The following is a 56,591-nucleotide window of genomic DNA, read 5'->3' on the forward strand; positions in this document are numbered from 1 at the left end:
TGGCGCCAGGCGGGCAGGGCGACACGCGCGCGCCGGCCGGACAGCTGCTGCAGTTCGTCGAGGAAGCTGACCTTCAGCGCGGCTTCGCCGCTATCGGCAGGCGGCAGCAGTGCGCGCAGCAGCCAGGGCAGCGGTAGCAGCAGGAAGACCCAGGGCCAGGCCAGTTCAAACATGCTTGCGGATCCAGATGTCGACGGCCTGTTCGAGCCCGTCGATTGCCTTGTCGTCGAGGCGGCACTCGGCCCGGTAGGCACCTTCGACAAGAATCATCCAGCGGGTCAGCCCGGCGGCCGGGCAGCGGTTGTCGAGAAAGGCCAGCCACGCGCGCCCACTGAGCGTGTGCGGGTGGTCGTTGGGGTAACGAATGCGACAGAGCCGCTTGAGCAGCCCATTGAGTTGTTGCAGCCACTGGCTGGCCGGTTGCCCTCCGTAGGGTTTGCTCAAGCGCGAAAGCTCGATGAGCGCTTCCTGGCGCTGCGGTTCCAGCGGTGGCTCCGGCTGCACATGGGGCTTGCGCCTGAGCAGCCGGTGACGAAGTCGCCAGAGCAAGCCAAGCGCCATCAGCAGCACCAGGCCGAGCAGCCACCAGCCCGGCGCTGGAGGCCACCAGCTGATCGGGTCGGGGCTGATCAGCGGAGCGAGTTGATCGAGCGGATTCATTGCCGTGCGCTCGGATGGCGGACGCTCAGGTGCTCGCGCAGCTGCTCGACCAGATCGTGCTGGGTATCCAGCGGCATCAGCGGCACCCGCAGGCGATCGGCCAGACGCTGCCAGCGGGCGCTGCGCGCCTCGCCCTGCTCGCGGTAGCGCTGACGCAGATCCGCATCCTGGGTATCCAGTTCAAGCCGCGCATTGCCTTCGCTGAAGCGCAGCAGGCCGGCCGCGGGCAGGGCGTGATCCAGTGGATCGAACAGCGGCAGCAACAGCAGGTCGACATGGCGCGCGAGCAGGCTGAGCTGCTGCTCGGCGGCATCGGTGAGGGTGCGCTCGTCGCAGAGAATCACCGACAGACTGCCCGGACGCAGCACTTCCCGTGCCCGGCGCAGGGCCATGCTGAAAGCGTCGGGGTCGATCGGGTTGTCTGGCTGCAGGCGATTGTTGGCGCGGGTGACGCGATCCAGCAGCTGCAGCAGGCTCTGCTTGCTGCGCCGTGGCTTGATTTCCTGACGCTCATCGCCGAACACCAGCCCGCCGACGCGATCATTGTGGCTGAGCGCCGCCCAGCCGATCAGGCTCGCCGCCTGCGCCGCCAGCACCGACTTGAACAGCCGGCCGCTGCCGAAGAACAATCGCGGGCTCTGCTCGATGACGATATAGATCGGCCGCTCGCGTTCTTCATGGAACAGCTTGGTGTGCGGCTCCTGGGTGCGTGCGGTGACGCGCCAGTCGATGGTGCGCACGTCGTCACCGGGCTGATAGATACGAACCTGGTCGAAATCCACGCCGCGCCCGCGCAGCTTGGAATGGTGCAGACCTACCAGCGGGCTGCGGCGATGCGGTGTGGAAAACAGCGGCACTTCACGGACGCGATGACGCATATCGATGAGTTCGGCCAGGCTCACGCGGATACCGGAGCCCTGCTCGGTTGGCTGCCCGGCGGCGGAAGCCTGCGGTTGCATCAGGCCACCGCTACCACGTCGAGAATGCGCTGGATGACCCGATCCTGATCGATGCCGGCGGCTTCTGCCTCGAAGGAGAGAATCAGGCGGTGACGCAGTACATCGAAAAGCATCGCCTGTATGTCCTCGGGGCTGACGAAATCGCGTCCGGCCAGCCAGGCATGGGCGCGGGCGCAGCGGTCCAGCGAGATCGAGCCCCGCGGACTCGCGCCATAGGCGATCCATTCAGCCAGTTCGGCATCGAACTTGGCCGGCGTGCGCGTGGCCATGACCAGTTGCACCAGGTATTCCTCCACCGCATCGGCCATGTACAGGCCGAGGATATCCTTGCGCGCGGCGAAGATCGCCTGCTGGCTGACCCGATGTTCCGGCGCCGCCTCGCCATTGATTGCCTCGCCACGGGCCTGCTGCAGGATGCGTCGTTCCACCGAGGCGTCGGGGAAGCCGATCTTCACGTGCAGCAGGAAGCGGTCGAGCTGTGCTTCGGGCAAGGGGTAGGTGCCTTCCTGCTCGATCGGGTTCTGTGTCGCCATCACCAGGAACAGCGGCGGCAGATCGTAAGTGCTGCGGCCGACGCTGACCTGGCGCTCGGCCATGGCTTCGAGCAGCGCCGATTGCACCTTGGCCGGCGCGCGATTGATTTCGTCCGCGAGCACGAGATTGTGGAAGATCGGCCCCTGCTGGAAGACGAAGCTGCCGGTCTCCGGGCGATAGATTTCGGTACCGGTGATGTCGGCGGGCAGCAGGTCGGGGGTGAACTGGATTCGATGGAACTCCGCTTCCAGGCCTTCGGCGAGTTCCTTGATGGCCCGGGTCTTGGCCAGGCCCGGCGCCCCTTCGACGAGCATGTGGCCGTCGGCGAGCAAGGCGATCAGCAGGCGTTCGATCAGCCGTTCCTGCCCCAGGATCTGGGTGGACAGGAACTGTCGCAGCGCGATTATCGATTCACGGTGATCCATCTTTTCGAGTCTTCCAGGTGGGCGGCAAATCGGCTGGCGCGGCGGGCAGAGACGCCGGCTGCTATTGGCTGCTACAGACAGTCGCAGGCGACTGCAGGAGAAGCGCCACTTTACTGCATTAACCCTCGACTAGACTAACCTTGAACCTTCGTCCTGTTCCGTCAGTCACTACCGACGTCTCTTTCCCCAGCAAGCCAAGCGGAGCCATACATGGCGTTCTTTTCAGCGGCCAGCAAGGCCGACTTTCAGCAGCAATTGCAGACAGCGTTAGCGCAACACGTAGACCCGAAAATCCTGCCGCAACTGAGCCTGTTCGCCGAACAGTTCTTCGGCATCGTCGCGCTGCCCGAACTCACCGAACGGCGCATGAGCGATCTGGTCGGCTCGACACTGGCCAGCTGGCGCCTGCTGGAGCGCTTCGATCCCGCCAAACCCGAGGTGCAGGTATTCAACCCCGACTTCGAGAAGCATGGCTGGCAATCGACCCACAGCGTGGTCGAGGTGCTGCATCCGGACATGCCGTTTCTGGTCGATTCGGTGCGCATGGAGCTGACGCGCCGCGGCTACAGCATCCATACCCTGCAAACCAGCGTGCTGCAGGTGCGTCGCGGGGCCGATGGCAGCTTGTTGGAGCTGCTGCCCAAGGATGAGCGCGCCGCTGACAGCCATGCCGAATCGTTGATCTTCGTGGAGATTGATCGCTGCGCCAGCCCGACGGCCCTGCGCGAGCTCGAGCAGTCACTGCTGGGTGTGCTGGCTGATGTGCGTCAGGTGGTGAGTGACTTTGCGGCGATGAAGGGCAAGGCGGTCGAGCTGCAAGGGCGTCTGGAGCAGGTCAACCTGAGCATCGACGGTGATGAGCTGGAAGAGATCCGCGACTTCATGCGGTGGCTGGCGGACGACCATTTCACCTTCCTCGGCTACGAAGAGTTCTCCGTGCAGGAACAGGCCGACGGCGGGCGCATCGTCTATGACGAAAGCTCGCTGCTGGGTCTGTCGCGCAGCATGCGCACCGGGCTTTCCGAGGAGGAGCAGTCGCTCACCGGTCAGTCGGTCAGCTACCTGCGTGAGCCACTGCTGCTGTCGTTCGCCAAGGCGGCCATGCCCAGCCGCGTGCACCGCCCGGCTTACCCTGATTTTGTTTCGGTGCGCGAGTTCGATGACGAAGGGCGGGTGGTTCGCGAATGCCGCTTCCTCGGCCTGTTTACCTCGTCGGTCTACACCCAGAGCGTGCGACGCATCCCGTTCATCCGCAGCAAGGTCGAGACGGTCGTGCAGCGCGCCAATTTCGGTAGCTCCGCGCATCTGGCCAAGGAGCTGGTGCAGGTTCTCGAGGTGCTGCCGCGTGACGAGCTGTTCCAGGCGCCGATCGACGAGCTGTTCGAAAACGCCATCGCCATCGTGCAGATCCAGGAACGCAATCGGCTACGGCTGTTCCTGCGTTTCGATCCCTATCGGCGTTTCTGCTACTGCCTGGTGTACGTGCCGCGTGACAGTTACTCCACCGAGACACGGCTAAAAATCCAGCAGGTGCTGCAGGAGCGGCTCGAAGCCAGCGACTGCGAGTTCTCCACCTATTTCTCCGAATCGGTGCTGACGCGCGTGCAGTTCATTCTGCGTCTGGACCCCAGCCGCGCGCTGCAGGTCGATCCGGCGCGTCTCGAGCAGGAAGTGCTGCAGGCCTGCCGCACCTGGCAGGACGACTACCAGAGCCTGGTGGTCGAGCGCTTCGGCGAAGCCAAGGGCACCCATCTGCTCAACGAGTTTCCGAAAGGCTTCCCAGCGGGCTACCGTGAGCGCTTCTCGCCGCAATCGGCCACCGTCGACATGCAGCATGTGCTCGACCTCAGCGAGGAGCGTCCGCTGGTGATGAGTTTCTATCAGCCGATCACGGCTGAAGAGAACCGTCTGCACTGCAAGTTGTATCACCTGAATACACCGCTGCCGCTGTCGGACATCCTGCCGATCATGGAGAACCTGGGGCTGCGGGTGCTCGGCGAGTTTCCGTTCCGGTTGCGCGACCGCAGCGGCCGCGAGTACTGGATACACGACTTCGCCTTTACCTATGCCGAAGGTCTGGAAATCGACCTGCTGGAAATCAACGAGGCGCTGCAGGATGCGTTCATCCATATCTACGGCGGCTTTGCCGAGAACGATGGATTCAACCGTCTGGTGCTGACCGCCGGGTTGGCCTGGCGGGAAGTGGCGCTGCTGCGCGCCTATGCGCGCTATCTCAAGCAGATTCGCATGGGCTTCGACCTTGGCTATATCGCCAGCGCGCTGCTCAATCACACGGATATCGCCCGCGAGCTGGTGCGGCTGTTCAAGATGCGCTTCTACCTGGCGCGCAAGCTCGGTGACGAGGATCTGGCAGACAAGCAGCAACGGCTGGAACAGGCGATTCTCACAGCGCTTGATGAGGTGGCGGTACTCAACGAGGACCGGATTCTGCGGCGCTATCTGGCGCTGATTCAGGCCACCCTGCGAACCAACTTCTATCAGCCGGATGCCAACGGCAAACCCAAGTCGTATTTCAGCTTCAAGCTCGATCCGCGCTCGATCCCGGAGATGCCGCGCCCGGCACCGATGTACGAGATCTTCGTCTATTCGCCACGGGTCGAGGGCGTGCACCTGCGCGGCGGCAAGGTGGCGCGTGGAGGGTTGCGCTGGTCCGACCGTGAAGAGGACTACCGCACCGAAGTGCTCGGCCTGGTCAAGGCGCAGCAGGTGAAGAATGCGGTGATCGTTCCCGGCGGCGCGAAAGGCGGTTTCGTGCCGCGTCGTCTGCCTACCAGTGGCACGCGGGATGATATTCAGGCCGAAGCGATCGCCTGCTATCGCATTTTCATCAGTGGCCTGCTCGACATCACCGATAACCTGCATGAAGGCCAGGTCGTTCCGCCCGCCAATGTACTGCGCTATGACGGTGACGATCCCTATCTGGTGGTCGCTGCGGACAAGGGCACAGCGAGCTTTTCGGACATCGCCAACGGCATCGCCGCCGAATACGACTTCTGGCTCGGCGACGCCTTTGCCTCGGGCGGCTCGGCAGGCTACGACCACAAGAAGATGGGCATCACCGCGCGCGGCGCCTGGGTTTCGGTGCAGCGGCACTTCCGTGAGCGCGGCATCAACGTGCAGACCGACGTGATCAGCGTCATCGGTATCGGCGACATGGCTGGCGATGTGTTCGGCAACGGTCTGCTGATGTCCGAAACCCTGCAGCTGGTGGCCGCGTTCAACCATCTGCATATTTTCATCGACCCCAATCCCGATCCTGCGCGCAGTTTCATCGAGCGCAAGCGCCTGTTCGACCTGCCGCGCTCGTCATGGACCGATTACGACGTGTCGCTGATTTCGGAAGGCGGTGGCATCTTCCCGCGTTCGGCCAAGCGAGTCGCGATCACGTCACAGATGAAAGAGCGCTTCGCCATCGAGGCGGATCAGCTGACCCCAGCCGAGCTGATCCACGCGCTGCTCAAGGCACCGGTGGACCTGCTATGGAATGGCGGTATCGGTACCTATGTGAAGAGCGGAGGCGAAAGCCACGCCGAAGTCGGCGACAAGGCCAACGATGCGGTGCGGGTCAATGGTGCCGATCTGCGCGCCAAGGTGGTGGGCGAGGGCGGCAACCTCGGCATGACCCAGCTGGGGCGCGTCGAGTACGCGCTGCATGGCGGATCGAGCAATACCGACTTCATCGACAATGCCGGCGGCGTCGATTGCTCGGATCATGAAGTGAACATCAAGATCCTGCTCAATGAGGTGGTCAGCGCTGGCGACATGACCGCCAAGCAGCGCGATCAACTGCTGTTCGAAATGACCGACGCGGTGGCCGAGCTGGTGCTGCAGAACAACTACAAGCAGACCCAGGCGCTGTCCCAGGCGCAGCATCGCTCGCGGGAGCGGGCCGCCGAGTATGTTCGGTTGATCAATGCGTTGGAGGCGGCGGGGCAGCTCGACCGCGCGCTCGAGTTCCTTCCCAGCGATGACGCCCTGACCGAGCGCGCCAGCATCGGCAAGGGGCTGACCCGGCCGGAGCTGTCGGTTCTGATTTCCTACAGCAAGATCGAACTGAAGAAAGCGCTGCTGGATTCGCGCGTGCCGGACGACGACTACCTCGCCCGCGAAATGGAAAGTGCCTTCCCGCAGCAACTGAGCGAGCGTTTCCACGATGCCATGCTGCAACATCGCCTCAAGCGCGAAATCGTTGCTACCCAGATTGCCAACGATCTGGTCAACAACATGGGCATCACTTTCGTTCAGCGCCTGAACGAGGCGACGGGCATGAGTGCGGCGAATGTCGCCGGAGCCTACGTGATCGTGCGCGACATCTTCCATCTGCCTCACTGGTTCCGGCAGATCGAGGCGCTGGATCACAAGGTACCGGCGGAGCTGCAGTTGGCCTTGATGGATGAGCTGATGCGCCTGGGCCGCCGCGCGACGCGCTGGTTCCTGCGCAATCGTCGTAGCGAGCTGGATGCCGCACGCGACGTCGCGCACTTTGGCCCGCGGGTCGCTGCCCTTGGTCTGAAACTCGATGAACTGCTGCAAGGCTCGACGCGTGACCGCTGGCAGGAGCGCTATAAGCGTTACACCGAAGCCGGGGTGCCGGAGCTGCTGGCGCGCATGGTGGCCGGTACCAGCCATCTGTACACGCTGTTGCCGATTCTGGAGGCCGCTGACGAAACTGGCCAGGTGCCTGCGCAGGTGGCGGCAACCTACTTCGCCGTCGGTGGTGCGCTGGAGCTTCCCTGGTATCTGCATCTGCTCACCAACCTGCCGGTTGCCAACAACTGGCAGGCCCTGGCGCGTGAAAGCTTCCGCGACGACCTCGACTCACAGCAGCGCAGCATCACGGTTTCGGTGCTGCAGATGGAGAACGGTCCGGAGGCGATCAGCGAGCGGGTCGACGCCTGGTTGTCTCAACGACCAGTTTTAATGGAGCGCTGGCGCTCGATGCTGGCCGAGCTGCGCGGCGCCAGCGGCACCGACTACGCCATCTATGCAGTCGCCAGCCGCGAGCTGCAGGGGCTGGCGCAGTCGGTAGGGCATGGGTGACGAGGTTGCGGCTTCCTCCGTGGACGATCCGTCCGCGGCAAAGGCCGCGCCATTAATGCGGCGCAACTGAAAAACGCACTGCCCTCGGGCGGTGCGTTTTTTTTGCGGATGGGTGTTTGCTGCGCAGGGAGTCCGTGGCGGTAACTGCTCAGTCCTGCGCAGGCAGTCCGACCTTGAAGCGAGTGATCTGCGGCAGATCGCGCAGGTAGCGGATCAGGTCAGGTGCGCCTGCCAGCTTCAGCCCCTCGCCAATGGCATTCGCTGTGGGGTCACGCTTCTCCAGCAACAGCAACTCGGAATTGCTGGCATCGCGCAGTAGTGTCAAGCGGGCATAGGGAACCTGGCTGTCGAGCAGCATGGCCATGAATTCACGGTCGCTCCAGGCCTGAGCAGGCATCGTCACGGCGTGGTAGTCAGCGTCCAGCGCGTGAACACCGGAGCGGTCGAGGCGGTAATCGGTGACCTCCGCCGGCAGCATGACTTCCAGGCCGCGCAAGCGCGCGTAGGCCACGGCGCAGGCAAAGGCTTCCAGATGGTGTTCGCCGGCCCAATAAAGCCGCTCCCCGAGCCAGCTGGCCTGGCGAACATCGATCGCTGCCCCCTTGTCGAAGCCGGGCAAGGCGGTACCGAGCGCTCTAAGAAAATCCTTGTAGCTGATGATTCGTACCTGTCGACAACCCGCCGTGCTGGAAAAGGCTTCGAAGGTCGGGTAACTCGGTTCATTTTTGCGCTGCCCGCCGAAGCCGTCGATCTGCCGCAGGTCGAGCCGTGACCGGGTGCAATCCTTGCTGATCAAGCGGGTCAGCGCAGCATGGGCACGGGCCTTGTCTTCCTGCACCGGACCGGAGAGCGCACCACGTGGCAGCTCCAGCAAGCGTTGCAGGCAGGGGCCATCGTTCCAGAAAATGCTGGGCTCAGGCTCGGGTAGGCGGGAAAAGGGCAGCTGCAGGCTGCTGGCGCGATCCTGAATGGGAAGCGAAGCCTTGGAGCGCAGCCCGAGGCGTCGCGCAAGTCGTGCGATTTGAGAAGTCAGTGAAGGCATTGGCTCGGGCAGGCTCATCATGATGCTTGAGCTCTCAGGGCTACGGCCGAAGTGTGGCAGACCTGTGTCATTTGCGCACGGGCTTTGCGCCACCCGTAGCGCTGGCCTGCGTCACAGCCTTGGGCAAAGATCGCGTCTCGATGTGGCAATATCGCTGAATAGATCACTGAGGAGCCTCCATGCCAAATCTGGTACTGGATATCGCGCTGTCCGCCGAACGAATGAAGGCGGTCTACCAGGGCCATGCGAATCGAGTCCTGATTCGAAGTCGCGACGGCACGCGAGTCAGCCTGCCGGCGCATCATCTGCGCCCGTTTCTGACCCACGAAGGGGTATATGGTTCCTTCGAGCTCGAATTTGCCGAGCAGGGGCAGCTGCTGCGTTTGCGCCGTCTGCAGTGAACCTGTCGGCCGGTGCGCTCGACCTCTGTATTTCCTCACTGGCGGCAGCGGCTGAAGCCCTCTCGGGCTGCTATACTCCGCGTCCACATTTACCGAGACCTTAGGCTGCGTATGTATAACCTGGCCCGCCAGCTATTGTTCAAGTTATCTCCGGAAACTTCCCATGAACTTTCCCTCGAGCTGATTGGCGCCGGTGGCCGTCTCGGGCTCAATGCAATGCTCGGCAAAGCGCCAGCAAGTCTTCCTGTTCAGGTGATGGGGCTCGATTTCCCCAATCCGGTCGGCCTGGCAGCAGGGTTGGACAAGAACGGCGAAGCCATTCGCGGAATGTCGCAGCTGGGCTTCGGTTTCATCGAAGTGGGAACCGTGACGCCGCGCCCGCAGCCAGGCAACCCCAAGCCACGGATATTCCGCCTGCCCGAGGCCGAGGCGATCATCAATCGCATGGGTTTCAATAACCATGGTGTAGATGCGCTGCTGGCTCGGGTAGAGGCCGCCAGGTTCAAGGGCGTCCTCGGTATCAACATCGGCAAGAATTTCGATACGCCTGTCGAGCGCGCCGAGGAGGACTACCTGCTCTGCCTGGACAAGGTCTATCACCACGCAAGCTACGTCACCGTCAACGTCAGTTCGCCGAACACGCCTGGCTTGCGCAGCCTGCAGTTCGGCGACTCGCTCAAGCATTTGCTCGATGCGTTGCGACTGCGCCGTGAGGATCTGGAGATCATGCATGGCAAGCGCGTGCCGCTTGCGATCAAGATCGCTCCGGACATGACCGACGAAGAAACCGCTCTGGTGGGCGAGGCGGTATTCCAGGCCGGGATGGACGCGATCATCGCCACCAACACTACCCTTGGCCGAGAAGGCGTTGCCGGCTTGGCTCATGCTGACGAAGCTGGTGGCCTGTCTGGTGCGCCCGTTCGGGAGAAGAGCACGCACACGGTCAGGGTGCTGGCACAGACGTTAGGCGGACGGCTGCCGATCATTGCTGTGGGCGGCATCACCGAGGGCAGGCACGCGGCAGAGAAGATCGAGGCGGGTGCCAGCCTGGTTCAGTTGTATTCAGGTTTCATCTACAAGGGACCGGCATTGATCCGCGAGGCGGTGGATGCCATCGCGGCGCTGCGTTCAAAAGCGCATTGATGATTGCCCGGAAGGGGCTCCTGTTGGGAGCCCCTGGGCTTCTCGCCCGCCGCCCGGGTGGGGCGCGCTATCAAGTCGGGTGGATCGGTGAATTAGCCGACCGCGTGAAGTTCGTTGAGTCTATGCAGACCGGCCGTGCCGGTCAGACCATCCCAGTTGTCGCCGCGACCCTCCCGCCAGCCGTTAATCCAGGCTTGGCGAACATTGGGATGGGAAAAAGGACAGAGATCGCGAGATTTGCCATGTATGCCGTGCTGATAACCGCGTAGAAATGCTCGTTCCATCGGATCACGCTTGAGTCTTCTCATTGGGTATTGCCCTCAGTGGTTGACTGGTGTTCCTGTGGCCTCATGGCGAGACCGGGCAGATAGACTGCCAATGAAGCGCGCTGCCGGCGTGGCACGCTTCGCCGGCACCATTGCGATGTCGGCCTGAGGTGAGTTCTAACGCAATGCTGAAGACGCTGGAATGATCGTTTTGTCATAAGTAGGTAACGAATCTATGGTTCTACCCATAAGCCTGAAAGGGCAAGGGATGCGAAGTGCACTGCTTGGCCGCTTCTGCATGATTGCAACCATGATGTTTGTAACTTCTTTCTAATTTTCTTTGCTGGGCCTGTTCCGACGAAAGGGTCGCGACGGTCCGAAGCACCTTTTGTGGAAACTCCATGACCGACCGCCATGAACTGATCCTGACCTGTCCCAAGGGACTCGAAGGCCTGCTGCTCGAGGAAGCCACCGCGCTTGGACTGGAGGAGAGTCGCGAGCAGACATCCGCGATTCGCGGCTTCGGTACGCTGGAGGTGGCCTACCGGCTCTGCCTATGGTCGCGCCTGGCCAATCGCGTGCTGCTGGTGATCAGCCGTTTTCCCACTGTAGACGCCGAGACGCTTTACCAAGGGGTTCACGCCGTCGACTGGGCTGACCATCTGCAGCCTGCCGGCAGCCTGGCAGTGGAGTTCAGTGGTCGTGGCTCGGGCATCGATAACACCCATTTCGGTGCGCTCAAGGTCAAGGACGCCATCGTGGATCGGCTGCGAACCGCATCTGGCGAGAGACCCAGCATCGACAAGTTCGATCCTGATCTGCGCGTGCATCTGCGCCTCGACAAGGGGCAAGCGGTGCTTTCGCTCGACCTCTCCGGGCACAGCCTGCACCAGCGTGGCTATCGACTGCAGCAGGGTGCAGCGCCGCTCAAGGAAAACCTTGCTGCCGCGATCCTGATGCGTGCCGGCTGGCCACGAATTGCCGCTGCTGGTGGCGCGTTGACAGATCCCATGTGCGGCGTCGGCACCTTTCTTGTCGAAGGGGCGATGATGGCGGCGGACATCGCGCCGAATCTCAAGCGCGAGCGTTGGGGTTTCAGTGCCTGGCTGGGGCACGTACCCGCGCTGTGGTCGCGACTGCACGCCGAAGCTCAGGCACGGGCAGAGGTTGGCTTGGCCAAGCCGCCCTTATGGATTCGCGGCTATGAAGCCGATCCTCGGCTGATCCAGCCGGGACGCAACAACATCGAACGCGCTGGGCTGGCCGGCTGGATCAAGGTCTACCAGGGTGATGTCGGCGACTTCGAGCCGCGCCCGGACCAGAATCAGAAGGGCTTGGTGATCTGCAATCCGCCCTATGGCGAGCGCCTCGGCGACGAGGCGAGTCTTCTCTATCTCTACCAGAACCTCGGCGAACGCCTGCGCCAGGCCTGCCTGGGCTGGGAAGCCGCGATATTCACCGCCGCGCCGGATCTCGGCAAGCGCATGGGCATCCGCAGTCACAAGCAGTACGCGTTCTGGAACGGTGCGCTGCCGTGCAAGCTGCTGCTGATCAAGGTCGAGCTGGATCAGTTCGTGACCGGTCAGCGCGCCACCCCTCATGAGGAACACTCACAGCAGCAGGCGCCAGTCGAGCAGGCACGTCTCAGCGAAGGCGGGCAGATGTTCGCCAATCGCCTGCAGAAGAATCTGCGTCAGCTCGGCAAGTGGGCGCGTCGCGAGGGCATCGAATGCTACCGGCTCTATGACGCGGACATGCCTGAGTACGCCTTGGCGATCGATCTGTACGGTGACTGGGTGCACGTGCAGGAGTATGCGCCGCCGCGCTCCATCGATCCGGAGAAGGCGCAGGTGCGCCTGCTCGATGCATTGGCTGCCATACCGCAAGCACTGGGCATTCCGCGCGAGAAGGTGGTGGTAAAGCGCCGCGAGCGCCAGACGGGCTCGCGCCAGTACGAGCGTCAGGCCAGTCAGGGCGAGTTTCTCGAAGTGACCGAGGGCGGCGTCAAGCTGCTGGTGAATCTCACCGATTATCTGGATACCGGCCTGTTCCTCGATCATCGCCCTCTGCGCCTGCGTATTCAGCGTGAAGCGGCCGGCAAGCGTTTTCTCAACCTGTTCTGCTATACCGCAACCGCCACGGTTCACGCGGCCAAGGGCGGTGCGCGCAGCACCACCAGCGTCGACCTGTCGAAAACCTATCTCGACTGGGCACGCCGCAATCTCTCGCTGAATGGTCTTTCGGATCGCCAGCGCTTGGAACAGGGCGATGTGATGGCCTGGCTGGAAGAAGACCGTGGTGAGTACGACCTGATCTTCATCGACCCGCCGACGTTCTCCAACTCCAAGCGCATGGAAGGCGTGTTCGACGTGCAGCGGGACCATCAGGTGCTGCTTGATCTGGCGATGGCCCGGTTGGCGGCGGGCGGGACGCTGTATTTCTCCAACAACTTCCGCAAGTTCGTGCTGGATGCCAGCCTGAGCGAGCGCTATGCGGTAGAGGAAATCAGCAGCGAAACGCTGGACGAGGACTTCCGTCGTAACCCCCATATTCATCGCGCCTGGAAACTCCAGGCGCGATGATCATCCGGTGTAGGCAGGCCCTCGGCCTGCCGGAGTCAGCGTTGTGCGGTGTTCTGGTTGCGCTGACCGTAGAGGCTGACCAGCACCTGATCGAGAATCGAGGCTGCGCCCCAGGGGCGGGGGTGGTTCAGGATCGCCACGACCGCCCAGACATTGCCGTCGCCGTCGCGGCTGTAGCCGGCGATGGCGCGTACGGTGTTCAGGGTTCCCGTCTTGAGGTGCGCCTTGCCGGCGACAGGGGTATTGCGTAGGCGCTTGCGCATGGTGCCGTCCACGGCGGCCAACGGCATCGATGAAATGAATTCGGCCGAGTAAGGGCTGCGCCAGGCGGCCTGCAGCAAGCTCCCCAGTTCGCGTGCGCTGACGCGTTCGGCGCGTGAAAGCCCGGAGCCGTTCTCGATCACCAGATGCGGCGAGATAAGTCCCTTCTTGGCCAGCCATTGGCGGATGACCCGCTGCGCCGCTTTGGCGTCATCGGCATCCGCTTCGTTACGGAACTCCGCGCCCAGGCTCAGAAACAGCTGCTTGGCCATGGTGTTGTTACTGTACTTGTTGATGTCCCGAATGATCTCGGTGAGGTCCGGCGAGTACGCCCTCGCCAGCAGTCGTGCTTTGCCCGGTACCTGGGCCACACGGTCGGCGCCGAGGATGCTGCCGCCGAGCTCGGCCCAGATTGCGCGTACAGCGCCTGCGGCATAGCGCTCGTGATCGAGCAGTGAAAGGTAGGTCTGCGCGCTGCAGCCGTCGGCGAGCTTGCCGGTGACCACGACGGTGACGCCATCGCCATCCGCCACTGGGTTGTAGAGCACGTCCGGCCAGCCTGGGCATTTGCCCGCGGGCAGCGTTTTGACCCGGTTGTCGATACGAACGCTGGCGATCGGCGGCTCGACTGCGATGTTCACCTTGCCGCCATCGTTGCGGACGATGAAACGCAGCGCCTTGAGGTTGACCAGTAGTGAGTCGGGACCAACTAGAAAGGGTTTGTTCTTGTCATTGCCGTCGTCATCGAAGACGGGCAGGTCGGGCTGGACGAAATGGCTGCGATCGAGCACCAGGTCGCCAGTGACCTTGGTAACTCCGTTGGCACGCAAATCTCGCAGCAGCAGCCAGAGCTTCTCCATGTTCAGTTTCGGGTCGCCGCCGCCCTTGAGGTAGAGATTGCCGTTGAGGGTGCCGTCCACCAGCGGGCCGTCGGCATAGAACTCGGTCTTCCACTGGTGGTTGGGGCCGAGCAGTTCGAGGGCGGCGTAGGTGGTAACCAGCTTCATGGTCGAGGCGGGGTTGACCGATACGTCGGCGTTGACGAACGTCGGCGCGGCGTCACCGGTCAGTGGCAGCATGACTACGGACAGTGCGTCGCTGCTGATCTTGTTGGCTTTCAGTGCCTGTTCGACGCGCGGTGGCAGTGTCTGGTTCACCCCGGCGGCCTGGGCTGGCAGAGTCAAGGGCAGGGCGAAGATGGCTAAGGTGATGCCGCGGAGGATGGAGCTCATCGTACGAGCGCCTCTGGGCAAACACAGGGGGCTGCTGGCGGTTTGATTTGACATGTGTTTCCCACTGCTCTTAGGGAACGAATGCGGGCCATTATGCCCGTGCTGTAGAGGCGTCGTGCCTCTATCCGATAAGCGTAGCTGCGGTACACAGGTTACTGCAAAGACAGATGCGCACCAGGCTGCGATGAGCTCAACCGCTGCTGTCGGTCATCGCCTTGGCGCGGGGTTGCTGTTAGAGTGCGCGCCGTCATCAAGTAGAAAAAGGATCGCCCCCAAATGGCTACCAATCGTTCGCGTCGCCTGCGTAAGAAACTCTGTGTCGATGAGTTCCAGGAGCTCGGCTTCGAGGTCAATCTCACCTACCGCGAAGGTATCGAAAGCAAGGCTGTGGACGACTTCCTCGAAGCTTTTATCAGCGAAGCGATGGAAGCCAATGAACTCGGCTATATCGGTGGTGAAGACTACGGTTTTGTCTGCCTTGGCCGCCGTGGCTCGGTCAGCGAAGAGCAGCGTGCAAAGGTCGACGCCTGGTTGAAAGGCCGCAGCGAGCTGGCTGAGTACAGTGTCAGCCCGCTGATGGACGTGTGGTATCCGGAAAACCCGATCAGGGCTGAGAAGTAGTCTCTTCGTCTGATCGTTGCGATGCTGCCCGCTGGGCCTTCCTGCGCGAACGCCTGGCCAGCAGCATCTGCAACACGTGCATCAGTGTTGCGATGAATAGCGCCACACCTACACCAATGGCAGCATTGATGAGCCGTATCTGCGGCAGGTTCCAGTCCTGGGCCAGCGTCTCTGCCAGCAGCAGGAACAGCAGCGTGGTCTGCAGGACGAATAGCCCGTAGTGATTCGCCTGAAACGCTCTGCCCAGCACGATAAGCGGCAGCAGGATCATCACCATCAGAGGCGGGTCAGCCAGGCCGTGGCCGATGTAGATCAGTATGGTCGCGGCCGCCAATATTCCAAGGCTGGCCTGTAGCGCCCGCACCAGACTCCGCTCCAAATCCATCTGCAGCGTGGTGAACACCGCCAGCGTCAGCCAGTAGCCTCTGGGCAGTTCAGCCATATTCACGATCACCCCGCCCAATGCTCCGGCCAGGATGTAGGTCAGGGCGTGCACACGCCATTGCCGGATCGGCGTTCGGCGAGCATGCCTGCGCAGCACCCGCAGGATGCTCATCAGCCGCGGCATATATGGCCACATGCGCAGCCCATGCATCCCCCGCAGGCCGAAGGCGAGCAAGGTAACCCAGAGTCCCCCGAGCGCGAAAAGAAAGGCTATCGCGTACGGGTTGTTGAACTCACCGATGCCGTGCTGCCCTTGGCCAAGGCAGAGGCAGATGGCCAGACCGATACCGAGCTTTCCCGCTTCGCTGCCGTAGCGCTGCAACCAAGCCAGCAGCAGGCCGTAGAAGGCGAACAGGCCGAGACTGATCAGTGGATGAGTCGCCGACCAGAAGCCCAGTCCGGCACTCCCGGCGCCCAGCGCGATGAGTAACAGCATGCGCAGCATGCCGAAGCGATGAAGTGGGTTGGCCTTGGCCGCCTGAAAGGCGCCGACCGTTGCCCAGAGGAAGCCGGGATGGCCACTGAACAGCCCCAGCAGCAACGGCAAGGCGCAACCAAAGCCGGCCACCATGGCAGCGCCCCAGGCGGGGTGCACGGGGTGCCAGTGGATGCTTTGCCGCAGCAGGCGCTTCATGTGGGTCAAACCGGGCTGGAGCGGCCGGTCATCTCGCCGGCCATCTCCGTGGCGTAGCTATCGGTCATGCCTGCGATGAAGTCGATCATGCGCAGGAACGACTGATAGAGCGGTAGCTCGGGCGAGGGCGCGCTGCGTCCGAGCAGGTCGAGGATCCGCTGATTCTTGAACGAGGGGGTACCGCCGCGATGTTGTTCCAGTGCTGCGCCGCAAAATGCATTGAGCAGTATTTCCAGCGTGGTATAGGCGCCTATCTCGTGCAGGGTTTTGCGCTTGTCCTGAAAAATCTTCTGCCGCGCCATCGCCTTTGCCTGCAATACGCACTCTTTGGCCGGCCCATGCATATGTTCGACCAGGTCACCGTGCAACTCGCCACGAAGCAGGTTGCTCTGCTGCTCGACGAAGGCACCAGCGGCCGCATTGGTCAGGTGTTCGATCGCCTTGCCGCGCAGAATGGCCAGTTTGCGCCGCCTTGAATCCCTCGGGCCCAGCTGACGATAGGTTTCCGGAATGTCATCGCCCACCAGAGCCAGTAACAGCGCTTCGACTTCCGAATATTCCAGCAGCTCCATCTCGAGGCCGTCTTCCAGGTCGATCAGGCCGTAACAGATGTCGTCTGCTGCCTCCATGAGGTAGACCAGAGGATGGCGGGCCCAGCGTTGCTCTGCGACGTTGGGCAGGTTCAGCTTCTGTGCAATTTGCTCGAGCAGCGGTTGCTCATTCTGATAGCACCCGAACTTGTGCTTCTTGTACCCCAGCGCCTCTGCATGGCGTGAAGTCCAGGGGTACTTGAGATACGTGCCGAGGGTGGCGTAGGTCAGTCGCGTTCCACCGTCGAACTGGTGGTATTCGAGTTGCGTAAGCACTCGAAATCCCTGTGCGTTGCCTTCGAAGTTGAGAAAGTCCGCGCGTTGCGCGTCGCTCATATCGTCGAGCCATCCGCGCCCTGCGGCCTGCTGGAACCAGCAGCGAATAGCATCCTCGCCGGAGTGGCCAAAGGGCGGATTGCCAATGTCGTGGGCCAAGCAGGCCGACTGGACGATCATGCCAAGGTCGGCCGGGCTGCACCATTCTGGCATGTCATCGCGCAATACTTCACCGACACGCATACCGAGTGAGCGGCCTACGCAGCTCACCTCCAGCGAGTGGGTGAGGCGGGTATGGATGTGATCGTTGCTGGAAACTGGATGAACCTGAGTCTTGCGCCCGAGCCGGCGAAAGGCGCCCGAAAAAATGATCCGATCATGATCCTTGTGAAAAGGGCTGCGGCCCAACTCGTCGCTACTGTGGGCGGATTTGCCGAGTCGTTCGCGGGTAAGCAGTGTGTGCCAGTCCAAGGACCATCTCCGTATTGCCATTAGCGGGCTGGTGCAAAGCTACCACAACTGCCGAATCGCTGATCGGTGCTGGCGTATTAGAAGGATAACCAGTTCAGAGGCGTGGCAGGCTACCCGCGGTTGGCCGCGGGTACAGTGTTATTCAGCCAGGGTAGGCGGCTGGGCTAGTGCAGCTTTTCCCGCAGCTTTTGCTGACCCTTGATTAGCGGATATAGCGTCAGCGCCACGCGAGCCAGCTTTCCCATTTTCCCCATCCTGCGTCCGAACAGCGCGAGTACGACCGTCGCAGCGATCATCATCGGTCCCTTGCCTGAACTGTGTTCGCTGGATGTTCGACGCGAACTTACGAAACTCTTCATCTGCTGCAGTGGATGTGAAAGGGGTTGCGCGTGGTAGAGCATCTGTTGACGGTGCATTTCCATGCGCAGTCGCACCAGATCCTTGCGCATGCTCAGATCATTCGATGTGCTCAACGGTTGGCTCATGGCAGTAATCGCTCCCGGTTGCGCTCCAGTTCTTCAAGCGTGGCCTGGAACGGTGCGGCACATTGTTTGGCGAGCGAAGCGGCCCGGCTCACGCAGATGATCATCACCACTGCGTAGATCGCGCATAGCGTAAGAATCGCCGCGATGCGATGAGTTTCCCAGAAGGCTATGACGATAGCCGCGGAAAGCCCAACCAGGATCAGCAGGCCGAGAATCAGGCTGACACCGGCCAGGAGAAATAGCCGAAAGGTTCGGGCTTTCTCTTCCTGGACCTCAATGCCTACAAGTTCCAGGTGCCCCTGGAGCAGGCCGACGAATGCGCCGCCCAGCTTCTTAAGCGATGGCTTGGGGGCTTCGGTGCCGGGCTTCGCTTCCATTGCTGGCTCTCCCATCAGCGGCGTGAAATCAGACCGAGCAGAAAGCCGACCCCGGCAGCGATGCCGATCGATTGCCAGGGATGGGTGTGTACATATTCCTCGGTGCACTGGATGGCAGCCTGACCCTGCTCGCGCATCGAGCCTTCCCGCTCCTTGAGCATTTCACGAGCCTTGGCAATGTTTGCGTTGATCTTGCTGCGCAGCTCTTCGGTTTGGCCGCCGGCGGTTTCCTGAGTGTGCTTGAGCAGCCGCTCAGTGTCGCCGATCAGAGTATGAAACTCTTCAATCAGTGCGTTCTGCGCAGCTTGCAGGTTGCGACGATGGGCAGATGTATCGATCAGGGGGCGGGTGCTCCCAGCGGGACCTTCGGGAATCGGGGTGTTATCGCTGGTGCCGAAAGTGGACTCGGTAGACATGCGCAGCTCCTCTTGATTCTTCGGGGCAAAAGGCCCCGTTGCCTCAAGTTTCGAGCATTGCGCCTCATCAAAGGTTCCCCGCTTCGTTGAGCGGTGTAGACAGCTTTCAATCGCTTGGTTCTGGCAATAGCGGCAAGGAACAAAAAAGAAAACCCGCCGAAGCGGGTTTCCTGTCTACAGCAGCGAGTGCAGTAGCCGCTATTACATCAGCGGGATGGTGTAGCTGACGATCAGACGGTTCTCATTAGCATCGCTGTTGTTGGTGCTGCGATATGTAACGTTACGCCATTTAACACCGAGATTCTTCAAGGCGCCTTCTTGGAATACGTAGCTGATATCGGTGCCGCGCTCCCACTCTTTACCACCGTTGGAGCCGTCAGTTCTATCGAAGCCATCACCGCTGACGTAGCGGGTCATCAGGCTCAGGCCGGGAATGCCGATGGCGGCAAAGTTGAAGTCGTAGCGGGCCTGCCATGATTTTTCATCAGCTTTGGCAAAGTCCGGACCAGTCATTACATAGTTCACCAGATAAGGATCGGACCAGCCGCCGACGAAGGCGAAGCCGGTATCACCATTCATTTCCTGATAGCCCAAGCCAAAGCTATGGCCGCTGACCGAGTAGGTGACCATTGCGCCCAAGGCCTTGTTGTCGACATTAGAAGAACCATCGTCTGTCGAGCGGGCATAGCGCAGATCGGTTTTCAGCGACTGCTTCTCACCAAGCGGTAGAACATGAATCAGATTGAAAGAGTGCTGCTTGTAAGCTTCTTCAAGATTGCTGTAGTAATAGGCACCGGTAAGGTTGTCCATCAACTTGTAAGTAGCACCAGCAAAAATGAAATCATCAATGCTACCGCCGCCTAATGAAGCACCGTTCAGAAGTGCTGTCAGGTCATCATAGTTCGAGTCGTTACGCTGGTTAACTTCCGTTATGTAACCCGCATCTAATGTCAATCCTTCAACTTCATTGGAGACGATCTGTCCGCCTTTGAAGGTTTGTGGGAGCAGGCGAGAGTCACTGCGGTGAAGAGCCATGTTCTTTGGCTCAAGCGTGCCAACTTTCAGAATTGTCTTGGAGATTTTTACTTTGGCAGTTAGGCCAAGCTGGGAATAATCATCGGGTGCAGACCCATCATTATCGACCGGCAGTAAGTTTGTTCCGGTGCGGTCAGGGCTGGAGTCGAGTTTTACCCCCAACAGACCCAGAGCATCGACGCCGAAGCCGACAGTGCCTTCGGTGAATCCTGACTCAACTCGTAGCAGGAAGCCCTGAGCCCACTCTTCTGCCTTGTTTTTTGCAGTACTAGCGTCATCGCGGAAATCACGGTTCATGTAGAAGTTACGCAGCTCCAGGCCAGCCTTTGTATCTTCGATAAAAGCAGCTTGAGCCATGGAAGGAATGGCTAGGGTTGCTCCCAGAGTGGCCAGGGCCACGCCCCGGGCGATTGGGGTCTTGAGCATTTCTTGTTCTCCTCGTTGGATGATGCTCTGAAGGTCGCTCTTGCGGCGATATGCAATAAAACATTTCATCATTGTTTCAGCCTTTAGACCTTAGTCTTTAGGGCTGGGGCGTCAAGGTCAGGAGTGGTTTGTTCGATAGTCTCGTTAGGCTACAAAACGTCTTACCACTTCCGGCCCGCCGGATTATTGTTCTGGTGGGCAGCCGAATCCTAACGGTTTGATGGCCACTAGTCGAATGCCGAAGTCAAACTCTTGTTTGAGTGAGGGTGGTGTCTCGTTTTTTGACCTGCACCGAACGTGGTGGGCCAGCCGACTGCCAATTGCTCGGTAATCAACCTGCTAGAATCAGTCGCTCGACAAATCCTTCGACGGGCCGCCGTGATGCTTCCTGAATGCCAGCTGTTTGGAACCCTGGGCTGTCACCTGTGTGAGCAGGCTGAAGCGGTCGTGATGCCGCTGGTGGAGCACGGGCTGCTGGTGGAGCTGCTGGACGTGGCGGACAGGGTGGAATGGGTCGAGGATTACGGCCTGCGTATTCCCGTACTGCGTCGGGTGGATACGGGGGCGGAGTTGGATTGGCCGTTTGAAGTTGAGCAGGTTGTCCGCTTTCTTGAATGATTGAAGAGCGGCAAAATGTCGCCAGGCCAAAACAGAAAAACCGGCTGCAAGAGCCGGTTTTAGATACATCAGATAGCACGCCAAAAAGCGCTGATATCGGGAAATGGTCGGAGCGACTGGATTCGAACCAGCGACCTTCTCGTCCCGAACGAGACGCGCTACCAAGCTGCGCTACGCTCCGAAGATGGCGCGCATTCTACAGAAAAAGTTTTGCTGCACAAGGTGTTAGGAGGGTTTTTTTGGGGGGGCGACCAGCCTTTTGCGAGCTGCTAGCGGAACAATCGACCTTCGCGGCAGATAACCTAGGATCTATCTTGTGCGAAGGTCGACCTGGCTCAGAGTTCTCGTACGGTGCGAACCTGATCCTTGTTCACTTTGCCTGGCTTGCCATCGATTTGCTCATATTCGTAGAAGCCCGACTCGTCATCGAAATCGGGATGGTCCAGAGTTTGAATTTCACGACCATCGTTGAGCGTGATCACGCTGGGGTTCGCGCAGCCGGCAAGGACGGTAAAGCCCAGCGCGAGTAGCAGGGCGGGGATGATGCGTGGTTGCATGACGCTGTTCCTTCTGCGGGTTCGATACCCATGGGACGAAACCCGCTAGGACGAAGTTCCCCTCGAGCCAGTGATCTTGAGCAGCTCCGGTGTATTCAGGTTGGCGAGGCGGGGGTCGCCCCGGTGTACCTCAAGCGCGCGGGCGCCAAGATGAAGAAGTGCACGCAAAGGGCTGCGTTCTCCAGATTGCCAGCAAGCGTCAACTTCGGCCTGTCGGCCGGTGGGAATTATGCTGAACAGGGGCTCCCACTGGCCTTCGCAGCTCAGCATGACTGGCCTGTCTGGCTCTTCGAGCGCGGTCTGGTAGAGCGACTGCAGCAAGGGGCGATCAATCAACGGGGTGTCGCACGGCAGTACGAGCATCCAGGCGTTGCGAGCAACTGCAAGACCGCTGCGTATTCCTGCAAGGGGGCCGGGGAATCCCTGCTCTTCATCGCTAATCAATCGATCGGCATAGGCCGAGTAGCGGGCTCGATTGCGGTTGCAGGACAGCAGGAGGTCGTCTGTCAATGGCTGAACGGTCTCATGCAACCATGCAATCAACGGGCGTCCCTGCCATTCGACCAGTCCTTTGTCCTGTCCTCCCATACGTTGCCCACGGCCACCCGCCAGAAGCAGGATGGAGCAGGAAGGCAGTAGCGGGTCGGGCATATCATCGCTCCAGAAAAGATTGCATATAGCGCTCGGGCGGGCGGTCGGGCAGCGTGCGCACGGGAGGTGTGGAGGCCAGGCGCTCGGGTTATTGGAATCTGTGTCGCGCTTCGGCGACCCGGGAGTGCTTCAGCTAAACCAACGAAAAATCCTGTTGTCTATCTCCTCCATCCACTTTCTCTGGAAGAGGGTGCCGCCTGCTCATTGGCTGAATACAAGGAGAACAATCAAATGCAAGAGAGAAACGTTTGGGTTGATTATGCCAAGGCGATCGGGATCATTCTTGTTGTCTACGGGCATGTCGCGCGAGGCGTGTTCAATGCCGGGTTGCCGATGGATGAGGCGCGATTCGTGCTGGTCGACAGCATCATTTACAGCTTTCACATGCCGCTGTTCTTCTTCCTGTCGGGTTTATTCTTCTTCGATTCGTTGCAGAAGCGGGGCCGGGGCGGGTTGATCATCAACAAGGTCGACACAATCGTCTATCCCTTTATTGTCTGGTCTTTACTACAAGGTCTGTTCGAAGTCGTCCTGTCGAATTACACGAACGGTCAGGTCACCTTGGTTGAGGTGTTCTCGTTGCTCTGGATGCCGCGAGCGCAGTTCTGGTTCCTGTACGCTCTGTTTCTGGTGTTCGTGGTTTGTGCGTTTCTTTATGCGAGGGCAGATCGGCGCTATTTCTTGCCATTCGTGGTCCTGTTTGGCTTGCTGTATGTCTTCCAGCAGGATCTGACGGTAAACAACATGACCCGCTTTATCTTGGGCAACACCGTCTTCTTCGCATTGGGCGTCTGGTTCAACGAGGTCAAGGCGTTCTTCCTCGCGCGTTACACACAGCTGACATTATTTTTCGGTGCGCTGTTCATCCTGGGGCAGTACCTGTTTCATGTGACCTTCGGTCTGAACTATGCCGATGGCGGCATGGCGGTACTCGCGCTTGCAACCATATCCATCTTTTTCATGATCGCGTTGTCGATGTGGCTAGGTCAGTTTCGCGTGGATTGGTTTCTGTTCATCGGCGTTTCGTCGATGACGATCTACCTGATGCATGTTCTGGCCGGTAGCGGGGTGCGGGTAATACTCAGCAAATTCCTCGGTATTGATTCAATCACAGCGCATCTGATTATCGGAACGCTGATCGGTACGGCGGCTCCGTTGTTGGCGCAAGTCGTGATCAATCGCTACAAACTGTACTTCTTGCTCACCCCGCCCAAGCAGATTTCGGCATCTCAGTTCCATATGCGCAAGGCTGTTGCCCACTAGCGCGGCCCTGTCATGCATCGACGCAGATGCCGCTCAGCAGGCCATGCTTGCTGAGCGGTATCGCGCATGCGGTATTAGCCGCAGCCGATGCGCTCTATGGCCATATCCTTGTCGGTATAGATATTCAGTCTCTGTGAGTTGTATTCCAGCGTGACGATATCGTCTGGCCGCAGGACCCGCGCGGTGATTGCCCCGGATTGCTCCCTTGCGCGTTCAAGTATTTCTGGCGTGACGGTTTGGCCGGTCAAGCTTGCCACGGCATCGGCGTTGCACCGTCCGACTGACTCAGTCGGGCTGCTGTTTGACGGTGCTGTAGAAGTCGTTTGACAGCCTGTCAGTACAAATGCGGCCGAGGCTATGGCAATTGGTAGGGCTCGTTTGATGCGCTGCACAGCGTCTCCTTTTTCGTCTGGTTTGTCGGAGCGCAACTACTATCAAAGATACGGGCATGCCGATAGGCCTCCATGCCAGTTGGAAAAAACAGCTGTGGATGGGAACCGAAGCGGCGTTGGCTCGTCTTAATGGCTGATGGCGCTTTGCAATCCCCTGGCTGCAAGAAAAATAAGGAGTTCCGCTATGTTCAATTCCCCTCTACTCAAGCGTGTCGCTACGGTGCTGGCTGCTCTGCACTTGCTTCTGGTAGCTCAAGTTCCGCTGGCACAAGCTGCGATGATCGGCACGCCTGAGGTTGTTGCTGAACATCAGCAGCAGGTCGATCGGCAACAGTTGCTGACGATGCTGGATGATCAGGATGTGCAAAAGAAGCTGGAAGCGATGGGCGTCGAACGTGATCAGGTTGAAAAGCGCATCAACGGCCTGACGGCAGCGGAACTGGCCCAGTTCAATCAGCAACTTGATCAGGCCCCCGCAGGGGCAGGCGTTGTCGGCGTGATCGTGCTGTTCCTGGTGATCTTCATCATCACGGACATGCTCTGTGCCACTAACATTTTCAACTTCGTCAACTGCATCAACCGTTGAGTCAGCGGCTGCTCATATTGCTCCTGATCGGCCTGCTCGGGGGTTGCGCACGAACGACAGTTACGCTTGTCGATCATGCACAGCTCCCGGCGCGAGCCGAGTTGGTGGACGTTCCGTTCTACCCGCAGGAAGACTACCAATGCGGACCCGCTGCGTTGGCAACGATGCTCGTGCAGCGTGACATCGAGGTAACGCCGGAAGCGCTTGTAGAGCAGGTCTACATTCCCAAGCGCAAAGGCAGCTTACAGGTGGAGATGGTTGCTGCCGCCCGTTCTGCTGGGCTTCTTGTATATCCGCTGCGGCCTAGTCTCAGTGATCTTCTTGCCGAAGTTGCGGCGGGCAATCCGGTTCTGGTTCTACAGAATCTCGCTTTCGATCGTTGGCCTCAATGGCATTTTGCCGTGGTGGTGGGCTATGACTTTGCAGATCAGGAAATTGTGCTTAGGTCTGGCACTACCAAGCGTTTGGTGGTGAGTTTTCACGAGTTCGAGCGCTCGTGGCGCAAGGCGGAGCGCTGGGCCGTACTTACTTTGCAGCCACAGCGGATACCACCAACTGCGCAAGAAACTGTCTGGCTTCGCAGTGCCAGCGATCTGGAAGAGGTTGGGCAACTGCGCGCGGCTCGGGCGGCGTACGAAGCCGGCGCGAAGCGTTGGAACTCGGCGCTCACGCAGTTTGCTTTGGCGAACAGTCAGTATGCGGCTGGAGAAAAGGCTGCGGCTGAGGAATCGTTACGGCTCAGTGTTCGTCTCGACCCGGGCTTCGCCATTGGTTGGTTCAATCTATCGCAGGTAATGGCTGAGAACGGTTGTGACGTGGGTGCTCGCCACGCACAGGCCTGTGCCCTGCGAATGGATCCGGATGATGATCGGCTCAGGGCGCCGCTGCCGGCCCTGGAGGGCAAGCGAGCGGCGCAATGCTTGCCGAGCCCGCCATGCGTGTCCAAGTGATTTCGGTCAGAAGCCAAGCCTGTCGCGCAGGTTGTAGTACATCGCTCCGAGAGCGCTGAGCGGTACCTGAAAACGCTGTCCTCCAGGGAAAGGGTAATGAGGCAGGCTGGCGAGCGCATCAAAGCGCTCTGCCTGGCCGCTCAGGGCCTCGGCGATCACCTTTCCAGCAACATGTGTATAGGTGACGCCATGGCCGCTACAACCCTGCGAGTAGTAGATGTTGCTGCCCAGCCGCCCCACCTGGGGCAGCCGTGAAAGCGTCAGCAGGAAATTGCCTGTCCAGGCAAAGTCGATCTTCACTTTTTCCAGCTGCGGAAAGGTCTTCAGCATCTTGGGTCGTATGATCGATTCGATGTCGGCGGGATCACGTGCGCCATACACTACGCCGCCCCCGTAGATGAGCCGTTTATCCGCTGAGAGCCGATAGTAATCAAGCAGATAATTGCAGTCTTCTACGCAATAGTCCTGAGGCAGAAGGCTGTTCGCGAGTTCATCATCAAGTGGCTCCGTCGCGACCACTTGTGTGCCGCAAGGCATGGATTTGGCGGCGAGCTCGGGAATCAAATTGCCAAGATAGGCGTTGCCTGCTACTACGACGAATCTTGCGCGCACGGCCCCCTTTGGAGTGTGCACCAGCGGTGCGTCGCCATATTCGATGCGAAGCGCGGGGGATTGCTCGAAGATGCTGCCTCCCAGTGATTCAACAGCTTCTGCTTCTCCGAGTGCCAGATTGAGAGGGTGAATATGGCCGCCTTGCTTGTCGAGCATACCTCCGGCATAGCTCTCGCTAGCGACCACTCGCTGTATGCCTTGTTTATCCAGTAGCTCGAGGTGCGGGTAGCCATATCTTTCCCACAGGGCCTTCTGTGCTTCGAGGTGGTGCATCTGCTTCTGATTGAAGGCGGCAAATACGCCGCCGTCTTTCAGGTCGCACTGAATGCCATAGCGTGCTACACGTTCACGGATAATTCGTCCGCCTTCGAATGCCATATCCCCGATCAACTTCGCTGCCGAGGCGCTCGCACTGCGCTCGATGCTGTCAAGGTCTCGGCTGTAGCTGTTGACGATCTGCCCGCCATTGCGCCCAGAGGCGCCGAAACCGACCTTGGCTGCTTCCAATATGATTACGCTGAAACCCTTTTCAAGAAGAAACAGGGCCGTCGACAGGCCTGTGTATCCGGCGCCGATCACGCACACGTCGGCCTGCTTGTTTTCCTGAAGTTCTTGTCGAACACCTGTCGCGTTGGCCGTCGCTGCGTAGTAAGAAGCGGGATAATTGTTGTGCGGCATCTTGGATTCTCTGTTCTGAATTTTTTACGCATCCTAGCGCTTGACCCTGTAGCTCGCCAGCGTCGCAACATAGCAAGCAGGAATTTTCAAAATTTCCAGATATCAGTGAGTTAGAAGAAAAAACCGCTTGACTCTTTTTTTCTTGGCTTTAAAATGCGCCCCCATCGAAGGCACATAGCTCAGTTGGTTAGAGCACCACCTTGACATGGTGGGGGTCGTTGGTTCGAATCCAATTGTGCCTACCAATTCGAATAAAAGGGTCGCTTACGCGGCCCTTTTTTTTGGCTTGCTTGTCAGAGGTCAGGGTTTCTGAAAGCATCGCCAGTCTTGTTTTCCTCCAGTGACTTCGGTTCGGTCGGGTGAGCCTCAGGCTCCTGCCATTGTGCGGCAGGTGTGCTCGTCGAATCGCTTTACTGGCTCATCCCAACCCATGTGGCCTTTGGTACGGGTCACCACTAGGAGAGGAGGCGCCATGCCCACCATTACTCTTCCCGATGGCAGTCAGCGTTCGTTCGATCATCCGGTTACTGTGGCCGAAGTGGCTCAGTCTATTGGTGCTGGCCTCGCCAAGGCGACCGTTGCCGGCAAGGTCGACGGCAAGCTGGTCGATGCTTGCGATCTGATTGAAAAAGATGCAGCGCTACAGATCATCACGCCGAAGGATGAGGAGGGGTTGGAGATCATTCGCCACTCCTGTGCGCACCTTATCGGGCATGCTGTGAAGCAGCTCTACCCGACCGCCCGCATGGTCATTGGGCCGGTCATTGATGAGGGCTTCTACTACGATATCGCCTACGAACGTCCTTTCACTCCCGATGACGTTGCTGCCATCGAGCAGCGTATGAAAGAGCTGATCGATCGCGACTACGACGTCATCAAGAAGGTGACGCCGCGAGCGGAGGTGATAGATGTATTTGCCTCGCGCGGCGAGGATTACAAGCTTCGTCTGGTCGAAGATATGCCCGACGAACAGGCGATGGGCTTGTATTACCACGAAGAGTACGTCGACATGTGCCGTGGTCCGCACGTGCCGAATACACGCTTTCTGAAGTCTTTCAAGCTCACCAAGCTGTCTGGTGCCTACTGGCGTGGGGATGCGAAGAATGAGCAGCTCCAGCGCATCTACGGTACGGCTTGGGCCGACAAGAAGCAGCTGGCTGCTTATATCCAGCGTATCGAGGAAGCTGAAAAGCGCGACCACCGCAAGATCGGCAAGCGTCTGGATCTGTTTCATACCCAGGAAGAGGCGCCTGGGATGGTGTTCTGGCATCCCAATGGTTGGACGCTGTATCAGGTGCTAGAGCAGTACATGCGGCAGGTTCAGCGCGAAAACGGTTACCTGGAGATCAGGACGCCGCAGGTGGTTGATCGCGTGCTCTGGGAGAAATCCGGGCATTGGGCGAACTACGCCGAAAACATGTTCACGACTGAGTCGGAAAGTCGTGATTACGCGATCAAGCCGATGAACTGCCCCTGCCATGTGCAGGTTTACAATCAGGGCTTGAAGAGCTATCGCGAGCTGCCCCTGCGGCTAGCCGAATTTGGCGCTTGCCACCGTAATGAACCGTCTGGTGCGCTGCACGGCATCATGCGAGTACGAGGCTTTACTCAGGACGATGCGCACATCTTCTGCACCGAAGAGCAGATGCAGGCTGAGTCGGCGGCGTTCATCAAGCTGACGCAAGCGGTGTATGCCGATTTCGGTTTTTCGGATATCGAGCTGAAGCTGTCGACCCGTCCCGAGAAGCGTGTCGGCTCCGATGAGCTCTGGGATAAGGCTGAAGCGGCGCTGGCGGCGGCGCTGGAAAGTGCTGGGCTGCCGTACGACCTGCAGCCGGGCGAGGGGGCTTTTTATGGCCCCAAGATCGAGTTCTCATTGCGCGATTGTCTGGGCCGTGTATGGCAGTGCGGTACCCTGCAGCTGGACTTCAATCTTCCGGTGCGGCTGGGCGCAGAGTATGTCAGCGAGAATAATGATCGGCAGCACCCGGTCATGCTGCATCGAGCCATCCTCGGTTCGTTCGAGCGTTTCATTGGTATTCTGATCGAGCATTACGAGGGCGCTTTCCCGGCCTGGCTTGCGCCGACGCAGGCGGTGATCATGAATATCACCGACAAGCAGGCCGCTTTTGCCGCTGAAGTCGAAAAAACGCTCGTCCAAAGCGGGTTTCGTGCCAAGTGCGACTTGAGAAACGAAAAGATCGGCTTTAAAATCCGCGAGCATACTTTGCTCAAGACTCCTTATCTCTTGGTTATCGGGGATCGGGAGGTTGAGACACGATCCGTTGCTGTGCGCACCCGTGATGGCGTCGATCTGGGCTCTATGCCCCTCGAGCAGTTCGCGCAGATGTTGACACAGGCGGTTTCCCGGCGTGGTCGCCAAGAATTGGAGTAATGACTATTAAGCGTGAAATGAGACAGGATAAACGAGCTGCACCCAAGGCCCCGATCAACGAGAATATCTCGGCTCGTGAGGTCCGTTTGATTGGTGCTGACGGCGAGCAGATTGGCATCGTCTCGATTGATGAAGCGCTGCAAGTAGCTGAAGAAGCCAAGCTGGATCTGGTTGAAATTTCCGCCGATGCAAATCCTCCGGTCTGTCGGATCATGGATTACGGCAAGCATCTGTTTGAGAAGAAAAAGCAGGTTGCTGCGGCGAAGAAAAACCAGAAGCAGATTCAGGTTAAAGAAGTAAAGTTTCGTCCAGGGACGGAAGAAGGGGACTACCAGGTCAAGCTACGCAACCTGGTGCGTTTCCTGAGTGACGGGGACAGGGCCAAGGTATCTTTGCGATTCCGTGGCCGTGAGATGGCCCATCAGGAGCTGGGGATGGAGCTGTTGAAGCGGGTCGAAAACGATCTCGCTGAATATGGCTCGGTCGAACAGCATCCGAAGATGGAAGGACGCCAGCTGATCATGGTCATCGCTCCCAAGAAGAAAAAGTAACCCCCAGGGCACTGGCAGGCCTTGCGGTTATTTGTAATCACCCACAATGTGGAGTACCGAACATGCCAAAGATGAAGACTAAAAGTGGTGCTGCGAAGCGCTTCAAGAAGACTGCTAACGGCTTCAAGCACAAGCACGCTTTCAAGAGCCACATCCTGACCAAGATGTCCACCAAGCGTAAGCGTCAGCTGCGCGGTTGCTCGCAAGTGCACCCGTCCGACGTTGCAAAAGTGGAGCGCATGCTGCGCGTTCGTTGATCCGGTCAAGACTCAGAGGAATAACTCATGGCTCGTGTTAAGCGTGGCGTCGTTGCCCGTCGCCGTCACAAGAAAATTCTGAAACTCGCCAAAGGCTACTACGGAGCGCGTTCGCGTGTATTCCGCGTCGCCAAGCAGGCGGTAATCAAGGCTGGCCAGTACGCCTACCGCGACCGCCGTCAGCGCAAGCGTCAGTTCCGCGCTCTGTGGATCGCTCGTATCAATGCTGGTGCTCGTGTTAACGGTCTGTCTTACAGTCGTCTGATCGCCGGTCTGAAAAGGGCGGCCATCGAGATCGATCGCAAGGTTCTGGCCGATCTGGCAGTGAACGAAAAAGCGGCGTTTGCTGCGATTGTCGAGAAAGCCAAAGCTTCTCTGGCTTAAGCCCCGACAATCCGGACTCTCGGGTTCGTTGCAACGTCATCAATAGGGGAAGAGCCTTGTGCTCTTCCCCTATTTCGTATCTGGAAGGGGCTTTTGCAAAAATGCGTATGGCGGCGACCAATAAGGGCGTTTGACCGGCGCGGTTCTGCAAGAACCTCTGGAGGTTGTGTACATGGAAAATTTGGATGCACTGGTCTCCCAAGCGCTAGAGGCTGTGCAACAAAGCGAGGATATCGGTGCTCTCGAGCAGGTACGCGTTCAGTACTTGGGAAAGAAGGGCGAACTCACTCAGCTGATGCAAACGCTGGGCAAGCTTTCTGCTGAGGAGCGTCCGCAAGCCGGTGCGCTGATCAACGCGGCCAAGAGCAGTGTTCAGGATGTGCTGAATGCTCGCAAGGCTGATCTGGAAAAGGCTGCCTTGGATGCTAAATTGGCAGCCGAGCGAATCGACGTGACACTGCCTGGACGCGGCGAGGCGTCCGGCGGACTGCACCCGGTAACTCGTACCTTGGAGCGCGTTGAGCAGTTCTTCAGCCACATTGGTTACAGCGTGGCAGAGGGTCCCGAAGTCGAAGATGATTACCACAACTTCGAGGCGCTGAATATTCCGGGGCATCACCCGGCGAGGGCGATGCACGATACCTTCTACTTCAATGCCAACATGTTGCTGCGCACGCATACCTCGCCGGTTCAGGTGCGCACCATGGAATCACGTCAACCTCCCATTCGTATCGTCTGCCCTGGCCGCGTCTATCGTTGCGATTCCGATATCACTCACTCCCCCATGTTCCATCAGGTCGAAGGGCTGCTGATCGACGAGGGCGTTAGCTTTGCCGATCTGAAAGGCACTATTGAGGAGTTCCTGCGGGTGTTCTTTGAGAAGCCGCTAGGTGTTCGCTTCCGGCCTTCCTTCTTTCCGTTCACCGAGCCCTCTGCAGAAGTCGACATGCAGTGCGTGATGTGTAGCGGCAAGGGTTGCCGAGTGTGCAAGCAGACCGGCTGGCTTGAGGTAATGGGCTGCGGCATGGTGCATCCGAATGTATTGAGGATGTCTGGAATCGATCCGGAGCGTTATTCCGGGTTCGCCTTCGGTATGGGTGTCGAGCGTCTCGCTATGCTGCGTTACGGTGTCAATGACTTGCGCCTGTTCTTCGATAACGATCTGCGGTTTCTTGCGCAATTTCGCTAGTACCGCCGCCCGTCAACGAACTATTAGGAGAACAGGATGAAATTCAGTGAACAATGGCTGCGGAGCTGGGTAAATCCGCAGGTCTCCCGCGAGGAGCTGGTCGCTCGGCTGTCCATGGTCGGGCTTGAGGTGGATGCTGTTGCCCCCGTTGCTGGCAGCTTCAGCGGTGTGGTTGTTGGTGAGGTCCTTGAGACCGTGCAGCATCCTGATGCCGACAAGCTTCGGGTCTGTCAGGTCAGCAATGGAAGTGAAACCTTTCAGGTCGTCTGCGGAGCCCCGAACGTGCGGCCTGGCCTGAAGATTCCGTTTGCAATGATCGGTGCTCAATTGCCGGGCGACTTCAAGATCAAGAAGGCCAAGCTCCGCGGTATCGAATCCAATGGCATGCTTTGCTCGGAAACCGAGCTGCAGGTGGGGAGTGACGATAGCGGACTGATGGAGCTGGCCGGCGATGCGCCGGTCGGTACTGATTTTCGTGAGTATCTCGGTCTTGACGATGCAAGTATCGAAATCGGTTTGACCCCAAACCGTGGTGACTGCCTCTCCATCGCTGGCTTGGCTCGTGAAGTTGGTGCGATTTATGGCTCACTGGTCAGTCCGGTGCAATTCGCCGTGGCGCCTTTGCATCATGACGACACACGTCCAGTCGAGGTCCTGGCTCCCAAGGCATGCCCGCGTTATCTCGGGCGTGTTGTCCGTAATGTTGATCTGTCGCGCCCGACGCCGCTTTGGATGGTTGAGCGTCTGCGCCGCTCCGATATCCGGAGCATTGATGCCATCGTCGATGTAACCAACTACGTAATGCTCGAACTGGGTCAGCCCCTGCATGCCTTCGATCTTGCCGAGATCAAAGGCGGTATTCGGGTTCGAATGGCTGAAGAGGGCGAAAAACTCGTATTGCTCGACGGTCAGGAGATCACTCTGCGTGCGGATACGCTCGTTATTGCAGACCATCAGCGCGCTCTTGCCATCGCGGGTGTCATGGGTGGAGACCACAGCGGCGTAAGCACCGCTACCCAGAATATCTTCCTCGAAAGTGCCTTTTTCGACACCATTGCGTTGGCCGGCAAAGCTCGTTCCTACGGTTTGCACACCGATGCGTCCCATCGCTACGAGCGGGGCGTCGACTCGCAGCTCGCCCGTCAGGCAATGGAGCGTGCAACGAGTCTGTTACTGGATATCGTTGGCGGCGAGGCGGGGCCGATCATTGAGGTGGTCAGCGAAGACGACTTGCCGAAAGTCGCTCCAGTAACTTTGCGCGCTGAGCGCATCAACCAGATGCTGGGGCTGGAAATGGATGGCGCCGAAGTGGTGCGCCTGCTGACATCCTTGGGCTTGGTGGTTATCGAAGAGGCTAAAGGTCGCTGGCAAGTCGGTGTTCCGAGTCACCGCTTCGATATCAGTCTTGAGGTCGATCTGATCGAAGAGCTGGGTCGGCTGTATGGTTATGACCGCTTGCCCGTGCGTTATCCGCAGGCCCGGCTTGCACCTGAGGCAAAGCCCGAGGCTCGTGCCGAGCTTCCTTTGCTTCGGCGTTTACTGGTCGCCCGCGGATATCAGGAGGCGATCACTTACAGCTTCATCGATCCCAAGCTGTTCGAGCTGTTCAGTCCTGACATGAAGCCGTTGCAGCTTGCCAACCCGATCTCCGCTGATATGGCGGCCATGCGCGCATCGCTTTGGCCGGGGCTGGTCAAGGCGCTGCAGTACAACCTCAACCGGCAGCAACCACGCGTGCGCCTGTTCGAGGCGGGGTTGCGCTTTGTTGGTCAGTTAAAAGAGCTTGAGCAGGAAAGCGTGCTGGCTGGCGTGTTAACCGGGAGCCGTCAGCCAGAGGGTTGGACGAACTCGCGCGAGGCGGTGGACTTTTACGACATCAAGGCAGATGTCGAGGCGCTGCTTGCTTTTGCCGGAAATGCTGGCGTCTATCGTTTCGTTGCGGGAGAACATCCGGCACTGCACCCGGGGCAGACCGCGCGTATCGAGCGCGACGGCCGACTGGTCGGATTCGTGGGGAGTCTCCATCCTGAGCTGGCAAGCACCCTGGGTATCGATCAGCCAGTCTATATGTTCGAGTTGAAGCTTAGCGAGATTGCCGAGGGGCGGATGCCTTCCTTCACGGAGCTGTCGCGATTCCCGGAAGTCCGGCGTGACCTTGCTGTGCTGGTCGGGCGGGAGATCGCGGCCGAAGACATCCTGAGTTGCATTCGTGATGCTGCGGGCGAGAATCTGACAGACCTCAAGCTATTTGATGTCTATCAGGGGAAAGGTATTGATCCCCTTAGCAAAAGTATGGCAGTCGGCTTGACCTGGCAGCACCCATCGCGCACTCTAAACGACGATGAGGTGAACGGTGCGATGCAGAAAATCCTCACCTCCCTGGAAGAAAGGTTCAACGCCACGTTAAGGAAATAGCGTATGGGGGCTCTGACGAAAGCTGAAATGGCGGAACGTCTATATGAAGAGCTGGGCTTGAATAAGCGCGAGGCCAAGGAGTTGGTGGAGCTGTTTTTCGAGGAGATCCGTCAGGCGCTCGAGCATAACGAGCAGGTCAAGTTGTCCGGGTTCGGCAACTTCGACCTGCGCGACAAGCGTCAGCGGCCGGGTCGCAATCCGAAGACAGGTGAGGAGATACCTATCACGGCGCGTCGCGTGGTGACGTTCCGTCCAGGGCAGAAACTCAAAGCGAGAGTCGAGGCCTATGCTGGAACCAAGTCATAACGACGAGCTTCCGTCGATCCCCGGCAAGCGCTATTTCACCATTGGTGAGGTGAGCGAGCTTTGTGCGGTCAAGCCTCACGTGCTGCGTTACTGGGAGCAGGAGTTCCCTCAGCTCAATCCGGTTAAGCGGCGCGGCAATCGGCGCTACTACCAGCGGCAGGATGTCCTGATGATTCGTCAGATTCGTGCGCTGCTGTACGATCAAGGCTTCACCATCGGTGGCGCCAGACAGCGCATGTCCGGCGACGAAGCGCGCGACGACACCACTCAGTACAAGCAGCTCATTCGGCAGATGATCTCGGAGTTGGAAGAGGTTCTTCAGGTGCTGAGAAAGTAGTCGATCTGGTATCTAAAAAACTTTCACATTTTCAGATGCTTAATGTATAGTGCGATCCGCTTTCAGCAGTGCTGTTGGCGTCAGTCGGGGCGTAGCGCAGCCTGGTAGCGCACTTGCATGGGGTGCAAGGGGTCGAGTGTTCGAATCACTCCGTCCCGACCAAAAAACCCTAAAAAATCCAGTCACTTAACGGTGACTGGATTTTTTTATGCTTGCTGTTTTCTTGGGGCGGTATTTTTTGTGCCACTTTTTGTGCCACTTTTTGTGCCACTGGTTTTTCCGGGGCGGACGGTAGGGCTAATGGCAATTTTTTCGAGTCCGACTGGCGAGGGTATTTGGCCTTTCTCCGCGATAGTCATTGCATCATGGATGCGGGAGTGCTTAATATGGATTCTGCTTGGGGTAAGCGTTAGTCCGGGGAAACCTGTACGCGACTTGGAATGTATTCCCCGCCTTGGCGGGGGTGAACGCACATCCTGAGCAATCTGGGTTTGGCGTAGTGTGTATTCCCCGCCTTGGCGGGGGTGAGCGTAGATCCTGAGCAATCTGGGTTTGACGTAGTGTGTATTCCCCGCCTTGGCGGGGGTGAACGTAAATCCTGAGCAATCTGGGTTTGACGTAGTGTGTATTCCCCGCCTTGGCGGGGGTGAACGTAAATCCTGAGCAATCTGGGTTTGACGTAGTGTGTATTCCCCGCCTTGGCGGGGGTGAACGTAAATCCTGAGCAATCTGGGTTTGACGTAGTGTGTATTCCCCGCCTTGGCGGGGGTGAACGTAAATCCTGAGCAATCTGGGTTTGGCGTAATGTGTATTCCCCGCCTTGGCGGGGGTGAACGTAAATCCTGAGCAATCTGGGTTTGACGTAGTATGTATTCCCCGCCTTGGCGGGGGTGAAAGTGAGCAGTAGATTCCTACATGCAATCACTAAGCTTCATCCGAGTGCTTCCCCAAGTGATTTACGATGAGCCCTGCCTTGTGCAGGGCTTTTTCGTTGTGCGCCAGGCATGGCGCGTAGTGCCGTGACTGGCGCTGTTCGGCTCACTGTGGTGGTGAGTCGGACGATTTGGAGGTGAAAGTCCTCTACACACCCGGCAAGGGGAAGTGTTAGCTGAAGGCAAGGGTGTCGCGGGTGACCGCGAATCTGAAGGAAGCCCGAGGCAAAATGCTGGTCTGACGTACAGGAAGCGGATAGAGGCGGCGTAGCGGGGTGAGGTAGCAACGATTGCCAAAGCCCGATACTTGCACGGAACGCTACGACGTAAATCCGACAGGCATAAGCAGGAAGGTCGCGCGAATTACCCTGGGAGATCTGTTTGGCCTGCCACGTGCTACCGGCACCGAGAGGTGGCGGGATGGGCGAACAGAAGTCAGCCGAGGCCGTAGTAGTTGCTCGGAACCGGAGCGATGAAGGGCTGAACCTGTCATGAGTGGATAGTCAGGTGTGCTCTCTGTTGGAGCGTAAAGCAGAAACGTCGTGAACAGCGGCGGTCGAGACCATCAGGAGGTAGGAGTCGGAAACTCCGAGGGCCGGTCTGGGCGCTTAGTTACCACAGGCGACACATCAACGGAACCAAGCTCGCTGACGCAGTCTGTCAGTAGGCAGGAACCGCCGTATACGGAACCGTATGTACGGTGGTGTGGGAGGACGGCGGGGGCGACCCCGCCTCCTACCCGATTTTTGCTTCCTTTTCGGTTTGTAAGAGCCTGAGGAAAGAGGAAACCGCCAGTGAGGCGTTGTCAGCTTCCTTTGCACTAGCTCCGGGTTGTCCTCTGTGTCGGACGATATCGCCGGTTTGCGCTGCCTGACATCGGCAATTTCTTGGGGTACAAAGGCATCTGCTTGCTCCGCTGCTACCTCTGCGACCGAAACTGTTTCCTCGGCTGGATCCGAAATCCGTCAAATAGAGACGTGGATTTGGCTTCTCGATGATGAGGGGGAGTAAATCACCAAGGTGCAATTCTGGTGTTGATCGTAAAGCTCGATGAATTACCGGTCTCGAATGGCTGATCGTAGCGATTGAGCTGGTCGGTCCTGCGAGGCTCACTATTTAGCTAGTATCCAGTCTGCTCTGGAGAGTGAACGGACATCATAAAGAGGTCTAGATTTTGGAGGCATCTTAAGGTGATTTTTACGTAGCAGTCTGGCTCTGTGAGGTTTGGCTCACACAATTTTGGGTCCAGGTTTGGGTCGCTCAGAACTCAGCCCAGAAGCTAGACGCTATTCAAGCTAGAAGCTCGACCCTCTACGCCAATCAGGTGGATAACCTCGTTAACGCTATGGCTGCTTTTGGGGCTCCGGCAGGAGGTGAGATAAATCTGGCGCAGGCGCAGCGTGATCAGCTGAATGTAGCTATCGCGGCAAGCTGGCAGTAGGTAGCAAGTAGCACCAAAAGGCCCGCCTAATGGCGGGCCTTTTGGTATCTGCCGTCTGTCCTGCAATGCCCTTGTGCTACACGTCGGGAAATGCGGAGCCCAAGGTACACGACCAGGTGGGATGAGGTTAGCGGGGGAGGAGACGAGGATAGGCATTGTGGCGAGAGCCTACTCCCCACCAGCATATGCGATCCAATACCTATGCGACTCACAGAGGATCTGGTTCGCTGTAATGCATGCCGTAAACATTCCCCGCTACGTCAATTGCATCATTCAACATCGGTAGGCCTGTACATGGATTTACTTCCAAGGTAGGAAAACCAAACTCTGGAGCTAGGTAGCGTAAATCGGCTGTGTTCATATCGTCAAAAAATTCTTTATCAACTTCCCAGAGTTTAGAAATCTCGCTGAGCTGCTGCTCTGAAGCGACTTGTCCATGATATAGCGAGTCGTAAATAACAATCGGCTGACCAGGGTTAGGATAGATTATCGTTTTGTATCCAAGGTTGGGTGATTCTTTGGATAGCATGGTAATAATCTTGCTGAGCAGTAGTCTGAGTTTTCTCATATCTATGACCCGCTGGGTTAGCTGTGAATTTTCCTTAGATATGCTAAGTCTCCATCTTTTTTTGGAAATGCAAGTGGGTGGGTCTCGTTGCAGCTGGTGTCGGTAATTTGATAGTGGGTTGTGAAAAATTAAGGCGCCGACATTAACAATCTTATGTCGGCGCCTTGCTATTTACTGCTAGGTTTTGGGGCGCAATCTGCTATGCGCGGTTCTGGCCCTTCATCCACATGAAAACTTCAGTGCTAAGCCATCCAACAGACCTGCAGCCAAGCTTAAATTGTTTGGGGAAGGTGCCTTCCTTGATATCTCGGTAAATTGTGGAGCGCTTCCTTCCGGTAATGTGGATGAGTTCTGGGAGCCTAATGAAACGATCTTCCGTTTTTTGCTCTAATTGCTGCATATAAGTTTCTCGAAATTTTGCCCATATATCCTCCTCGTAGATAAATAGACTTGGAGATATTAATTGCCTTCTCAGTAATTTTGGCCGGTTGGCATTTGGAGAGTGCCGGTATGTGTAATTACTGTGCGTTGCGGCAAGCAGTCAGCTAGTTAAGGCTGATGCGATTATTGGATGAATAGGCTTGAGGTGGCCTAAGCGGAAACAGAGCAACTCATGTCACTTCTGTTCCTTGAGATATACCTCCCTTTTGGGGAGGTATATTTCTATCTGGCCCCATGACAGGGGCGCAGCTCATTAATAGGATGGTTTAGATAGTGTCAGCGATTTTTTCCAGCTGGTCAGTTACGTACCAGATTCGGCGGAGGATCCCAAGCTTAGGCTCGATTTCATTGAAAATGGATTTCTGAGTAGCGCTGAGCTCAATGCCGAAGTCTTTAGTCGCGTAATCCAGTTCAACCTCATAATCACCACCAAGGTCATCCAAAAGGTCGATGAAAATCTCACCGTTCTGCAACTCTTTCGAGTATTGCCAGATCGCATGAGCACGACCGTCCTCATCGAGGACACAGATAAGACCGAAGCTTTCAGTGTCAATCCCTGCGGCAGTGATCATGTCATTGCCTTGTTCAACAACCTTTTGGGTGATGGTGTTGACTACGTAAATCATCGTATAGCCCTCTTTTGGGTTTTCCGCAGGCCGGAGATGGCTCTGCTTCGAGGACATGATGTGAGGCTACGGCATAGGTCAGGGCCTAGGTTTGACCCCTTTTCGGGGTCAGGCTTAAGAATAAAATAGAATATATAAAATCATATATGTTCTATTTTTGTTATAAACTACAGCTCCGATATAGAGTTGTGTTGCAGTGATTGCACTTGTGTAGGCGACGAGGGTCATTTTTTGCAGCCCAGCCCAGTTGACGAATGCTTCTAGACCCACAGAGCAAGCACGAAATGCCTGCTTTTCCATCCCGTTTGAGCCGATTTAGGTACGTATTCACGCTCGGCAGCTGTTCCCACTGCTGATCCAGGCGTTTCCTCAGGGCGCACTCCTGCCTCCATACCCAATAAATCAGGCAGGGAAATGCGACGATCAAACCAGTAATCAGGACCATGGGGTGCTCCATAATGTGATGCTGTACGCCACGCTGTGGGGCTGGAGCATCTGGCTTATAAGGTGAGGGGGAAAGTAACTTCTATAGGCCAGTTTCCACTGTTTCTGGAAAGCGCAAGCTAGCGCCAGTAGCGACTCATCGTGAGAAATGGGCATGTGGAGTCGCTTTGAGGCCTATAACAAGGGGGCAGAAGTAATTTCTGTTTGGGCTAACTGGGTGAGTTGCCAATGTCTTTAGGTTCGAAAGGGGGTAAGCAGATGGATCCGTTGGGATACGTAGTCGTTGGTGTGCCGCTGTTTTTGATTGTCCTGGGTACCATCGGCGGATTGATCTGCAGGCAGTTGGATAGGCGACTGTCTGCAAGCCAGGTCAGGCAAGTGCGGCAAAGCTAGGGCTGGCACCGGCATCTCGCAGAAGTAACTTTCCTCTGGCCGCAGCCCGGCAGGGAGTGGCTCCAGTGCAAGCCTGCGCCTGATCTAGCAACTGAGCGGATCAGTTTTGATTTTTTGTCAGGTTAGGTATACGTTACATTTAATTTAATTTGTCACGTATACAGAACATGGATTTCTCCCTAATCACGTACCGTCTTGGCGAGCAGATTCGGCAGCGCCGCCTGAATCGCGGCCTGACCCAGGCCAAGTTGGCTTCCCTCGCGGGCATCACCCGGCAGAAGGTTATCGCCATCGAGAAGGGCGATTTGTCGGTAGGCATGACTGCCTATGCACGAGTTCTGGGAGCTCTGGACTGTGAGTTCGCACTGGTGCCCGCGGCCATGCCCACGCTGGACGAGATTCAGGGAGTGTTCGACTGATGACAGTCCTGCTGCAAGTGGCAACGCCAGAGGGCGAGAGCGGGAGGATTCTCAGCTCCGCTGGGGACTACCTGTTTCGCTACCGGGAAGAGACCAGGGCACAGGCAGCGATCAGTTTGCTGATGCCTGTGCGCCTGGATGAATACCGCCACCGGGAGTTGCACCCGATCTTCCAGATGAACCTGCCGGAAGGATATGTCCTTGAGCAGCTGCGCAATCGTCTGGCCAAGGTGGCGAATGTCGATCCCATGTTGCTGCTGGCGCTGTCCGGCAGCAGCTCGCCCATTGGGCGTGTCGCGGTGAGCTCAGCAGAGGTAGATGCGCTACTGCGAAGGCAGCAGTTTCCTGGGGAAAAGCTGGAGGAAATCCTGGCCTGGGATGGTGCAGAAGATATTTTTGCTGGCCTAGTAGATCGCTACATTCTGCGCGCTGGGATTTCGGGCGTGCAGCCCAAGGTGCTGGTACCAGAGCAGCATGACGCAGCGCCGCAGCGTTTTACCTCGAAGACATCTGACCTGATCATCAAGAGCGGTCGGGATGAGTTTCACGGGTTGGCGATCAACGAGTTCCTCTGCATGTCCGTGGCGAGGGAGGCCGGGATTGCAGTGCCGGAGTTCTACCTGTCCGACAATACCAAGCTGTTCGTCATGCGCCGTTTCGACCGGGATGAACAACTCAACCCTATCGGTTTCGAGGATATGGCCGCATTGATGGGGCTGGGGGCAGAGCAGAAATACAGCAAGAGTTATTCGGCTATCGCCAAGGCCATCCGCCTGTTTTGTCCGCCTGAACAGGTACAGGGTTCACTGGCGCAGTTGTTTGCCATGGTGAGCCTGAGTTGTATCCTCGGGAACGGTGATGCCCACCTTAAGAACTTCGGGCTGCTGTATTCCGACCCTACGCAGCGCGATGCACGGCTGGCGCCGGCCTACGACATCGTCAATACCACGGCCTACATTCCAGAGGATGTATTGGCGCTGGATCTAGTTGGCAACAAGTCACTATTCGCGTCGAGGCAGGGATTGCTGGAGTTCGCCAAAGCGTGTGATGTGGTTCGGCCGGAGGATGTCATTCGCGAGCAGTTGCAAGCCCTAGAGCGAGTGCTGTCCCGCTCGATCGAGCTGTGCGAGCAGGCTCCGCATGTAGTTGCTGCAATCAGAAATTGCGCTGAGCCGTTTATGAAGTCTTTCGGCTAGCGTGTGTTTATTGTCTGTAACATCGGGCGCTGGGTTCCCAGGTCGTCAATTGTTCACAGGCTTCTTGGATCAGGTTCGCTCGTTCTGGCAGGGAGAGTCCCATTCCCCCTTAAGTAGGGGCAGCCAGTCAGCCACCTTGTCTCGTCTCTGCACTATCAGTTTCACGGTCAACCAATACTGGTATCGAGCGTTAGGTTTATCGAGCTTGGTGTGCTCCGATAGAAACCAGCGCAGGTGTTTTACCTGGTATTGGGCTGGGTGACGAATATTCCATCGTGATTCGATTGCCAGTTTAATTGTGTTTGCTCGTTGTATATGGCGTCTACGAGTTGCGGGTGCTCCTTTGAGCACGCCTGCAATAAAAATCTCCATTGTTGAGGTCATTTTTTGCAACTCCCAATGTAGGAGTTGCAGATCTCTATCCTCTCGTGGCCAAGCTCTCTGCTGATGATTCTACGCGCCTCTTTGTCCATTTTAAGTTCCTCTTTTGACATGGCTAGTCGCTTTTCAATTACAGGAGCTGGGTGTCCTGTGATTTGCTCATAGCGCTCGCAGGCATATGCGGCTCTAAGATCATGGATTTTGCGGATGCAATAGCCTCCAAGATTTATGCCTTTGTGTCTGACTACTGTGCGTATGAATGAAATATATGTTTCATTCGGGTTAAGAAGATTTTTGCTGTTGGGTGGTGACGCGAGAATTGCAAAATCAATAGCGTCGGCGGCGTATTCTGTAATATTAATCCATCTTGGCGCGTGAGATCCTTTTCGTCCGCCCTTGGTACCTTCCTGAATATTAATTTTTCCAAATTTTTGAGCCTCCCTTTTTAAGCGCTGGAGGTCGCATAAAACTGCCTCTCTGAGGCGCATTCCTAATGTTCGTGTGAGGCCGATGATGGCGGCAAGTCGGATTTTTCCACTGTTTCTCAGTTGGTGTTGGACTTTGCGTATTTCGTCGAGATCAATCCTATCTGGAGCTTGGCTACGGACGTAGCAGCGTTTCTTTTCTAAGGTTTTAGCAATTTTATCTATGCGAATATGATTGTCTCCTCGCATTATTTTTAGAACGACGTTGCATGATGAGATTCGATTGTGAGCGGTTGATACAGCAATTCTCTCGTCATTCATTAGTGCCTTGACATGTTCTGAGTACGCTAGTAAATGGCTGTTGGTTATGTCCCGTAAGTCTTTTATTTTGTGATGCTCTTCTATCCAGTCAATAAATAGTTTGAATCGTTCGCTGTGTGTGATAGTGGTGGCGTAGTGGCCGGAATTGAAGTGATCTCTTAGTTTGTTTTTGGCTGCGTATTTTGGGTCTCGTCCGTATCCCATGTTTTTTGATGCGTGTTTCGAGTGTTGTGGCATAAATGGCGATCCATAGAAGGTTGTAGGGCTAATGCCCTAGAGGGGTAATAGAAATTCTTATAAGGGTCGCACCCAGCTCCGCCAGGAGTTGGTTAGTGTTAACAGGGAGTGTTCCCTGCATCTGGCTGCGGGTTTTGATAGGTGCGTTACCCGGAGAGGGTTGTTGCACCGGAAATGCACGGCCGTTTGTGTCCCAGGCGGACGGCGGAGAACGGCTGGCGGGCTGACGACGCTCCGCCGCATTTAATGATTCTCGCGTGATTGTTTCTCATAGTCCGAGGCTGTGTGTCACACAGCTGCTCCGCAGAGCGGAGATACGAGAGGGGATCACCGGGTTGGTGAGTAGCTAACCAACATAAATGGTCGGCGTACCGCACGGGATAGATTTGCGTAGCAGTACTTTGCGGCTAATAGCGCAAAAGACGGCTTGCTAGATATCGAGATAGAAACAGGCTGTCCAATTAGGACCGCGTTGCTCACATTAGGAGGGCAAAGCCATTAGGTCTTGGTCTGCAGTCGACGCATGTCGCATCGATGTAGTTACCTGAAGTGCTGTGGACCAGCTAGCCATTGCTGCAGGCTCTCATGAGCCTGAGTGGACCCCTTGATGATTTCACAGAGGCTAGAACCAGTGCAACCCTCCTGATGAGTTTGTCGCTGGTTTTGTCACGCACGTATCCGGAGAAAGTGCACGGCGTATGGGGCTTCGAGGCCAACAAAAAAAACCGTCTCTGTTGAGCAGGTGCATTGCGTATTGGAGGCATGAGGTATCATTTTAGTGTTGTCCTAGGCGTGGGAGGTCATTCTGTAGTGGGCTAGGTAGATGTAAAAAGGTGCACAAAAGTGAACCAAATTACTAAGCTTGGCCCTTGCCTGTTGCTGGAGTAGGTGCATAAAAGTGAACCCTTTTGCACTTGGTTTACTGGGCATGCCCTTGGCAGGGTTTCATACGATAGGTGAGCGAGATTGGCAGGTTCGTTTCGATTGAATATTCCAGGCCCATACTCCGAGGTTCTTTTCCTGGAGAGTGTGCAAGAGGTAGCAAACTATATTTCCTGGCGCCTAGAAGAGGTTGCTGATGAGTTGGGTAGCTTAAGTTGTCCATCAGTTAGTTCTGCAAATGGCGGGGGTGAGTTGTCCGGACGTATTGCATTTAAAGATGTGCGTAGTTTTAGTGACTCGCCTGGGAAGATTGTCCGTGAAATCTTTCTATATCTTGGAAGTGCCGCCTTAGGGAGTTCACTAGCCATGTTGGTTGTTGATCTTCTCAGAGAAGAGATTTTGGAATGCTTGATGAGTGCTCTGCCTAGCGGTTCGGCCAGAAAGGATGGGGTATTATTAATAGTCGAGATGAAAGATGGCGTGCTGCGCTTGAGGCTTGCTTCGGATCGCTGCCGATCGGCTATTCATGTTCGAGCAAAATATACTCCCGCATTCTATGTTGATATCTAATAAATACCTACTTCGGGATAGCTGGGAGTGGCTGGCTATTCAGTCGGTGCTAAGGGCTAGTGTACCCTCTTCAAGGTCGGCGCTGTTGGCGGTGCGAGGTTATGTAGGTGATAGTGATTCTCGTCGCCGGTAGTGCTATAGTTGAAAGAATGGTTAGTGATCATCGCAGCAGAAAATTTGACAGTGTTTAAATCTGGGCCCAAATGATAGGAGGCAGAAATGAATGGTTTTACGCGGGAATTCCTAGTTGCTGCTCGCCAGGCTCCGTCAATCTATCTCGCACCTCTAGTAGGTGCAATTCAGGGATATAAGTTACTGTGGGGCGCGCGTCGTGCTTTGGTGCGGCAGTCCTAGGCTGATAAGAGTTCTAAATGGCGGATTAGCTTATATACCGACCGGGGCGACGCTTGATCGCATGCGACTGTCTGTTGCTCCAGCGATAAGTTAGCCTGGGATAGGCCATGAAGGCCTTAGTCCAGCCTGCTTAATCACTAGTAGGCTGGCGGCACAATCATAACCCGCCATCTGGCGGGTTTGTTTTACATGTAATCGGAATCGGTCCGCCCTTGGTGCGGATTGCATCCTCTGAAACGTGTGGAAAATAGGCTCAAAGGGAGACCATGCCATGATGAAAAAACGCGCAACTCGAATCGCTCTTACCGCCGCAACTGTCGCAGGCCTGCAAGGGTGCGCAGGTGTAATGCTCCCCTACCCAGGCGAGGTTACAACCCAAGTCGATGGCATGAACGTTACCTACATACCCCGTGAAACTGGACTTGATCGTTGGGTTAATGCCCAGCCTGTGGACCTCAGCCTTCATGAAACACAGACTGAAAAGGCAATGTCTCTGTTCGGCTACCCCAAACTGAGTTGGTACCCCGAGGGGCGGCTGACCTATATCAGCACCACTGAAGTAGCCATTATCGAGACGCCGCTCTATATGCGTCCGACCTATGGCGGCCCTGACGACCTTCGTCCGCAGAGCGGAGCAGGTTCATCTGATCCCCTTATTACTGCGGGGCTGGGCTCTGGGAAGGGCGGGCTTGCAGCTGTTGGAGCGCTCGCAAGTGTCGGATCTTCAGTGCGTAATTCTGATCCACGCACCAGTTTTTCACACTTCCTTTGCTATAAAGCGCAAGAAAAATACAACGCAAGCACTGCTCTGCAGTCGTGCTGGAGTGATTGGCTCGGCCAAATGCGCTCGATCCCCCAAATGAAAGATGAATCTCGCTTCATGGATATCATCGCTTTCGACCTGGCGATTCCGACAGCGGCAGGCGGGAAGGGGCACGCAGTGATGGCTATGAATCGTAGCCGGACTGAGTATTTTACTGGTATGGCCCCGGTTCAAATGGGCGGTTACAAGGCTCATATTTTTCACTTCTACCCGTTCATTCGCTCCGGAGAAGAGGGCGCATTTACGGTTGAAGAGTTGGTCGCAGAGCTTGGCAATAACAAGCCAAGTGACCTCGTTTACCTGATTTCCGGCAGCGCTGATACTCGCAAACGCACCGGTGTCGATCCGGTTGGCGTTGTCGACTAGGAACCCCTTATAGCGAAGTGCCGGGAATGATTAGGGGGAAGTTGATGAGTCATTAAGCTCATCAGCTGTGCCCCTGACAGACCACTCCATACCATCAGGAGTTCTGATTTTCAGCCCGAATGTCATACCGCCGAAATAGAGCCTCCAACCTGCGCTGAGTCTCTGGAGCCCAAGCCCGCCGATAGCTTAGGCTTTGGTCAGGAATCTAAGTTTGCCGTGAGCGCTGTGGGATGACAGAAAAGTGGGAGCATTGCCGGCAGCATTACCTGTCGGTCTATGAGGGCAGTCAGTTTGCTCTCGGCAAGGGCTGTGCCCTTGATGAGAGCCTGCATCATTTCCTGGATCAGCGGCCAGGAGGTAAAAACTTCTCCTCTCTCGACCGGGCGATGGGCCTGGCTGCCGCGCCGTTCTGGGGTGATGTGGATGCAGTTGCTCAATCCGAGTTGGCCAGTCTTGCCCTCGCTCGGGTGCTGCACTTCGACACTGCAATCAGCATCGAGCGCCTGCTGGAGCTGGCTGGAAATGCCCCAGAGAGCCTCAGATGGGCGATCCGTTACTCGAAGCTGTTTGTGCGTACTGCTTCGCCGCTTTGGCTTGAACTGCGCGCTTCGCTCACCGGGATTGAGTGGCAAGTATTCTTCGGTGTCTGTGACCGCTTACTGGGTCAGCTCAAACCATTTGATGAGCTGATTATCAGCGCGGAAAAGCACCTTGAGCACTTGTCCCTGCTGGAACTGTTTTCCTACCTCAGTGTGCTGGCCTATGAGGCGTTTTCTGGAGATGCCTCCGATGAACGCTCTGATCTTCAGTGGCAGGTATACGATCGCATCATCCTGAGGAAGCTTCAGTCGTGTTCAGAAGAGGACTTTCGCCTGACCGAGTCCAGGCTCGGGCGGTCGCTGAAGCGTCACCTGTCACCGATCATTTTTCCTGAGTCGCCCAATGCGGATGTGGCCAGGTGTCGTGAAAATCTCGAATGGCTGGCTGTTCTGATCACGGCAACCCAAGAGCGGATTGACTACGAGGGTTCGATTGACTGGTTCTGCTTCGATCCGGAGTGCCGTTACCAGCTAAAACCTGGCGAGCCAGTCATCTATAACGACTCTGAGGCCGGAGCAGAGCGGTGGCAGCGGACTGGGCGCAAGGGTGATCTGCTTTGGCATTACTGGATGAATCGTGCTGTTCAGGCATTCGTCGTCTCTGGCTTGGCCGAGCAAATTATCGGTTCACCGGAGAATCATGAGCTAAATCGGCTGGCATACATCAAGGCAATTCGCAGCGAACTGCAACTTCAGCAGATTTATGGATTGGGTGACCGGATCTCTCTCAGTGATGGCGCGCAGGTTCAGCTTCATCACGTATTACTGGCGAGCGAGCTGACCCAGGTTTTCTTTCAGAGTCAGTACATCCAACCATTTCTGGGGTATTTACACGAGTCGGGCGTGCTTGCTCATGCGCTCGGTCGGCTGGCCTTGGATGGTTTGCTGTCAGGCGAGAACAGGTTTCCGATGACCTGGTCAGAGGAGGACGAAAAAATCCGCCGGATCAAAGGCTGGACTGTGAGTGATGAACATCCGCGGGGGAGTGCTGATTCAGCCAAGGCCATTCTCAAGTTCTGGACCAGTGACCTCAAAACGCTCTCTCAGCAATTGAAGCAGCAGCCAGGGATGCCGGCTCCACGCCTATACGAACAGCCCTTCTACAAAATCGGCAGATATAGCTTCCAATTCCCTTGGGTTGGTGCGCAGCAGAACAACCTGACGGCTGCCATCAATAACTTGCGGCGTGTGAATGCACGTAGAGCTGATGTACAAGCAGAAACGCAGAGAGTCGAGCTAGCGCTGGCAGAGAGCTTTCGACTACAAGGTTTTGTCGTGGAGGTGGGATATCGGCCTCCCGTGACAGGCGATGAGGATGCCGGCGAGGTGGATTTGATCTGCCAACGGGATGGCCTGCTGCTGCTCATTGAGGTCAAGTCAGGTTATATCCGCTCGACCACCCATGAGGTTTGGCTGCATCGTACCAACACATTGCGTAAGGCCGCTTGGCAGCTCCGACGTAAGCGTCATGCGGTGGCCAGAGCTCTGGCGTCTGATCAACATCTGCGCTCCAGGTTAGGCTACTGCGGCAAGCATCCTGAGGCACACCTGCGGGCCTGGATCGTCGATACATCTATTGAGCTTGATGGACAGTCCATCGATGGGTTCAAAGTAGTTTCCCGTGAAGCGCTGGAGGTCATTCTGCGTGACGAGAAGCATCTTCTGAGGCCGCTGGACCAGGTTGATGACGATGGCCGGGACTCATTGTTTCCTGATGGGTTTACTGCTCGCAGATTTATAGCTGTTGTTGAGTCCGATGAGCTGTGGCGAGGCCTCTGTTAGCACTTGGGTGGAGGCGATTTTGGTCCAGCCTACAGCGCGGCACGCTGGCATTGGCCTCATGCTGAAGAGTGGGGGCGTGTCGTCGCCACCTACAAACCAAGATGATCTTCGCCTGCGCTTGAAGCTGGACGTGCTAGCTATCTGTGTAAGGGTGCGCTGAGCCGTCGTAGATCAAAGACGACGCGCTTGGATGAAGGCTATCTAGCTTTTGCGACCATGAGTTCAGGCCAGCGAGTGGTGTAGGCGGGCGAGAGCAGTTCTCTACGCATTGCCCACTCGGCTGGTTTTGCAATACGACCTGGCTGCAGCGTTCCACGTCCCCAGCGATTGTTGATGGCATCCAGAGCGCTCATCAGTCGCTTGGTTTTTTCGGGTTGTTCGGGTGCGAACAGATCTGGTGTGTACTCATTTTTGCGACAGAGATCCAGGAGTAGCACTTGGGCCTTGGCGTAGCTGAATCCCTCTCGGAAGACCTGCTTCAGCCCAGCCTGTACGGCCTTAATGATCAATCGGCTGTCGTCGGTCGGGTAGGGCAATTGGCAGAGGATGCCGTTGGCATATTTTACCTCTGCGGGGTTGAACATCCCCGTGCGTAGGCTGACCCGCACTTGCCGGCAAAGTGATTGCTGGTTACGCAGCTTTTCTGCAGCACGCATGGCATAGCTGGTGACGGCCTCCTGTATAGGGGGTAACTCGCGCAGTCGCTTGCCGAATGAACGACTGGAGCAGATCTCCTGCTTGGGTTCGATCTCGCCCTCAATCTCCAGGCAGGCTACTCCGCGCAGTTCTCGCACCGTCTTCTCCACCACCACGTTGAACCGCTTGCGCAATGTCCAGGCGTCCATCTGTGCTAGGTCCCAGGCCGTTCTAATCTGCATGCCCTCAAGGTGAGCGCGCATGCGCGGGCCTACGCCCCAGACTTCTTCAACCGGCATGGCTTTGAGCAGTTTGTCACGTCGAACGGGGTCGCGAATGTCTACGACACCCCCGGTCTGCTTTTGCCAGCGCTTGGCTGCGGCATTGGCCAATTTGGCCAGTGTCTTTGTGGTGGCGATGCCGATGCCGACGGGAATACCGGTCTTCTGTTTCACCTCCGACTGTACCTGACGGCCGATCGACTCCAACGGCTCAGGAAGGCCGGTCATATCGGCGAAGGCTTCATCGATACTGTAGATCTCGGTGCTCGGGAAGCGGGCTTCCAGGATGGTCATCACCCGCTCACTCATGTCGCCATACAGTGCGTAGTTGCTGCTGAAGGCCACGATGCCGTGGCGCTTGAGGTCGCCACGAATCTCGTGAAAGAGCGCGCCCATCTTCACGAAAGGCTTGGCATCAGCGGATCTGGCAATGACGCAGCCGTCGTTGTTGCTGAGCACTACGATGGGCGTGCGTTGCAGGTCGGGGCGAAAGACCCGCTCGCAGCTGGCATAGAAGCTGTTGCAATCGATCAGCGCGTAGACAGGCTCAACCATAGTTCAGGTGATTACGTAGGCTATGGGTGACGACGCCCCAGATCATCAGCTCATCCTGCTCAAGGATGTAGCGCGGCGAGTAGGTGGGATTCTCCGAGCGCAACACGAATTGCCCCTGATCCTGCGCCAGGCGCTTCACAAACACATCGCCGTTGAGGCAAGCCACCACCACGTGTCCGGGGCGGGCCTGCAGCGCGCGGCTTACGATCAGGTGGTCGTTATCGAAGATGCCGGCACCGACCATGCTGTCACCGCTGACGGCGACTATATAGGTGTGCGGGGCCTGCAGATCCAGCAGCGCATCGAGCGACAGCTTGTGCTCCATGTGATCAAGCGCAGGGCTGGGAAAGCCTGCTGGGACTCGTGCATCAAAAAGGGGGAGGGCGGTGCCGCTGCGCTGCAGCGGTCCGAGGATAAGGGCGTTGCTCATTGCGGGCTGACCTATAACTGTATTTATATACAGTAATCAGGGTTCCGTCATTCCGGCAAGGCGCATTCGTCGACAGGGTATGGGGTCTGCGTGGATTGTTTACAGGCGAAAAGTAGACAGATCGCCCTGGAGGGCGGTTCTCGCTAGGTTGGGGGCAACCGACCAGGAGTACCTCCTATGATCTTGTTGCTCACCCTTAGCGATCTTTTGCCACTGGCGCTCGTGCTGCCCGTACTGCTTGGACTGGCCAGGCTGGCCTATGGCGGCACTGCGGATTAAGAGTTTGTGTCTCTTGGCGCTGCTGGCTTCAGCCCCAGAAGTTATTGCATATCCGCTGCACTGCAGCATTGGCTGCCCGCCGGTCAAACAGCTCGGGATCGAAGTTGCCGCCGCTTGGCTGTTGGGTAGAGACCAGCAAGTCCAAATAACCTGGCACGCCACCTGCGTCCTCGGGCGGGCAGGCGCGGGCGCCATCGAGTACTTCGCACCAGGTGCCAGCGAAGTCGGAGGGCTCGATGCTTTCCACGGCAATCACATGCTGCCAGCTATCGCCGAAGTCGTAGAGATAGCGCAGCCGGTCCGCCTCTTTGAATACTCGGCGCAGTTTGGTTTTTCGGTCATCCAGCACGTCGTCGTACTGGTACATCAGTTCGGCATCCAGCGGCATATAGCTGTTCACGCCATTGCTGAACTCATGCAAGTGGCAGCTGTGCCAGCCGAAGGCCGCCTGAATGAAGTGGTGCAGTTTGCGTAGGGTGCAGTCGCCACTCACCCTGATCCGCCTCCAGATCGGCGGATCGAGCTGCAATGGCTCTAGCTGAATATGCAGGGTATAGAGCAGGGGGTGAGCGGCCATACAGGCTCCATCTATCAGTGATAAAGCCAGGGCTGCAGTTCATCGAGGTTGGCTACCACGATCTGCTGCGCTGTGGCTTTGGCATGTACCTTGGTCGGGTCGATCTGGTAGCGCTGCAACACGTACTGCACCAGTGCGCCACGGGTTTCGATCAGTAGCTGACCGCCCTGCATGCCGTAGTCTGCTTCGATAATGGCGCGCTGCTCGGGCTTTAGGCGCGAGTCGGGTTCTATGACCACCGCGAGCTCGGTATTCCAGCCAATATCTAGGTCTCGGCTGTGTTCAGACTGGTCATCCATAAGCCCCGGCTCACCGCGGAAACGACTGAGCACAAAGTCCCGATAATCTCCGTTCTTCTCGCAGTAAGCGCGTACATGCCAACGCATGCCGGTGTAAATCAGGGTATGTGGGGCAATCAGCCTGGTCTCAACGTCCGGGGTGCTGAAAGACACATACTCGCACTCCAGCCGCAGTCCCTCTCGGCAGGCTTTTAGCAGAGGGCGCAACACCTCCGGGCGGACTGAACGATCCGGTACACCCAGCACCTCGGTGTGCGCATAGGCCAGGGCTAGCCCGTCGATATGAGGTGCCCGCTCGTAGTTTTGATTAAGCAGATGCAGGTAGGCGCTGGCGCTGTCGTCAATGAATAGTGGTTTGAAGTGGCGGCTCGGTACATACCCCTTCAAATGCTTGTCGTATTCCAGGTTCTTCGGCGCGTGCTCGTTGATGTAGGTGTTGATGTCCTTCGACGCCTGCTGCCGGCTGATGCCGAAGCTCTGCATCAGGTGACCTGTAGTCAAACGGCCTTCCCACCAGGCGACTGTTTCGATCAGTCGGTAGCGCAGTGCCAGATCCCAGCGCACGGATTCGATTGCTTGCTTGCGTTTCATGGCCTCTCCATCTGCTCGAAAACTTTACCTGTACAAGTAAGCACAATAGATGTGTCTCTTAAAGCTACATATTCTGATGGCGTCATTCAAGTTGGCGCTGTAGCCGCCACGGAAAAGGAGAAGCACAGTGAACGGTATCGGAATGTCCTGGGCAGTGGTGAGCATCGCTCTGCTGGTGGTCTGCGTGATGGCGCTGGCTCTGTTCTGGCAGATCATGCGCCGCCGAGAGGCATTGGCCGCCCTGCAGCATTACCAGCTACAGCTGGAGCAGTTGCAGCAGCAGAGTCAGCAGCAAGAAGCTGACCTGCGTGAGCAAACGGCCGCCGCACGGGCGGAAATGGCCCATGCTGAACAGCTGCAGCGCCAGCTCGACTTCGCTCAAGAGGAGCTCACTGCCCTGCGCGATGAGCAGAGGCAACAGCTTGCCCGCTTTGCAGAAGCACAAAGCCAGGCCAGCGCTGCTCGTGCTCAGCATGGTCAGCTCGTGCAGCAGCACAGCGAACTCAAGCAGGCCCATGAGCGCCTGCAGAACAGTCACGAGGTGATGCAGGACAAATTCGCCAACCTGTCCAAGGAGCACGCCACCCTCAGCAGCAGCCTGGAGCAGAAGCAGCAGCACTTTGCCGAGCAACAGCAGTTGCTCAAGGAAAGCCGCGACCAACTCAAGCTGGAGTTCGAGCAGATTGCTGGGCAAATCTTCGAGGCCAAAAGCCAAGCCTTCTCGCAACACAGCCAGCAGTCTCTAGATGCGTTGCTCAAACCCTTCCGTGAACAGATCGAAGGCTTCCGTACCAAGGTCGAAGACATTCACCACAAGGATGTCCAACAGCAGGCCGCGCTGACCCAGGAGTTGCTGCACCTCAAGGAGCTCAACCAGCAGATCACCCAGGAAGCGCACGACCTGGCCACCGCACTTAAGGGCCAGAAGAAAGCTCAGGGCAACTGGGGCGAGCTGGTGCTGGAGAACGTCCTGGAGCGCTCCGGCCTGGTCAACGGGCGCGACTTCAAACGTGAGGTCAGCATCAATGGCGAGGAGAATCGCCAACGCCCGGACGTGATCGTCTACCTGCCGCAGGGCAAGCACCTGATTATCGATGCGAAGGTCTCGCTTAACGCCTATACCCGTTACATCAATGCCGAGGATGATGCCGAGCGGCGCCTGGCTCTCAATGAGCACGTCACGGCCATCGGCCAGCGCATCAAGGAGCTTTCCGACCGCCACTACTTCGACCTGCCAGGGCTGAATGCGCCGGAGATGGTGTTCATGTTTGTGCCCATCGAGTCGGCCTTTGTAGAGGCGCTCAAGGCGGACGAGACTCTGTTCCAGAAAGCCATCGAGCAGAACGTGCTAGTCGCCACCCCGACCACCTTGCTCACCAGCCTCAACATCGTGCGCCAGCTCTGGCGTTTCGAGGACCAAAACAAGCACACCGCCGAGCTGGCTGAGCGTGCTGGCAAGGTCTACGACAAACTGCGCACCTTCCTCGGCAGCATGGATGCCATCGGCAATAGCCTGGACAAGGCCCAGGATGCCTACCGCAAGGCGCGTGATCAACTGGTCAGCGGCAAGGCCAATCTCGTCAAACAGGTCAGCGACTTCCGTCAGTTGGGGGTGGCAGTTAAAGGTGAGCTGGACGAAACCTGGGTGGACCGAGCAGATCTTGAGCTGGCTTTGGTTGAGCATGAGCCTAGCGAATTGGCGCAGTAAGCGCGTCTGGGCATAGGAGGTGGTGTGTGCAGGAGTCGTACGACTTTGCGTTCGAGAGTTTTCGGTTGGCGCAACTGTGCGAGCAATTTTTGAGGGGGCAGCTGTGGACGGGGAAATCGTGTTCCATAGCGTGACTGCTGAAAATCGACTCGACGCAGCCTCCTTCTTCTTTTCGGACGCTGATCTAGAAACCCTCGAGGCGTCGGGTTTTAAAGCCTCTGTACTCGCTCTTCTGGATGACCTGATCATTTATCGAACGCGATGTCAGGAGCAGAATTGCCGCGACGGTGTTTTGCGGTTGGAGCAGTCCAGACCATCTGTCGTCTGGCTGCCGAATGGCGGTGGTGACGCTATGGTTCGGGCCCGTCGAGGTTGGTAACCAGGGAGTAGTGCTAATGCAGTCGGTGCATATAAAACAGCATCTTGGGGATGCCTACCAAGCGGTACTTAGCCAAGAGATGCTGGCCAAGTTTGATGGCTGTAGCGATGGATTGACCGGAGTGTTCTTGCCCTCGGCAGCAGAAAAGCCGATGAAGCTGATGATCGTTGGTATGGAGACGCGCGCCTGGAATGGCTCTTTCAAGCAGATCCATGACGGAGATCTGAGAGGCTACATTGAGGATTCCATGCGTAAGCACCAGGCATATCTAGATATGCCGCCTGGTCGATCCTGCTTTGGTCGTTTTCACCAATATGCAGCAGCAAAACTTGGCTGCTCTCGTAAGGAGGTTGGCTGGGGCAATTTATTTGCGGTGGCCTATAAAAAGGGCTCACCCAAGAAGGACTCCAAATCATTTGCTGCTGTGCAGGAGCTGTCCATGCAGTTGCTGCGTGAGCAGTTGAGGGTCATTCGGCCTCAGTCGATCATATTTGTTACGGGCTGGCGTTATGACTCGGATCTAAAACGATCTCTGGATGGGCTGATCGACCGCAGCGAAGTACTGATAAAGAAAGCGCTGTGGGAGTTTTATCTTGGCGATACCTTGTGTTACCGCACAAGTCATCCTCGCCACGTCACTGCTGCACAGCACCGGGACTCTGCTCTCAGCAAAATCTCTGCGTATCTGAGCGCCAGCCAAGGGGACGAGTATGCAAAAGCTATCTAGGGCTTTGGCTGACCGGCTTGCGGGGACGTTGCCTGCTAAGTCGCGGACACTTGTTACCGCCAAAAAAATCAGCCGACTATCGATGTGTCGGTGCCATCTGAAAGGAATCAATGATGTCTCAGTTGCTCAAGATCGTTCTTATCGACTCGCTATGCGCGGGGGCCAAAGCTGAGATAGCGATCAGCGGGAACACCAGCGTCAACGGCACAAATGGCATCGGTAAGTCGTCGTTCCTGAAGCTCATACCCGTTTTTTACGGGGCGGCGCCAGGGCAGTTGGTCAAGGCAGGGAGTAACCGGGAAAGCTTTGCTAACTGGTACCTGCCCAATGCCTCCAGCTATATCGTCTTCGAGTACACCAACTCCATGAATGCGCCGCGGTGCGCGATCATGCATCGCAGTGGTGACAGCTACGCCTACCGCCTCGTGGCACACGCCTGGGAGCCAGATTTGCTTTATCGGGACTATACGTCCGGAGAATTGGTCAGGGCAGGGGAGCTGATACGCCATCTGGCAGTGAAAGGTATCGACTGCAGCCCTGAGCTTCAGCCGGTTCACTACCGGCACATCATCCAGTTCAACAGCGGCTACTCCCACATGGAGAAGCTGACAGATCCCCAAAAGCGAAAGCTGGTCCTGGCACTCCGTCCTTCATTCTCGCTGGCGCCGAAGCGGACTGACTTCAACGGTATCGACAATGTGGCGCTCGCGCTCCTGGCCAGCGCCGGTACGTTCGACACCATGAAGACCACTATGGCCGAGATACTCGAGCAGGATAACTCTGATCTCGGCCGCACCCTGGAAACCCTGAACGCTGCTCCGTTCAACAAGGTGCTGGAGAACCGAGCCGGTTATCTCCTCATGGACGAGTTGAGGCCTAAGGTGGTGTCACTGTCCCAATTTCGAGTTGACCACCAGGCAGCCACGCGCCAGCTCGGTATTCAAAAGGCCCGAGCAAACCACTTCATGACGCGGCTGAGCGAGTGCGAAGCTGCACGAATGGAAGCTCTGAGTGGGCTTACTGATCGAGAGACGCGCATAAACGATGACGCCTACGCTCGGCGCCAAGAGTTGGCAGATAAACGTGGCCACCTGCAGGCAAACTTCACTGCGGCCACTGACTCGGTAAGTAAAATTGAGTCGGCCAAGGAGCAGCATGAGCAGGCAGGAATGGCAGAGCTGCTAGCGAGAGCGGACAACTTCGGCGAGGTGATAACTCAACGTGATCTGAAGCAGGATCACCTGAACAAGCTCAACACTAAGGGCCTAGACATACGACAGGTCTATGACGCGCGGGCTCAGAAAGCCAGGGACGCTGCGTCAGCGCAGCGAGAGGAGGCTCACTCTCGGCACAATCTTGCGCTGGAGGCTATCCAGAAGCGGCAAGATGAGCTTGAGGACGATTTACGCCGTCGTAAGGAAGAGACCGAAAGGGAGCACCGCACTGAACTTGAGGAGCATGAACAGCAACGCAAACTGCTGGCCACTGCCGCCGCTCGCGCAACAGCTGAACTTGAGCACCTGAAGAAAACGAAGGTACTTCCAAGCTCCCAAGACGCCCTTGACGCAGCTCAGCACGCGATAGATGACCAAGCTGCTCTCCTGGCCGATTTCCAAGACGAATTGGCAGCTGCCCGTGTAGAGGAGAAGAGCCTGCAGGACGAGCAGTCCAAGCTGGTGTCTGCGTTCCAGGGGCTTGATAAGCAGCGTAGCGAAACAGCGAAGTTACGTGACGCTTTGAAGGACCAACTGAACGCTGGTGCAGAGACGATGCTTGGGTACTTGCGAAAGAACCACCCGAGCTGGAAAGACAATATTGCCAGGCTGGTACCAGTAGAGACCCTCCTGCGAACCGATCTGAACCCTGCAATGCTGGAATCCCCCCAGCAATCGCTGTATGGACTTGAGCTGGTGCTTCAGGGGCTATCAGTCCCAACGTTCGCTAGCGATGAAGCGCTGGAACAAGAGATTGCATCGCTGACGCTTCGGCTTGAGGGCATCCAGGCCGACTTCGATAGCCTGGATAAGCAGAATCGTGTTCTGGAAGAACGCTTCCGGAAGCATGCTGCGCGGTTGAGCAAGTGTCAGAACGATGAGAGTCAGGCCGGTATTGAACTCGCATCGCGGCGTGAGCAACGCAAGGCCTTGTACGAACGAGCGCAGGATGAACATAGCGCCTACATCGAAGAGCAGGGTGCACGCACTGCTAAAGCGCAGCGGGTCTTGGCCGAGAAAGACGGAAGTATCGCGCAACTGAAGTCGGTTCACGGACGGCACATGCTGGAGCTGGCCACGAATGAAAAGACTGCACGTGACGACCTAGCTGAAGAGCGTGTGCGACAGACCGAGGGGCACAGGGCGGCATTGCAGCGAATCACCGACGGCCTCAACGCTGAGCTTCAGTCCATCGAGAACGACAAGTCGGTCAAGCTCCGTAGTGAGGGCATT

General features: G+C 57.4%; 51 protein-coding genes and 3 tRNA genes (2 of these 54 only partly in view). 28 read left to right on the forward strand and 26 right to left on the reverse strand.

Translation table 11 applies throughout. From position 1 onward, the window contains the following. The 4 genes in view from IEG05_RS12165 to IEG05_RS12180 are tightly spaced (each overlapping or abutting the next) and all read right to left on the reverse strand, a layout consistent with a single transcriptional unit that may run on beyond the window. Positions 1–173 carry the start of a vWA domain-containing protein gene (locus tag IEG05_RS12165; protein ID WP_046619603.1) on the reverse strand. 847 nt of this gene lie to the left of the window's left edge, so 173 of the gene's 1,020 nt are visible here — the first part of the coding sequence; its start codon is at positions 171–173; the stop codon falls past the left edge of the window. Next, positions 166–660 carry a DUF4381 domain-containing protein gene (locus IEG05_RS12170; RefSeq protein ID WP_041014325.1) on the reverse strand — a complete coding sequence of 165 codons (495 nt, stop codon included), beginning with the start codon at positions 658–660 and terminating at the stop codon, positions 166–168. Before IEG05_RS12170 ends, IEG05_RS12165 begins: the two co-directional genes overlap by 8 nt. Beyond that, a complete protein-coding gene (locus IEG05_RS12175) occupies positions 657–1,619 on the reverse strand; it encodes a DUF58 domain-containing protein (RefSeq protein ID WP_191122115.1) in 963 nt (320 codons plus the stop codon). The genes IEG05_RS12170 and IEG05_RS12175 overlap by 4 nt, the downstream gene beginning before the upstream one ends. Next, positions 1,619–2,578, reverse strand: coding sequence for an AAA family ATPase (locus IEG05_RS12180; RefSeq protein ID WP_003298329.1), 960 nt, complete (start codon positions 2,576–2,578; stop codon positions 1,619–1,621). The genes IEG05_RS12175 and IEG05_RS12180 overlap by 1 nt, the downstream gene beginning before the upstream one ends. 210 nt (positions 2,579–2,788) lie before the next feature. On the opposite strand from IEG05_RS12180, the gene IEG05_RS12185 reads away from it, so the two are divergent. Then, entirely contained in the window at positions 2,789–7,639 is a 4,851-nt protein-coding gene (locus IEG05_RS12185) for an NAD-glutamate dehydrogenase (protein WP_023445180.1), read from the forward strand. A gap of 148 nt (positions 7,640–7,787) precedes the next feature. On the opposite strand, the gene IEG05_RS12190 is transcribed toward IEG05_RS12185, so the two are convergent. Further along, positions 7,788–8,702 (reverse strand): DUF6685 family protein, encoded by a 915-nt coding sequence (locus IEG05_RS12190; RefSeq protein WP_191122116.1) that lies wholly within the window; start codon positions 8,700–8,702, stop codon positions 7,788–7,790. 158 nt (positions 8,703–8,860) lie between these two features. Here IEG05_RS12190 and IEG05_RS12195 point away from each other — a divergent pair, with 158 nt between their 5' ends. Continuing rightward, complete coding sequence (locus IEG05_RS12195) at positions 8,861–9,082, forward strand: DUF2835 domain-containing protein (protein ID WP_090523259.1); 222 nt, start codon at positions 8,861–8,863, stop codon at positions 9,080–9,082. 111 nt (positions 9,083–9,193) lie between these two features. After that, positions 9,194–10,225 (forward strand): quinone-dependent dihydroorotate dehydrogenase, encoded by a 1,032-nt coding sequence (locus tag IEG05_RS12200; protein ID WP_023445182.1) that lies wholly within the window; start codon positions 9,194–9,196, stop codon positions 10,223–10,225. A gap of 92 nt (positions 10,226–10,317) precedes the next feature. Here IEG05_RS12200 and rmf read toward each other — a convergent pair whose 3' ends face one another. Further along, the gene (rmf, locus tag IEG05_RS12205; protein WP_003280740.1) at positions 10,318–10,533 is read right to left on the reverse strand and encodes a ribosome modulation factor; all 216 of its coding nucleotides are present in this window, start codon (positions 10,531–10,533) and stop codon (positions 10,318–10,320) included. 359 nt (positions 10,534–10,892) lie between these two features. On the opposite strand from rmf, the gene rlmKL reads away from it, so the two are divergent. Further along, complete coding sequence (rlmKL, locus tag IEG05_RS12210) at positions 10,893–13,073, forward strand: bifunctional 23S rRNA (guanine(2069)-N(7))-methyltransferase RlmK/23S rRNA (guanine(2445)-N(2))-methyltransferase RlmL (RefSeq protein ID WP_191122117.1); 2,181 nt, start codon at positions 10,893–10,895, stop codon at positions 13,071–13,073. Between the two features lie 35 nt (positions 13,074–13,108). Here rlmKL and dacB read toward each other — a convergent pair whose 3' ends face one another. Further along, positions 13,109–14,566 carry a D-alanyl-D-alanine carboxypeptidase/D-alanyl-D-alanine endopeptidase gene (dacB, locus tag IEG05_RS12215; RefSeq protein WP_191122118.1) on the reverse strand — a complete coding sequence of 486 codons (1,458 nt, stop codon included), beginning with the start codon at positions 14,564–14,566 and terminating at the stop codon, positions 13,109–13,111. 276 nt (positions 14,567–14,842) lie between these two features. Here dacB and IEG05_RS12220 point away from each other — a divergent pair, with 276 nt between their 5' ends. Continuing rightward, entirely contained in the window at positions 14,843–15,187 is a 345-nt protein-coding gene (locus IEG05_RS12220; protein ID WP_014820690.1) for a YggL family protein, read from the forward strand. Here IEG05_RS12220 and IEG05_RS12225 read toward each other — a convergent pair. From IEG05_RS12225 to IEG05_RS12250, 6 genes are all read right to left on the reverse strand, one after another. Beyond that, on the reverse strand, positions 15,171–16,265 hold the full coding sequence (locus tag IEG05_RS12225; RefSeq protein WP_023445186.1) for an FUSC family protein: 1,095 nt from the start codon (positions 16,263–16,265) through the stop codon (positions 15,171–15,173). The genes IEG05_RS12220 and IEG05_RS12225 overlap by 17 nt on opposite strands. A gap of 5 nt (positions 16,266–16,270) precedes the next feature. Beyond that, the gene (locus IEG05_RS12230) at positions 16,271–17,602 is read right to left on the reverse strand and encodes a deoxyguanosinetriphosphate triphosphohydrolase (protein WP_023445187.1); all 1,332 of its coding nucleotides are present in this window, start codon (positions 17,600–17,602) and stop codon (positions 16,271–16,273) included. A 164-nt stretch (positions 17,603–17,766) separates the two neighbouring features. After that, positions 17,767–18,087 carry a hypothetical protein gene (locus tag IEG05_RS12235; RefSeq protein ID WP_023445188.1) on the reverse strand — a complete coding sequence of 107 codons (321 nt, stop codon included), beginning with the start codon at positions 18,085–18,087 and terminating at the stop codon, positions 17,767–17,769. Beyond that, positions 18,084–18,464 (reverse strand): phage holin family protein, encoded by a 381-nt coding sequence (locus IEG05_RS12240; RefSeq protein WP_003298343.1) that lies wholly within the window; start codon positions 18,462–18,464, stop codon positions 18,084–18,086. Before IEG05_RS12240 ends, IEG05_RS12235 begins: the two co-directional genes overlap by 4 nt. A gap of 14 nt (positions 18,465–18,478) precedes the next feature. After that, positions 18,479–18,880 (reverse strand): ElaB/YgaM/YqjD family protein, encoded by a 402-nt coding sequence (locus IEG05_RS12245; protein ID WP_003298345.1) that lies wholly within the window; start codon positions 18,878–18,880, stop codon positions 18,479–18,481. Positions 18,881–19,081: 201 nt separating this feature from the next. Then, a complete protein-coding gene (locus tag IEG05_RS12250) occupies positions 19,082–20,341 on the reverse strand; it encodes an OprD family porin (RefSeq protein WP_191122119.1) in 1,260 nt (419 codons plus the stop codon). Between the two features lie 381 nt (positions 20,342–20,722). Here IEG05_RS12250 and IEG05_RS12255 point away from each other — a divergent pair, with 381 nt between their 5' ends. Then, complete coding sequence (locus IEG05_RS12255) at positions 20,723–20,959, forward strand: glutaredoxin family protein (RefSeq protein ID WP_003298348.1); 237 nt, start codon at positions 20,723–20,725, stop codon at positions 20,957–20,959. Positions 20,960–21,063: 104 nt separating this feature from the next. Here IEG05_RS12255 and IEG05_RS12260 read toward each other — a convergent pair. From IEG05_RS12260 to mobA, 3 genes are all read right to left on the reverse strand, one after another. Next, a tRNA-Pro gene (locus IEG05_RS12260) sits at positions 21,064–21,140 on the reverse strand. A 154-nt stretch (positions 21,141–21,294) separates the two neighbouring features. Beyond that, entirely contained in the window at positions 21,295–21,516 is a 222-nt protein-coding gene (locus tag IEG05_RS12265; RefSeq protein WP_003298350.1) for a YgdI/YgdR family lipoprotein, read from the reverse strand. A 45-nt stretch (positions 21,517–21,561) separates the two neighbouring features. Then, positions 21,562–22,167, reverse strand: coding sequence for a molybdenum cofactor guanylyltransferase MobA (mobA, locus tag IEG05_RS12270; RefSeq protein ID WP_003298351.1), 606 nt, complete (start codon positions 22,165–22,167; stop codon positions 21,562–21,564). 231 nt (positions 22,168–22,398) lie between these two features. Between mobA and IEG05_RS12275 the strand changes: the two genes are divergently transcribed. Next, positions 22,399–23,430 (forward strand): acyltransferase family protein, encoded by a 1,032-nt coding sequence (locus tag IEG05_RS12275; protein WP_003298353.1) that lies wholly within the window; start codon positions 22,399–22,401, stop codon positions 23,428–23,430. 74 nt (positions 23,431–23,504) lie between these two features. Here the strand turns inward: IEG05_RS12275 and IEG05_RS12280 are convergent, their stop codons facing one another. Next, positions 23,505–23,822 (reverse strand): I78 family peptidase inhibitor, encoded by a 318-nt coding sequence (locus IEG05_RS12280; RefSeq protein ID WP_191122120.1) that lies wholly within the window; start codon positions 23,820–23,822, stop codon positions 23,505–23,507. Positions 23,823–24,006: 184 nt separating this feature from the next. Here IEG05_RS12280 and IEG05_RS12285 point away from each other — a divergent pair, with 184 nt between their 5' ends. Both IEG05_RS12285 and IEG05_RS12290 read left to right on the forward strand, forming a co-directional pair. Continuing rightward, positions 24,007–24,408, forward strand: a complete 402-nt coding sequence (locus IEG05_RS12285; protein WP_003298355.1) for a PA2779 family protein — start codon at positions 24,007–24,009, stop codon at positions 24,406–24,408. Further along, positions 24,405–25,358 carry a PA2778 family cysteine peptidase gene (locus tag IEG05_RS12290; protein WP_003298357.1) on the forward strand — a complete coding sequence of 318 codons (954 nt, stop codon included), beginning with the start codon at positions 24,405–24,407 and terminating at the stop codon, positions 25,356–25,358. The genes IEG05_RS12285 and IEG05_RS12290 overlap by 4 nt, the downstream gene beginning before the upstream one ends. 6 nt (positions 25,359–25,364) lie before the next feature. Here the strand turns inward: IEG05_RS12290 and IEG05_RS12295 are convergent, their stop codons facing one another. Next, complete coding sequence (locus IEG05_RS12295) at positions 25,365–26,648, reverse strand: NAD(P)/FAD-dependent oxidoreductase (RefSeq protein WP_191122121.1); 1,284 nt, start codon at positions 26,646–26,648, stop codon at positions 25,365–25,367. 168 nt (positions 26,649–26,816) lie between these two features. Between IEG05_RS12295 and IEG05_RS12300 the strand changes: the two genes are divergently transcribed. From IEG05_RS12300 to IEG05_RS23635, 11 genes are all read left to right on the forward strand, one after another. Beyond that, a tRNA-Val gene (locus IEG05_RS12300) sits at positions 26,817–26,893 on the forward strand. Between the two features lie 227 nt (positions 26,894–27,120). After that, complete coding sequence (gene thrS, locus IEG05_RS12305; protein WP_191122122.1) at positions 27,121–29,043, forward strand: threonine--tRNA ligase; 1,923 nt, start codon at positions 27,121–27,123, stop codon at positions 29,041–29,043. Beyond that, positions 29,043–29,594 carry a translation initiation factor IF-3 gene (infC, locus tag IEG05_RS12310; protein WP_172602761.1) on the forward strand — a complete coding sequence of 184 codons (552 nt, stop codon included), beginning with the start codon at positions 29,043–29,045 and terminating at the stop codon, positions 29,592–29,594. The genes thrS and infC overlap by 1 nt, the downstream gene beginning before the upstream one ends. Before the next feature lie 62 nt (positions 29,595–29,656). Beyond that, positions 29,657–29,851 carry a 50S ribosomal protein L35 gene (gene rpmI, locus IEG05_RS12315; protein ID WP_003289526.1) on the forward strand — a complete coding sequence of 65 codons (195 nt, stop codon included), beginning with the start codon at positions 29,657–29,659 and terminating at the stop codon, positions 29,849–29,851. A 27-nt stretch (positions 29,852–29,878) separates the two neighbouring features. Continuing rightward, positions 29,879–30,235, forward strand: a complete 357-nt coding sequence (gene rplT / locus IEG05_RS12320; RefSeq protein WP_191122123.1) for a 50S ribosomal protein L20 — start codon at positions 29,879–29,881, stop codon at positions 30,233–30,235. Positions 30,236–30,407: 172 nt separating this feature from the next. After that, positions 30,408–31,424, forward strand: coding sequence for a phenylalanine--tRNA ligase subunit alpha (pheS, locus tag IEG05_RS12325; RefSeq protein WP_046619577.1), 1,017 nt, complete (start codon positions 30,408–30,410; stop codon positions 31,422–31,424). A 36-nt stretch (positions 31,425–31,460) separates the two neighbouring features. Then, positions 31,461–33,839 (forward strand): phenylalanine--tRNA ligase subunit beta, encoded by a 2,379-nt coding sequence (pheT, locus tag IEG05_RS12330; protein ID WP_125896435.1) that lies wholly within the window; start codon positions 31,461–31,463, stop codon positions 33,837–33,839. 3 nt (positions 33,840–33,842) lie between these two features. Then, positions 33,843–34,145 (forward strand): integration host factor subunit alpha, encoded by a 303-nt coding sequence (gene ihfA, locus IEG05_RS12335; protein WP_003282572.1) that lies wholly within the window; start codon positions 33,843–33,845, stop codon positions 34,143–34,145. Next, positions 34,126–34,482: a MerR family transcriptional regulator gene (locus IEG05_RS12340; protein ID WP_003298372.1), complete on the forward strand. Its 357-nt coding sequence runs from the start codon at positions 34,126–34,128 to the stop codon at positions 34,480–34,482. Before ihfA ends, IEG05_RS12340 begins: the two co-directional genes overlap by 20 nt. An 85-nt stretch (positions 34,483–34,567) precedes the next feature. Next, positions 34,568–34,644, forward strand: a tRNA-Pro gene (locus IEG05_RS12345). Positions 34,645–36,915: 2,271 nt separating this feature from the next. Next, complete coding sequence (locus IEG05_RS23635; protein WP_224742807.1) at positions 36,916–37,170, forward strand: DUF4113 domain-containing protein; 255 nt, start codon at positions 36,916–36,918, stop codon at positions 37,168–37,170. Here IEG05_RS23635 and IEG05_RS12355 read toward each other — a convergent pair. The 3 genes from IEG05_RS12355 to IEG05_RS12365 all read right to left on the reverse strand — a co-directional run bounded on the left by IEG05_RS12355 (position 37,064) and on the right by IEG05_RS12365 (position 38,490). Beyond that, the gene (locus tag IEG05_RS12355) at positions 37,064–37,384 is read right to left on the reverse strand and encodes a hypothetical protein (RefSeq protein ID WP_191122139.1); all 321 of its coding nucleotides are present in this window, start codon (positions 37,382–37,384) and stop codon (positions 37,064–37,066) included. The two genes, IEG05_RS23635 and IEG05_RS12355, sit on opposite strands and share 107 nt — an antisense overlap. Before the next feature lie 238 nt (positions 37,385–37,622). Beyond that, positions 37,623–37,823 carry a helix-turn-helix transcriptional regulator gene (locus IEG05_RS12360; RefSeq protein ID WP_102833662.1) on the reverse strand — a complete coding sequence of 67 codons (201 nt, stop codon included), beginning with the start codon at positions 37,821–37,823 and terminating at the stop codon, positions 37,623–37,625. 307 nt (positions 37,824–38,130) lie between these two features. Further along, complete coding sequence (locus IEG05_RS12365) at positions 38,131–38,490, reverse strand: hypothetical protein (protein ID WP_102833661.1); 360 nt, start codon at positions 38,488–38,490, stop codon at positions 38,131–38,133. 1,004 nt (positions 38,491–39,494) lie between these two features. Between IEG05_RS12365 and IEG05_RS12370 the strand changes: the two genes are divergently transcribed. Together IEG05_RS12370 and IEG05_RS12375 are read left to right on the forward strand one after the other, a co-directional pair. Continuing rightward, positions 39,495–39,746 carry a helix-turn-helix transcriptional regulator gene (locus IEG05_RS12370; RefSeq protein WP_191122124.1) on the forward strand — a complete coding sequence of 84 codons (252 nt, stop codon included), beginning with the start codon at positions 39,495–39,497 and terminating at the stop codon, positions 39,744–39,746. Continuing rightward, a complete protein-coding gene (locus IEG05_RS12375; protein WP_191122125.1) occupies positions 39,746–40,942 on the forward strand; it encodes a type II toxin-antitoxin system HipA family toxin in 1,197 nt (398 codons plus the stop codon). Before IEG05_RS12370 ends, IEG05_RS12375 begins: the two co-directional genes overlap by 1 nt. Positions 40,943–41,322: 380 nt before the next feature. Here IEG05_RS12375 and IEG05_RS12380 read toward each other — a convergent pair whose 3' ends face one another. Then, positions 41,323–42,306 (reverse strand): integrase domain-containing protein, encoded by a 984-nt coding sequence (locus IEG05_RS12380; protein WP_191122126.1) that lies wholly within the window; start codon positions 42,304–42,306, stop codon positions 41,323–41,325. Between the two features lie 984 nt (positions 42,307–43,290). Here IEG05_RS12380 and IEG05_RS12385 point away from each other — a divergent pair. The 3 genes from IEG05_RS12385 (at position 43,291) to IEG05_RS12395 (ending at position 47,682) form a co-directional block, all read left to right on the forward strand. After that, the gene (locus tag IEG05_RS12385; protein ID WP_191122127.1) at positions 43,291–43,758 is read left to right on the forward strand and encodes a hypothetical protein; all 468 of its coding nucleotides are present in this window, start codon (positions 43,291–43,293) and stop codon (positions 43,756–43,758) included. Between the two features lie 625 nt (positions 43,759–44,383). Continuing rightward, positions 44,384–45,301: a hypothetical protein gene (locus IEG05_RS12390; protein WP_191122128.1), complete on the forward strand. Its 918-nt coding sequence runs from the start codon at positions 44,384–44,386 to the stop codon at positions 45,299–45,301. 230 nt (positions 45,302–45,531) lie between these two features. After that, a complete protein-coding gene (locus tag IEG05_RS12395; protein WP_224742805.1) occupies positions 45,532–47,682 on the forward strand; it encodes an NERD domain-containing protein in 2,151 nt (716 codons plus the stop codon). A gap of 197 nt (positions 47,683–47,879) precedes the next feature. On the opposite strand, the gene umuC is transcribed toward IEG05_RS12395, so the two are convergent. From umuC to IEG05_RS12415, 4 genes are all read right to left on the reverse strand, one after another. Next, positions 47,880–49,154 (reverse strand): translesion error-prone DNA polymerase V subunit UmuC, encoded by a 1,275-nt coding sequence (gene umuC / locus IEG05_RS12400; RefSeq protein ID WP_191122129.1) that lies wholly within the window; start codon positions 49,152–49,154, stop codon positions 47,880–47,882. After that, positions 49,147–49,584: a LexA family protein gene (locus tag IEG05_RS12405; protein ID WP_191122130.1), complete on the reverse strand. Its 438-nt coding sequence runs from the start codon at positions 49,582–49,584 to the stop codon at positions 49,147–49,149. Before IEG05_RS12405 ends, umuC begins: the two co-directional genes overlap by 8 nt. Before the next feature lie 307 nt (positions 49,585–49,891). Continuing rightward, positions 49,892–50,440, reverse strand: a complete 549-nt coding sequence (locus IEG05_RS12410) for a plasmid pRiA4b ORF-3 family protein (RefSeq protein WP_102833546.1) — start codon at positions 50,438–50,440, stop codon at positions 49,892–49,894. A gap of 14 nt (positions 50,441–50,454) precedes the next feature. Beyond that, the gene (locus IEG05_RS12415) at positions 50,455–51,330 is read right to left on the reverse strand and encodes a helix-turn-helix transcriptional regulator (protein ID WP_102833545.1); all 876 of its coding nucleotides are present in this window, start codon (positions 51,328–51,330) and stop codon (positions 50,455–50,457) included. A gap of 127 nt (positions 51,331–51,457) precedes the next feature. Between IEG05_RS12415 and IEG05_RS12420 the strand changes: the two genes are divergently transcribed. The 3 genes from IEG05_RS12420 to IEG05_RS12430 all read left to right on the forward strand — a co-directional run. Beyond that, positions 51,458–53,038 carry a DNA recombination protein RmuC gene (locus IEG05_RS12420; protein WP_336509759.1) on the forward strand — a complete coding sequence of 527 codons (1,581 nt, stop codon included), beginning with the start codon at positions 51,458–51,460 and terminating at the stop codon, positions 53,036–53,038. Between the two features lie 395 nt (positions 53,039–53,433). Further along, positions 53,434–54,144, forward strand: a complete 711-nt coding sequence (locus IEG05_RS12425) for a hypothetical protein (protein WP_191122131.1) — start codon at positions 53,434–53,436, stop codon at positions 54,142–54,144. Positions 54,145–54,257: 113 nt separating this feature from the next. Beyond that, positions 54,258–56,591, forward strand: partial view of an ATP-binding protein gene (locus IEG05_RS12430; protein ID WP_191122132.1) — the 5' portion only. It continues 1,386 nt past the right edge of the window; the window shows 2,334 of its 3,720 coding nt (coding positions 1–2,334); its start codon is at positions 54,258–54,260; its stop codon lies off the right edge, out of view.

It is taken from the genome of Stutzerimonas kunmingensis (assembly GCF_014764705.1).
Taxonomy (GTDB): Bacteria; Pseudomonadota; Gammaproteobacteria; order Pseudomonadales; family Pseudomonadaceae; genus Stutzerimonas.

Coding starts and splice junctions, on each gene's coding strand:
- IEG05_RS12240 (WP_003298343.1), bottom strand. CDS start 18,464: ATGGAAGCGAAGCCCGGCACCGAAGCCCCCAAGCCATCGCTTAAGAAG.
- umuC (WP_191122129.1), bottom strand. CDS start 49,154: ATGGTTGAGCCTGTCTACGCGCTGATCGATTGCAACAGCTTCTATGCC.
- IEG05_RS12390 (WP_191122128.1), top strand. CDS start 44,384: ATGATGAAAAAACGCGCAACTCGAATCGCTCTTACCGCCGCAACTGTC.
- IEG05_RS12415 (WP_102833545.1), bottom strand. CDS start 51,330: ATGAAACGCAAGCAAGCAATCGAATCCGTGCGCTGGGATCTGGCACTG.
- IEG05_RS12195 (WP_090523259.1), top strand. CDS start 8,861: ATGCCAAATCTGGTACTGGATATCGCGCTGTCCGCCGAACGAATGAAG.
- IEG05_RS12180 (WP_003298329.1), bottom strand. CDS start 2,578: ATGGATCACCGTGAATCGATAATCGCGCTGCGACAGTTCCTGTCCACC.
- IEG05_RS12285 (WP_003298355.1), top strand. CDS start 24,007: ATGTTCAATTCCCCTCTACTCAAGCGTGTCGCTACGGTGCTGGCTGCT.
- IEG05_RS12190 (WP_191122116.1), bottom strand. CDS start 8,702: ATGATGAGCCTGCCCGAGCCAATGCCTTCACTGACTTCTCAAATCGCA.
- IEG05_RS12375 (WP_191122125.1), top strand. CDS start 39,746: ATGACAGTCCTGCTGCAAGTGGCAACGCCAGAGGGCGAGAGCGGGAGG.
- IEG05_RS12185 (WP_023445180.1), top strand. CDS start 2,789: ATGGCGTTCTTTTCAGCGGCCAGCAAGGCCGACTTTCAGCAGCAATTG.
- rlmKL (WP_191122117.1), top strand. CDS start 10,893: ATGACCGACCGCCATGAACTGATCCTGACCTGTCCCAAGGGACTCGAA.
- IEG05_RS12275 (WP_003298353.1), top strand. CDS start 22,399: ATGCAAGAGAGAAACGTTTGGGTTGATTATGCCAAGGCGATCGGGATC.
- ihfA (WP_003282572.1), top strand. CDS start 33,843: ATGGGGGCTCTGACGAAAGCTGAAATGGCGGAACGTCTATATGAAGAG.
- IEG05_RS12220 (WP_014820690.1), top strand. CDS start 14,843: ATGGCTACCAATCGTTCGCGTCGCCTGCGTAAGAAACTCTGTGTCGAT.
- IEG05_RS12170 (WP_041014325.1), bottom strand. CDS start 660: ATGAATCCGCTCGATCAACTCGCTCCGCTGATCAGCCCCGACCCGATC.
- rpmI (WP_003289526.1), top strand. CDS start 29,657: ATGCCAAAGATGAAGACTAAAAGTGGTGCTGCGAAGCGCTTCAAGAAG.
- IEG05_RS12250 (WP_191122119.1), bottom strand. CDS start 20,341: ATGCTCAAGACCCCAATCGCCCGGGGCGTGGCCCTGGCCACTCTGGGA.
- IEG05_RS12225 (WP_023445186.1), bottom strand. CDS start 16,265: ATGAAGCGCCTGCTGCGGCAAAGCATCCACTGGCACCCCGTGCACCCC.
- IEG05_RS12235 (WP_023445188.1), bottom strand. CDS start 18,087: ATGAGCCAACCGTTGAGCACATCGAATGATCTGAGCATGCGCAAGGAT.
- infC (WP_172602761.1), top strand. CDS start 29,043: ATGACTATTAAGCGTGAAATGAGACAGGATAAACGAGCTGCACCCAAG.
- IEG05_RS12200 (WP_023445182.1), top strand. CDS start 9,194: ATGTATAACCTGGCCCGCCAGCTATTGTTCAAGTTATCTCCGGAAACT.
- IEG05_RS12255 (WP_003298348.1), top strand. CDS start 20,723: ATGCTTCCTGAATGCCAGCTGTTTGGAACCCTGGGCTGTCACCTGTGT.
- IEG05_RS12360 (WP_102833662.1), bottom strand. CDS start 37,823: ATGCAGCAATTAGAGCAAAAAACGGAAGATCGTTTCATTAGGCTCCCA.
- rmf (WP_003280740.1), bottom strand. CDS start 10,533: ATGAGAAGACTCAAGCGTGATCCGATGGAACGAGCATTTCTACGCGGT.
- IEG05_RS12405 (WP_191122130.1), bottom strand. CDS start 49,584: ATGAGCAACGCCCTTATCCTCGGACCGCTGCAGCGCAGCGGCACCGCC.
- thrS (WP_191122122.1), top strand. CDS start 27,121: ATGCCCACCATTACTCTTCCCGATGGCAGTCAGCGTTCGTTCGATCAT.
- pheT (WP_125896435.1), top strand. CDS start 31,461: ATGAAATTCAGTGAACAATGGCTGCGGAGCTGGGTAAATCCGCAGGTC.
- IEG05_RS12380 (WP_191122126.1), bottom strand. CDS start 42,306: ATGCCACAACACTCGAAACACGCATCAAAAAACATGGGATACGGACGA.
- IEG05_RS12265 (WP_003298350.1), bottom strand. CDS start 21,516: ATGCAACCACGCATCATCCCCGCCCTGCTACTCGCGCTGGGCTTTACC.
- IEG05_RS12410 (WP_102833546.1), bottom strand. CDS start 50,440: ATGGCCGCTCACCCCCTGCTCTATACCCTGCATATTCAGCTAGAGCCA.
- IEG05_RS12175 (WP_191122115.1), bottom strand. CDS start 1,619: ATGCAACCGCAGGCTTCCGCCGCCGGGCAGCCAACCGAGCAGGGCTCC.
- IEG05_RS12245 (WP_003298345.1), bottom strand. CDS start 18,880: ATGTCTACCGAGTCCACTTTCGGCACCAGCGATAACACCCCGATTCCC.
- dacB (WP_191122118.1), bottom strand. CDS start 14,566: ATGAGCTCCATCCTCCGCGGCATCACCTTAGCCATCTTCGCCCTGCCC.
- IEG05_RS12355 (WP_191122139.1), bottom strand. CDS start 37,384: ATGCTATCCAAAGAATCACCCAACCTTGGATACAAAACGATAATCTAT.
- IEG05_RS12295 (WP_191122121.1), bottom strand. CDS start 26,648: ATGCCGCACAACAATTATCCCGCTTCTTACTACGCAGCGACGGCCAAC.
- IEG05_RS12365 (WP_102833661.1), bottom strand. CDS start 38,490: ATGATTTACGTAGTCAACACCATCACCCAAAAGGTTGTTGAACAAGGC.
- IEG05_RS12425 (WP_191122131.1), top strand. CDS start 53,434: ATGCAGTCGGTGCATATAAAACAGCATCTTGGGGATGCCTACCAAGCG.
- rplT (WP_191122123.1), top strand. CDS start 29,879: ATGGCTCGTGTTAAGCGTGGCGTCGTTGCCCGTCGCCGTCACAAGAAA.
- IEG05_RS12340 (WP_003298372.1), top strand. CDS start 34,126: ATGCTGGAACCAAGTCATAACGACGAGCTTCCGTCGATCCCCGGCAAG.
- IEG05_RS12370 (WP_191122124.1), top strand. CDS start 39,495: ATGGATTTCTCCCTAATCACGTACCGTCTTGGCGAGCAGATTCGGCAG.
- IEG05_RS12395 (WP_224742805.1), top strand. CDS start 45,532: ATGACAGAAAAGTGGGAGCATTGCCGGCAGCATTACCTGTCGGTCTAT.
- pheS (WP_046619577.1), top strand. CDS start 30,408: ATGGAAAATTTGGATGCACTGGTCTCCCAAGCGCTAGAGGCTGTGCAA.
- mobA (WP_003298351.1), bottom strand. CDS start 22,167: ATGCCCGACCCGCTACTGCCTTCCTGCTCCATCCTGCTTCTGGCGGGT.